Origin of the sequence: Corynebacterium sp., from assembly GCF_030532195.1 — a bacterium.
In the GTDB taxonomy this organism is placed as follows: Bacteria; Actinomycetota; Actinomycetes; order Mycobacteriales; family Mycobacteriaceae; genus Corynebacterium.
Genome location: NZ_JAUNLP010000001.1, coordinates 230686 through 288356, shown reverse-complemented (window position 1 = coordinate 288356; position 57671 = coordinate 230686). Strand labels below are relative to the sequence as shown.

Below are 57671 nucleotides of genomic sequence, written 5' to 3'. Positions count from 1 at the left end.
TAGGGTCTACAAGGTGAAATTACCTCGTATTGACTAGCAGTCTAGGCAGCGCTGTAGTAAACGGACACTGTTTTTTCGTCCGGGTTGCCTAAGCGGCGGGACTAACGATGTGCGGAGTGTGCACGTTCACCAAGACCCTTGGTGAACTCCCACGCATCAGCCACGATTGTCTCCAACTCCGTGTGGCTTGGCTTCCAGCCCAATTCATCCATCGCACGCTGAGAGGAAGCAATCAGGGTTGCCGGGTCGCCAGCACGGCGCGGGGCATCTTCCGCAGGAATTGGATGGCCAGTGACCTTGCGGCAGGTATCAATCACCTGGCGGACAGAGAAGCCGTCGCCCGAGCCCAAGTTAAAGATGCGGTGCACACCTGGCTTGTTTGATTCAAGAGCCAGGACGTGTGCATCAGCGAGGTCCTTGATGTGGATGTAATCGCGGACTGCAGTTCCGTCCGGAGTTGGCCAGTCATCGCCGAAGATGAAGATCTTGTCACGGTGCCCTAGAGCAACCTGGAGAACAAGTGGGATGAGGTGGGTTTCAATTTCGCGGTTTTCACCGAAGCCGCCCCACGCCCCGGCCACGTTGAAGTAGCGCAGGCTCGTTGCAGCCAAGTTGTAGGCCTTGGCGTACGAGGAGATGGCGTAGTCCACCGCCAACTTGGTTGCGCCATATGGGTTCGTCGGCGCTGTCGGAAGGTCTTCAGTAATCGGCACCTGCTCTGGCTCGCCATAGGTGGCGGCGGTAGAGGAGAAGACCAGATTGTTCGTACCGGTGTCCCGCATGGCGTCAAGCAGCTTGAGAGTCTGGCCCACGTTGTTGTGCCAGTAGTCGGCCGGGGACTCAACCGATTCGCCGACGAGGGACTTAGCGGCGAAGTGTACGACGCCATCGTAGGAATCCGCAGAGAGGACCTCGAAGGCCTTGTCGCCAACGTTTCCCTCAATAAGCGTTGCCGCCTCCGGCACCGCATCGCGGTTACCGGTGGAGAAGTTGTCCAGAATTGTGACCTCGTGGCCGAGTGAGAGCAGTACTGCTGAGCAAACGCTACCGACGTAGCCGGCGCCACCTGTGACTAGGAGTTTCATTTAACTACCACCATGATTGCGTGCGAAAGAGTATCCGGGATATCGAGCGAATGATCACCGCGGGCAAGGGTTACGCGACCAGTTGCAACCTCAGCAATAGCATCCGCGCCGGGCATGATACCCGCCTTGTGCAGACGCTTCATGTAGCTCTGCTCAACCTGCAGAATCTCGTTGATCTGCACGACAGTAATGGTGTACTCGCCAGCGCTGAGGTCCGACAGGCGCTGCACATTGTCCATCGGTTCTGGTTCCTCGGTGCCACCGATTTCTGCAAGCCCCGGAATCGGGTTGCCGAACGGAGAGCACGAGTAGGAATCGAGGACGCCCAGGAGCTTTGCTTCGACCTCGTCGCTCATAACGTGTTCCCAGCGGCAAGCCTCGTCATGGACCTTGTCCCACTCGAGTCCGATGACATCAGTAAGCAGAAGCTCTGCCAGGCGATGCTTGCGCATCACGGCAGTGGCCAGCTTGCGGCCTTCATCGGAAAGCTGAAGGCTGCGGTCGGGGGCGACAACGAGAAGTCCGTCGCGCTCCATGCGAGCTACGGTCTGACTAACGGTCGGCCCGGACTGCTCGAGGCGCTCGGCGATGCGAGCGCGCAAAGGAATAATTCCCTCTTCTTCAAGCTCGAAAATGGTACGTAAGTACATTTCCGTGGTGTCGACCAAATCCCTCACGATGTCCTCCGATAACACAGTCTTAGATTAATTCGCTCAACTATTAGGATAGCCACACTTGCGCCCGAACAGGTTAAGGCTCGCAATATCGATATCTTGATGCGACAGAAGTAAAAACCCATAGCGTGACGCCAGAAAAGCAAAAACCGACCGCAGCGGGGAGGCTTTTTTCCCCACCGATACGGTCGGTGGAAATAATCAGCGCCTTCTACAGTGCCGGTAGAGGTGTTTTACTGTGCGTATTCGCGCAGCTTGTCAGCGCGGTCACCCTCGCGGAGCTTAGCCATAACCTCACGCTCAATCTGGCGGACGCGCTCACGGGAAAGGCCAAAGTGGCGGCCAATCTGATCAAGAGTGCGTGGCAGGCCATCATCCAGACCGTAGCGCAGCTTAATAACTTCTTGCTCACGAATCTCAAGCGTGGACAATACCTTGCGCACGTCGTGGTGGCGCAGGGAAGCGACTACAGCCTCTTCTGCGTCGGTGGCCTCAGAGTCCTCAATAAAGTCACCCAATGGTGCCTCTTCATCAGTGCCCACCGGCATATCCAAGCTCACCGGATCGCGGGACTGGCGAAGCAGCATTTCAATCTTGGCCTCCGGAATACCGGATTCTTCCGCCAGCTCCTCATTCGTGGCCTCACGGCCGAGCTGCTGATACAGCTCACGCTTAATGCGAGAAATCTTATTGACCTGCTCAACCAGGTGGACTGGAAGACGAATTGTGCGGGACTGATCTGCCATGCCACGAGTGATTGCCTGGCGAATCCACCAGGTTGCGTACGTGGAAAACTTGAAGCCCTTGGTGTAGTCGAACTTTTCCATCGCACGAATCAGCCCCAGGTTGCCCTCTTGGATTAGATCCAGCAGTGGCATGCCACGGTTGGTGTAGCGCTTAGCCAGCGAAACCACCAGGCGAAGGTTTGCTTCCAGTAGGTGGGCGCGGGCTGCCTTGCCCTCCTTTGCCAGGATTTTTACGTCACGCTTCTTTGCGCGAGTCATCTTCGCGCCGGATTGCAGCAGGTGTTCTGCATATACGCCAGCTTCAATACGCTTGGAGAGTTCAACCTCTTCCTCCGCGCTGAGAAGTGCAGTCTTGCCGATGCCATTCAAATAAACACGAACCAAATCGGCAGAAGGATTGGCGTTATTTCCGCTACGGCGCCGCTTGTCCTGTGTCTTGCCTTCCAGTTCGTTATTTTGAATTTCGGCACTCTTCATGAATCTGCCTCCTGGATTTTAGTCGGACTCACTTAGTGCAACGCACGAAGTATTAAAAATGTTCCCGTGAATAAAAACGAAAGTCAATAGGTAAGTTTTGAGATAAAAAGATAATTCCGTGTGAAATTGCGCTATCTAGCATTCTACGAGAACTGTAAAGGGTCCATCATTGACGGATGCTACCTCCATCATTGCTCCAAATTGGCCAGTCTCAACATGAAGCCCCCGATTTCGCAGATTTTCCACAATCTTTTCAATAATCGGCTCGGCCTGTTGGCTCGGTGCCGCATCAACCCACGACGGCCTGCGCCCCTTCTTCGTCGCACCCATCAACGTAAATTGGCTTACGACGAGCACCTCGGCACCGGCATCCACTGCACTGAGTTCACCATCGAGAATTCTCAGCTCGGCAATCTTGCGTGCCATGGTTTCCCACGCATCCGGGGCATCGTCACGTCCGACACCAACAAGCGCCAGAATTGCGCCGGTATCGCCGCCATCAACGTGGCCAACAATGTCGCCGTTAACCGTGACAGAAGCGGATTTAACGCGAGTGAGAACTGCCTTCATGTAAGTAGGACTCCTTAAATCAAAAGGGGCAAAAGACGAACCGAGGCAATATGATGCGGTTTACAGAAGCTCGGTGGGGACAATCAGACCGTGGCGGACCAAGTCCACGACAATCGGGACGAGGGCTTCCTTAATCGCGGGTACCTGCTCCTCGTCGAAAGCCCCAAACATGGCCATGATGTCAACGATAGAGCTCAGTGCCGCCTCAGGATGGAGCGCACCGAGAATTTTGACTACCGATTCATCGACGGAATGAGACCAGGCTGGGCCATCAGTACGGGAGATTCGAATATCGAACTCCGCAAAGCCCTGGCCGCGGTCGACGTCGGCAAGCGAAACCCGCTCGATTGCGACGCCGGGGCGGACTGTAAACGGTGCGTCGAGAATCGCCTCGGGCGTCTGCGCGCGCAGCCACTCGGCGCGACCGAGATACTCCTCGGCTTCCGGGGCGAAAGGGCTGGCAAGCGGTTGCGGCATCTCTTCGCAGACTGCGGAAGTGGGGCCATCGATGCGCTGAACCGTGATGTAGCCAAAGCCGATGCCAACCACGCCACTATGTCGGAAGTGCTCCAACCACTCGCGCGAGCGCTGGCAGCCTTCGGCGCTGCGGGGATCGATGGACTCGTCGCGCAGCCAGGTGCCGATGTACTCGGCAGGCGTTGCAATGTCGCGCTGTGTAACCCAGACCTCAAGGCCTTCGGCGGGCAGCCACGATGCGATGCGCTGCTGCCAGCTCTCGCCGTCAATATGGGCCCAGGCGCCGAGTAGGTGAGCGGTGCCGCCGTCAGCCAGATGGTCAACGAGACCGCGCAGCATCAGCTCTGTGGCACCGTCGAGGTCAAGTCCGGAATCGCGGTAGACGTGTTCGACACTCGGAAGACCGACGACGAAGGGTGGATTGGCCACAATGCGGTCAAACTTTTCACCCGCGACCGGTTCGAACCACGAGCCCTCACGGACTTCGGCCTGGGAATAGCCATTGGCTGCGAAGTTAGCGCGGGCAAAAAGCAGCGCACGAGGATGAATATCGGTCGCCACAATTGTCGACGCATCAGGTTGGCCCAGACTCTGAATGCCGCCGCCAGCGCCGAGATCGAGGACAGAACCAACTGCAGAGCTCGGCGAAATATCTAAGAGCGAACGAGAAGCCCGTCCCACACCGAGGACATGGTTAGCGCCCGGCACGTGGTCACTCATTGAGGCATCGCGGTCAGAGAAAATAATGCGATCAACTCCGGCGACCTCAACCGGACGTACATCGATGCACACCCGAGCGCGCTCTGGTGAGCCCGCCAAAATGCCGCAATCCAGCAGGCAAGTGGTGAGTTCAGCACCGAAAAGTGCCTCGGCATTTTCGTAGTCGCCCAGAATCAGAAGGCGGAAAAGCGCAATGAGCTCAGCGTTCGCACCCACATTGGCAGACAACAGCACATCGACAATGCCAGGTTCGCCGCGGTTGAGCGCCGCAAGACCTTCATCGCCAAGGACATTGCGCAGGGAGTCACTGGAAAAACCCAGCCGGCGAAGCACTGAGGAAAATTCCTCGGCGAGTCGAACAAACGACTGTAGCTGCTGGTCAGTCGGCGGCGTAAAGGTGGACGGGGCAAAGGTCATCTGTGGCACTACCTTCGTCGTAAAGCGTGGTGATGGGCGAAAGGGCTAGGGTTTTGCGCTTGGCTATGCGCTTGACGACGTATCGTCGTCAGGCATATCGATGACATTCGCGTCATCGGCTGAGGGTATGTCAGATTTCTGTGTGGACTCGGTCGGGGCAGGAGCGTCCGCTTCGTCATTGGCGGCGGATCCCAGAGCGCGCATTTCGGCTTCCTTGAGCGCGCGCTCGCGCGGTTGTTCTTCCCACCTGCGATTTTGTTCGCGGACAATGGCGGGCTTGTAGACGCGCGGTTGGCGCTTGTCCTCTGGCTCGCCGACGCCGTTGGCAATAACGACGGCAATCCAGGGCATGGGAACCGAAATGATCATGAAAATGGCGGCCAGCCAGGGCATATCCCACCAGAGATAGAACGCTCCAGAAAGAAGCAGGAGGGGAACACGCGACCACTGCAGGGCTGCGTAGACATGGCGGCGATGGTCGTAATTGCGAATCCTCGACCCACGAGCGTCCGTAATTAACGCCGTGTCCTTCTTACGTCGCCTGGCGCCTGCGCGTTTTGAAGTATTAGCGGAAGCGCTTCGGCGTTTATTGGTTCCCGCCATGGTTGTCAAGCATACGCCTGTGTAAAGTGCGTGGCTCAACTGGTGGTGGGCTGGGGCAGAGCACGTTGCCGCGGCGCCTATAACAGTGCAGCGGCATTGGTGAAGCATCGGCTAGGCATCGGTTAAGCACCAGGGGCGCTAGGCATAATTTGACCGATGGGGCACAATTGGACTTTGTGAGCACTCCATTGAAGACGACAAAGACGATTGAACGCACCGATACCCGCGTCGATGAGTCGACGAGGGACGACACCCCGAAGTTCTTCCATTACGTCAAGAAGGACCAGATCGTAGGCTCCGCGGTCAACGGTTCCTACGTGGTTGCTCTGTGTGGTGAGACCTTCCCGGTGAAGAAGTCGGCTAAGCCCGGTTCTCCGGTTTGCCCTGATTGCGAGCGGATTTACAAGTCTCTGCGTCGCAAGTGAGTGGGCTTCGTAAATGGCAGCAGGAGGCTTTAGACAAATATTTAGCAACTAACCCCAAGGACTTCCTTGCGGTGGCAACGCCGGGCGCGGGTAAGACGACCTTCGCCCTGCGTATTGCCAGTGAGTTGCTGACGCGCCGCATTGTCGAGCGCGTCATTGTCGTTGTGCCCACCGAGCACCTCAAGGTGCAGTGGGCTGCATCCGCTGCTCGTTCGGGGATTGCGTTGGATCCCAAATTCACCAACGCCAAAGGAGTTGTGAACCCCTCCTACCAGGGCATTGTAGTGACCTATGCGCAGGTCGCCGTGCATCCCTTCAAACACCATGCCGTGGCCACCGCTCGGCCGACGCTGGTGATTTTGGACGAGGTTCACCACGGCGGTGACGCGAAGAGTTGGGGCGACGGCATTTCCGAGGCCTACGGCGATGTTGAACGCCGTCTCTGTCTGACCGGTACGCCGTTTCGCTCGGACGACGCTGCGATTCCGTTCGTGCGCTACTCGCCAGATGGCGACGGCTACTCGCGCTCCGTCGCCGATTACACCTACGGCTATTCCAACGCGCTTGCCGACGGTGTCGTGCGTCCGGTGGTCTTTTTGGCCTATTCCGGCGAAGCTCGTTGGCGGGACAGCGCCGGTGAGGAGTTCGCCGCGCGGCTGGGTACGGTGATGAGTCCAGAGGAGACCACCAGAGCGTGGCGGACGGCACTCGACCCAAAGGGAGAGTGGATGCCATCTGTACTGCGGGCAGCTCATACCCGCTTGACACAGATGCGTCAGCACATTCCTGATGCGGGCGGTTTGGTTATCGCCTCCGATGCGGCATCGGCGCGCGCATATAAGAAGATTCTCGAGCAGATCGCCTCCACCCCAGTGGCGCTGGTGCTCTCGGATGAGCCTGGCTCATCGGAACGCATTAAGACATTCTCGGAGTCCACTGACGAGTGGATGGTGGCCGTGCGCATGGTTTCCGAAGGCGTGGACGTGCCGAGGCTCGCCGTGGGCGTCTACGCCACCAGTTCCTCGACACCGCTCTTCTTCGCACAAGCCATTGGGCGATTCGTGCGAAGTCGCATGCCAGGGGAGACCGCCTCGGTATTCCTGCCGTCGATTCCGGTGCTTCTCGACCTCGCCTCTCAGATGGAGGTCCAGCGCAATCACGTGCTGGGCCAGCCCGACCGGCCTTCGGAAGGCTGGGAGGATGACCTAGTTGCCGAAGCCAATCGGCGCAAAGACGAGCCCGATGAGCTGCTGCCGGCCTACGAATCCATCGGCGCTGACGCCGAGCTGGACTATCTGATTTATGACGGTTCCTCCTACGGCACCGCGACCATCGCCGGTTCTGCCGAAGAGGCCGACTATCTAGGGCTGCCAGGGCTTCTCGACGCCGACCAGATGCGGCTTTTGCTGCGGCAGCGGCAGGAAGAACAGCTCAAGGCTGCCAGTGCCCGAGAAAAGCAGGCGCGTGAGGAGGCCAAGGAGGCATCGTCAAGCGAGAGTAACGGCGCGGTGCACCGAATTGAGGGCTCGGCCTACCCGCGTCCGCAGCGCGTGGCCAGCGAGATTCTGCCGAAGCTGCGCAAGGAGCTCAATACGCTGGTGTCGATGCGAGCCGGCCGGACGGGTAAGCCGCATGGACAGGTGCACAATGAGGTCCGTCGTGCGTGCGGCGGGCCACCGACGGCGTTGTGTACGGAGGAGCAGTTGCGCGCTCGGATTGACTACCTGCGCAATTGGTAGAGTCTGACATATTGCGCGCGTGAGCCACGACGCAGGAGAGTGGGGAGTAAAAAGATGTCCGCAAAATCCGGTAAAGGGCCAGAAGTTAGCCTTGCGACGGAGGGCTACGGGCCTGATGGAATAGATGGGGCAGCAGTTGGCCGTGGTGTGGGAGTGGCTGCACTGCTGACTGGTGTTATTGGCATCCTGTTTTCGTGGGTGCTGGTTGGCGGCATTGTAGGCGTCGTTGCCGTGGTGCTGGGCATTGTTGCGATGGTGAAGTCGCAGGGTGCAAAGAAGCGCATTGCGGATGCGGGCCGAATGCCGCGGACCAGTGGCGTATTCGGGTTGGGAATCGTCGGCATTATTACTGGCCTAGTGGCGGTTGCGGTGTCACTCCTGCTGTACACCGCCTCTGAGGACGCAATTTCCAAGTGCGACAATTTAGAGCGCACGTCGGCCGAGTATGCCGATTGCATCTCCAAGAATATGGGCACGGACAAGCCGAAGTAGTTGAAGCTTTAGGCAACGGGCTATTCGCGGTATCCACGCACGACAAAACGATTAAGCTTTTGTAGATTGCGTGAAATCTATTAGCCCCACGAAATCACCCCCGAAAGCCAACTGCCAGCAGGTTCGCTCGGGGTTTCTCAGTGAAATCTCATCTTATCCATGGTCGCGGCTATGGTGGTGGCGTCGGAATGTACCCACTTTTGGCGTCACTTTGATGCGACTCGCGCTCGAACAGTAGCGGGATGCGGTTGACGCCGACTGATTGAAACTTAAGGAGCGTGAACCGTGTCAGCGACTTCCACTCGTGACAATTCGCAGGAATTGTCCGAGGGGCAGAAGGACCGTGGTGAGCTTGGTCGCGAGCTCTTCCGCAAGCGCACAGGATTGGCGTTGGGCGTAATCCTGTCACTGCTGGTCTACTTCATAATGCCGTCAGATCTGGACTACAACTTGCGTGCGACCGCTGGCGTTGCGGTGCTGATGGCAGTGTGGTGGATGTCTGAGGCTATCCCCATCGCAGTAACCGCCCTATTGCCCCTGGCGCTATTCCCAATTCTGGGGCTTTCCGAAATTAAGGAATTCTCCGGTAAGTACACCGATCCCACAATCTTCCTGTTCATGGGTGGATTCTTACTAGCTTTGGCCATGCAACGCTGGAATTTGCACCGACGTGTGGCGTTGTGGGTGCTAGTACTGATGGGCTCGTCACCAAAGATGCTCATCCTCGGCTTCATGGTGGCTACCGGTTTTCTGTCCATGTGGGTCTCCAACACGGCAACAGCCGTGATGATGCTGCCAATCGGTGTTTCAGTTCTGAGCCTGATTGTGCGTATGCTCCACGAGGAAAAGACCTCTGCAAAGGCCGCAGCTACCGGTGATGCCACCGGTACCCCAGGTGGGGAAGAGCTGGAGAAGGCCGAGGAGTCGTCGTCAAGCTATGACCCGATGCCAAAGTCGAACTTCGGTATTGCGTTAATGCTCGGTATTGCGTACTCGGCGTCGATTGGTTCGCTGGGCACAATTATCGGTACGCCGCCGAATGCGATGCTGGCCGCTTACATGTCCGAGCAGGGTATTGAGATTGGGTTTGGGCAATGGATGCTGCTTGGCGTACCAGTTGCGATTGTGCTGATGCTGTGTGCATGGTTCCTGCTAACTGGTGTGCTATTCAAACCGGAGATTTCACATATTCCGGGTGGCCGCGAGTTGATGCGCGATGAGCTCAAGCGGCTGGGCAAGATGTCTGCCGGTGAGCGTCGAGTGCTGATTGTGTTCATCGTTGCAGCACTGGCATGGGTGTTCGTGCCGGTTGTGCTGGAAGGCTCCATGATTGCTGACGCCGTCATTGCTATGGCGGTTGGTATTGCGCTGTTCCTGATTCCAGGCGGTCCCAATGGTGTCAAGCTCATGCGGTGGGAAAATGCTCTTGAGCTGCCGTGGGGCGTTCTGCTGCTGTTTGGCGGTGGACTTGCGCTGTCCTCGCAGTTCAATGCTTCTGGGCTGTCGGACTGGATTGGTCAGCAGCTCTCGAGCCTTGGCTGGTTGCCAGTTGCACTGCTGGTTGTTGTCGTCGGTGTTGTGGTGCTGCTGCTCACGGAGTTCACTTCGAACACGGCAACGGCTGCGACCTTCCTGCCGCTTGTGGGGGCCATGGCCGTTGGCCTGGGACATGATCAGATGCTCTTTGCCGTGCCAGTGGCACTGGCTGCTACCTCGGCGTTTATGATGCCGGTGGCCACTCCGCCAAATGCTATCGCGTATGGCTCTGGCTACGTCAGCATGAACAATATGGTCAAGGCCGGTGCTTGGCTCAATATTGTGGCACTGATTGTTATCTCGGTAGCATCGCTTACTCTGTTGCAGTGGGTCTTCGGAGTTGTGTACTAGGTAGATGGCTGTGTGAACCCCTTTAAGGGGAGGAGAGCGAAGCCGGTGTACCAGCATTGTTGGGGCACCGGCTTTGTTAATTGCCTCCGGAATCGACGACCAGCGTTGAACAAGCTCGAATGCCAAATGAGCTATATGCGGTGGGAATGACTTCATACGGATTCCCGTATGACGCGACAAGTGCTGGTGCAGCTGCGCTGGCTCCAGTAATGAATGAGTTCGGTCTCACGGTCGTCGATTAACAGCCAGAAGGTCTCGCCTGTCGGCCTTAGACTTTGAAGCCACAAGCAGCCAGAAAAAGGCTCCGAGGAATCACATGCGATTCCTCGGAGCCTTTCCCTATGGATTGAGCTAACTTGCAAGCCTTACCAGACCCGAATTACTCCAGGTAGTCGCGCAGAACCTGGGAGCGTGATGGGTGGCGGAGCTTCGACATGGTCTTAGACTCAATCTGCCGGATGCGTTCACGGGTCACGCCGTAGACCTGACCAATCTCATCGAGGGTACGCGGCATACCGTCGGTAAGGCCGAAGCGCAGTCGGACGACACCGGCTTCACGTTCGGAGAGAGTCTCCAGAACGTCGCCAAGCTGATCTTGCAGCAGCGTGAAGCTGACGGCGTCAACGGCGATGACTGCCTCGGAGTCCTCAATGAAGTCACCCAGCTGGCTGTCGCCTTCATCGCCGATGGTCTGGTCCAGCGAGATAGGCTCGCGAGCGTACTGCTGGATTTCGAGAACCTTCTCCTCGGTGATGTCCATCTCCTTAGCGAGCTCCTCCGGAGTGGGCTCACGGCCCAGATCCTGCAGCAGCTCACGCTGGATACGACCCAGCTTGTTGATGACCTCGACCATGTGAACCGGAATACGGATGGTTCGAGCCTGGTCAGCCATAGCGCGAGTGATGGCCTGACGAATCCACCAAGTGGCGTATGTGGAGAACTTGTAGCCCTTGGTGTAGTCGAACTTCTCAACAGCGCGAATTAGGCCGAGGTTACCTTCCTGAATCAAGTCCAGGAATGCCATGCCTCGGCCGGTGTAGCGCTTAGCCAAGCTGACCACGAGTCGAAGGTTTGCCTCCAACAGGTGGTTCTTAGCGCGCTGGCCATCACGAGAAATCTCGCGCAAGTCACGTTTCTGCGCGTAAGCAATGCGCTGTCCGGCTTCCTTGGCCTCTTCGAGCTTGTGCTGAGCGTACAGACCGGCCTCAATGCGCTTTGCCAAGCTGACCTCTTCCTCAGCCGTCAGCAGCGCGACCTTACCGATCTGCTTGAGGTAGGCGCGGACAGAGTCAGCCGATGCGGTTAGCGCGGCATCCTTGCGGGCCTGACGCAGACGAGCGGACTCATCTTCATTCCAGACTTCGTCGCCGTCGTCTTCGTCGTCATCGTCCTCGTCGTCATCATCCTCATCGTCGTCCTCGTCATCGTCGTCGAGGTCGTCATCATCGAGGTCATCGTCGAGATCGTCATGAAGATCGTCTTCATCCAGATCGTCGTCCATATCATCGTCGAGATCTGGATCGTAGTCCTGCTCTTGGTCCAAGCCGTGGTCGAGGTCCTCGTCTTCGAGCTCCTCGTTCTCAGTTGCATCAAGCGCCTGAGCGTCCTTGGCCTTTGCAGCAGTAGCCTTTGCGGCAGTTGCCCGCTTGGTTGCCTTCTTTGCAGCGGCCTTACGGGTAGTCTTCTTCGCCGTGGTCTTCTTAGCGACCGACTTCTTGGCTGCCTTCTTTACGGTCTTCTTAGCGGCAGTTTTCTTTGCCGCAGTCTTGGTAGCCGTCTTCTTGGCTGCAGTCTTTTTCGCAGCAGTCTTTTTGGCCACGGTCTTCTTTGCCGCGGACTTCTTGACTGCCTTCTTGATGGCCTTCTTCACGGCCTTCTTTGCAGGAGTAGCTGAACCGGTGCCACTCCCGGTGGATTGGTCCTGAGCTTGCCCCAGTTCGTTGCCTGCCACGAACGCCCTTTCACGATGTACGTTGCGTTGCGCCACCAAAACCGCTGCCAACTTCTCCATGCCTTCTTGAAGGCCCGGAGAAGTTCACCGCGCCACTGGTGCGCCTTTACTTCGTCTATAGCCAGCTAGCCGAATGAGTCACCATTCAGTGCCGACATTGTCGTGCCACGGTCATCAGTGTTGCCTAAATGGCCCCTAGTAAAGAAGCGGTCAACCTAGATTTTGTCGACGCCTCTCGAGCCTGTTGATTATTCAACCTTGCCGTGAGTCAACTTCCTATTGTAAACCAATTTGGAAATTTGCCGCCAAGAGGGATTGTGTCAACCACTTGCTCTGCACATGACACAACATGCAGTTAGTTGTACAAAAACATTTCCAGTTACGGGTAAAGTCCCTGTTCAGCCGCAAATGCAGCGCCTGCAATACCGGCGTTATTGTCCAAGCTGGCCGGAATCACTGGAGTCTTACACGTAAGAAGTGAAACCCACTTTTCGTGCTCCCTACTAATCCCGCCGCCAACAATAAACTTCGACGGCCAGAACAGGGACTCATAAACCTTCAGAACCTTGCTTACCCGCTCAGCCCATTCCGCAAAACTCAAGCCCTCGTCTTCCTTGACCTTTGCAGAGGCAAAATGCTCGGCCTCTATGCCGTCGATGACGAGATGACCTAGCTCCGAATTGGGGTACAGAAGGCCGTCGTGAATAAGCGCAGAACCGATACCAGTGCCGAAAGTCAGCAGCATGACAGCACCGTGCTTATTCTCCGGATCCCCAAACTGCACCTCAGCAAGCCCGGCAGCGTCGGCGTCGTTAAGCACGTGCGCCGGATTATTGGGCAGAAACTTGGTAAAGAGCGCTTGGCAGTCGGTGTGGACCCAAGAATCATCGATATTGGCCGCAAGCAGCGCAGTTTGATTCTGGATCACGGACGGAATGGTGATGCCGATATCGCCCTTCCAGTCGGCGATATCCACAATCTCAGCGATGGTCTTGGCGACCGCCTCCGGAGTTGCCGGCTGCGGAGTCAAAATCTTAATGCGGTCGCCGATAAGCGCACCGGTATCCAGATCGACTCGGCCACCCTTGATGCCTGAGCCTCCGACATCAATACCAAATCCAATTCTTTGTCCCATAGCTGAAATTGTACGAAAGGGACACAATAGGTGACATGACGAATAATTCCCGGGTTACCGACATTTCCGACGAAACCGCAGCTAGGGCTGCATCTTCCAGCGCCCAAAATATCCCTGGCGAAACACCGACTCCAGGCGAATTGCAAGCTCGCGCGGTGCTCTTTGCCCGTGCCGCACGGGCTCATATCATTGCGCGCCGCAATGAACTCGGCACCGACGGCGTCCTGGCTGCCACGGAAACGAAATCGTCGACAGTCGATCCCGTCACCGTCGTCGACCGTGAATCCGAGGAACTAATTCGCAGTCTCATCAAGACGTTTGGCAGCACCGACCGTATCGTCGGGGAAGAGGGCGGGCTTGACGACGGCGCGAGCCACCACGACAGCACAACCGACACCGGCGCAGAGGTGACCTGGATTGTCGATCCCATCGACGGCACCGTGAGCTTTCTCTACGGAGTCCCCAATTTCGCGGTGAGCATTGGCTGCGCCATTGGCAATGAGATTGTGGCAGGTGCGGTGGCCAATGTCGCGACCGGTGAGATTTACAGTGCAGCCAAGGGGGAAGGGGCAACTGTTGAGCGTCTGGACGGTTCGGTGCGCAAGCTTCGCTGTTCTGGCACCTCAGAGCTGGAAAAGACCCTGGTAGCAACGGGTTTTAGCTACTCATCGGAAATTCGTCAGGTACAGGGCTCAGTGGTATCGCAGCTGATTGGACAGTGCCGCGATATTCGCCGAATGGGATCTGCCGCGCTTGATTTGTGCATGGTCGCGGCGGGTGTGGTTGATGCGTACTACGAGCATGACATCAAAATCTGGGACTATGCAGCTGGCAGCGTGATTGCATCGGAGGCCGGTGCCAAAGTGCGCGTGCCAGAGTTTGGACAGTGCGCTAACAGCGCTGGCAGGCCGGAGGGCAATCCGCTGGACTTCGGTGTCAGCGCAGCCAACGACGCGATTGCAGAAGATTTCTTTGCAGCGATGGATGCTGCGGTAGCGCAGGCTCGTCAGTAACTACTGCCTGGTTACGAGCACGTGCTGGATCGAAGATTGCTCAAGCCTTCAATATCGGCCTGCTCACCGCGGTTTAGCGCCGCCATGGTCTCTTCCACCTGGCTGCCCGCGTCGAGGTCCTCGAACCCCTTGCCCAGGGCGATATCGACGGTGGAATCTGGGCGGTCATCATGAATGAGCTCAAAACAGGGGAATAGGGCGTGAAGTGCCGCGGCGTGGCCATTGAAGTTGCGGCCGAACCTAAGTTGGCCGAAGCAGCTGAGATCCTGCGATTCCACCAGCGGATCATTGCCAAACGTAATGTGCTCATCCGGTACAAAGCCCAAGTTTCGCAGCTGCTCGGCGACCGTGGTTGCCTGTCCCACTTCACCATTGGCGTTATATACGCGGACGCGTACCTCAGATGGGGGAATGACATGTTCGCCAACAAGGGCTGTCGATGACACCGGAGTGCCCGCTACTGGAAGCGAACAGGACACCGGGTAACTGGTGGGTTGGCTGCGCCACGCAAAGACCCACGACATCGCTGCAACCAGCACGGCCACGACTGAGACCACTACATATGGGATGACTTTCCGGCTGCGCTGTGCTCGGTGTCCGTCTGTGGTTCCTGCACTCATGAGAGTCATGTTAACTGGTTGTTACTCAATCAACCTAGAAACACTGAATGACCTGCAGAGATGACAGATTGAGTGAATTGCCTTAATATCCGCTGAGAAAGGCGCTGAAATAGACGCGAAAAAGAAAGTTAGGGACATGGCTGTAAACTACGATGCCCCGCGTACTCGCGACGGCGAGGAGCTGGAAACCGATTCCCTCGAAGGCCTGCAGGCTGCAACGGCTGAAAAGGAAATCGACGACAACGATGACGGCGAAATTGTGGAGCCGTTTGAGCTTCCAGTTGCGGATATTGCCGGGGAAGATCTCGACATGGATGTCGCGCCGAAGGGCGATGACGAGTTCACCTGTGGCTCCTGCTTCATGGTGATGCACCGCTCGATGATTGCCATCGATAACGGTGACGGATTCCCAATCTGCCAGGACTGTGCTTAAAGCGGCTGGCACAAAGCCACTTCCGCGTTTAGGGCTGTTGCACATAAAACAAAAACCACCGCTGTCACACTGGCGGTTTCCGACGCTGTGGCCGTCGTCAAGCGTGAAGCGGTGGCGGGGAGAAGCTGGCGCGTGCTAATTAGCTCTTGCGGTCAAAGAGCTTGTCCAGCAGTTCTTCCGGGCTGCGGGTGGACACCAGCCAGTAGGGTGTTGGGTCATCCGGATCATCGAGGACAAGCAGCACCATTGTGGGAATCCAGGTGTGAGTGACCAGGAATGCTGCTGGGTCGAGCTGTCGGCCCAGGGCGTTGCGCTGTGCTGACTTCGGCACGACCAGCGACTTGGCAATGACAGAGGCGGGCAAGACGGCAGTGCCTGCGTGAAGCCAGCGCTCACCAGTACTGTCGACCTCGACGGAGACCTTGGTCTTCGACATTGCCATCAGCACCCAAATGCCGACCGCGAAACAAATGATGCCGCCGACAATCAGCCAAATGGGCGAGCGGTTGAAGCCAATCTGTGCGGTACAAATTGCGGCACCGATGGCGCCCACAACCCAGTACCACCACGGGACCCACAGCTTTTCGGAATAGACAATCGACGATTCTGCGTTCGAGTTCACCGCGGTGGCAGGCGCCGATGGGGCGCTTGCGAGACTGTCGTCGCGGCGAGACTGCTGGTTATCTTTTCCACTCACATCAATCCATCTTAGGCCACCGCTATGCTCGTTACTGATTAGGTCAAGTGCGCCTTTGTGAGGCGCTGCTTGGCGCCGGAAAAAAGTCAACGAAGTAAAGGACCTTTGTCAGATGGAATCGTCGTATGCTCCAGTGCGAGTTAAAAAGCTGCACCCAGATGCAGTCGTCCCCTCACGTGCGCACGCCGGCGATGCCGGCGTGGACTTGAGCTCCATCGAGGACGTTGTGCTGGCCCCTGGGCAGCGTGCGCTGGTGGGCACAGGTATTGCCATCGCGCTGCCGGAGGCAACCGTGGGCCTGGTTCATCCGCGTTCTGGTCTGGCGTTTAGAAAGGGGCTGTCCATTGTCAATGCTCCTGGGACGATTGATGCGGGATATCGCGGAGAGGTCAAGGTCTGCCTGATTAACCTTGATCCGGACAACGATATTGAGATCGCTAAGGGCGATCGTATTGCGCAATTGGTTGTTCAGAAGGTGGAGTTGAGCCCCATGGTTGAGGTCGACGAGCTCGATGAGACTGAGCGCGGGGTCAGTGGCCACGGTTCCACCGGAGTCAGCTCCGCACTGTAAACGGCTGCGGTTGGCTTTATCCGAAAAAGCAGCCGGAAGCAGCCGACAAGCACCGGGGGGTGCCAGGCTCACACACAAACGGGGCCTGTCCGCTAAGAAATCTGCCCATTTCCGCTTTTCCACGGCGCATTGATCTGGTGACTTGTGGTTCAATGCGGGGAGAACAGAATTTAGCTTTTAAATTCGCCTACAGAGTATTCATTCAAAGAGGTGTCAATTAACTATCATGTGGCCATTCGGTAAGAAGAAGCAGAATTCCGAGGAAGCAAATGCCCAGGCTGAGGTTGCTTCCACCGCATCGGACGCATCCGGAGTGGCCGGCGCATCGGCTGCTGACGCGTCGGCTGCATCGGAGCCCGCCGGCGCTGACCAGGCTGCGGCATCGACTCAGGGAGCGCCACAGGCATCTAGCCAGGACACGCAGGCAGGTGGTCCGTTCGACATTGGTGCTGCCAAGCCAACTGAGTTCGATTTCTCTGACTTTGCCAAGGCCAGCTTGAACTTGGGCTCGATGCTGCTGCCGATTCCACACGAGGGCGACATTCAGGTCGAAATGGGCCCGGACGGCCCGACTATGCTTCACGTTGCTACACAGTACGGTCGCGTCACGCCAGTCGCTTTCGCCGCACCGACCTCCGGTGGTCTGTGGGAGGAGTCCGCAGAGGAAATCAAGAACGGTCTCGAGTCCGACGGTCTCGATGTCCACGTGGAGCAGGGTCCGTGGGGCTCTGAGGTCGTTGGTACCACCGCTGACATGGAGCTGCGCATCATTGGCTTCGACGGCCCGCGTTGGATGCTGCGCATGACCGCATCCGGTCCGGCCGGTAGCGCCGAAGAGCTGGCAAACCTCGCACGCGGTGTCATGGCTCGTAGCTTTGTCTCCCGCGGCGATAACCCCATGCCGGCTGGCCAGCCGCTCCCGGTTACCTTGCCAGCTGCAATGGCCGAGCAGATTCGTGCTGCCTACCAGCAGCAGACGCAGCAGGCACAGGCCGCGCAGTCTGAGGGCAATCCGGGCCAGGTTCCGGGCGCCACCGGCATCAACCCGGACGGTTCGACCAACTAATTAGAGCCAGTCGGGTGTATGTCTCACTAAGCATTTTCCATTGAGTGCGCCAGAAAGCGCCCGCTAAAAATGATGGCCGCCGAGTCTCCTCGGCGGCTTTTTCAGCTGCAAGGGGTAGTATTTCACTGCGTGAACATCGAAGTGACTATTGACCGTCCCGCCGCCGGCGGCGAAACCATTGCCAGCTATGACGGGCGCATCGTTTTCGTCACTGGCGGCATTCCAGGCGAACGCGTTGTAATCGAGATTGCTGACCCCGATGCCAAACTCTGGCGCGGAGAGGTCGTCGACGTTCTCGAGCCCTCCGCGCATCGCATTCCGCAGTCGTGTGCGGCCGCCAGTCAGGGGGCTGGCTGCTGTGACTGGGGCTTCATCGAACCGCAGTATGCGGCAACGCTGAAGGCGGATATCGTCGCTGACTGTCTGCGCAGGCTCGGCCACTTCAACACCGATGAGCTGCCGTCGATTGACGTTCTGCCGCTCGACCCAACAACACATTGGCGCACCCGTGTTCGTCTCGGCGTCGACAGCCAAGGTCGCGCTGGTCTGCGCCGCGCCCGCTCCCGCGAGCTGGTCGTGGGTGCCACGTGCGCACAGACGGTACCGGGTCTCACCGATGGCTTTGCGACGCCCGGAACCCTGCCAGTCACCACATCCGGCAAGGGCAGCGGTAGGCAGCCACGAAATCGTGGCGAGTTGCACGTGGCTATGGACATGGAAGGCAACCGCAATGCGGTGTATGTCGTCGGCGCTGGTCGGCACCGTCGTGAAGCAGTCATTGAAGGAAAGCCGACCACCCGTCATACGGTGCATGGTGTCACCTTCGATGTGCCGACTACCGGCTTCTGGCAGGCGCACCGCGCAGCTCCTGAATTCTACGGTGACCGCATCATCACGTTGCTCGCCGGCAAGAAGGTTTCCTGCGCATGGGATCTCTACGGTGGTGCCGGTGTTCTGGCAGCGGCACTGCGCAAGATTGTCGAGGCCGACGGCTCGATTGTGTCCGTGGAGAGCTACCGCGCAGCGGCTTCCGCAGAGCGTGAAGCATTCGCTGAGGCTGACCACGGCCAAGGTGCGGATTCCGACGCTGCACCAGTGCGATTTATCACCGGCGATGTCACCAAGGTGGTGCGCCGTGAAGTCGCCAATGAAAAGACCCCGAACCCTGAGGTCGTTGTTCTTGACCCACCGCGAGTCGGTGCGGGCAAGGAAGCCATCGCGGCCATTGCAGCGGCCAAGCCTGCCTCAGTGATTCACATTGGTTGCGACCCGGCTACCTTTGCACGAGATGCCCGTTACTGGGCAGAGCAGGGCTACCAACTGCGCCATATCGAAGTTGTCGATGCATTTGGTCTCACGCATCACGTAGAGACCATTGCGCTGCTGGAGCCAGGCAACTAAAGCGGATACCGCATTGGGGCGAGGACTTGGCCGCCGATGACGTCGGAAAGCACACTGGCCTGCCATGGACGAAATCCTGTCGCTCGTAGATGAGCGGCGATGGCGGAGGTGGTAGGCAGTCCGTCAGCGTAGCGGTTGAACCGACACCACTGCACGGATTCGAGCGCGCGGCTGTGCATCCACCACACCAATTCGCGAATCTGTGAGGTGGTGATGAGTGTGTCGCCTCGAACATGCAGCTGGGTACACGCCGCGTCGATGGCCGCGCGGGTATCTTCAAACAGCGACGCGGCTTGTGGCTCGTGCTCTGCCCAACGCCGGAAGTGAGGCATGTCGCTGCGCGATGGTGCTTCGAGCGTGGGCCAGGCCGATTCTGGCTGGCGACGAGCCTTGGTCACGACATTGAGCCACGCCTCGGTGGCGCCATGACGACGGCGGGGGAAGCCACGGATATTTTTTAGCTCGCGGTGGGTGCTTGGCAGTTCTTCAGCGATGGTCCGCAGCACCTTATGTCCCAGAACGTGGGTGGGGGAGATGTCTTTGCGCGCTGCGATTTCATCGCGCCTCGTCCACAGTGCACGGGCGACGTTGAGCTGCTCAGGAGTGCGAAGTTTGCCGATGCCTTTCAGTCCGCGCCAGGTGCGTCCGACGTGGAGGCCCTTTGCGTATTTGCGGTTGGTCACCAACACCTCAGCGCATTCCTGCTCGAGCCATTCCAGGCGGTCGAGTTCTGACAGCGCTTGGGTGAGAACCTCGGCTAGCTCAATGAGAAGCTCAACGTCGAGCGCCGCATAGTCGAGCCAGTCAGCAGGAAGCGGGCGAGTGGACCAATCCTCGCGGCCATGCCCCTTAGCCAGTCCGACGCCAAGCAGCTGCTCTGTAAGGGCTGCGAGGTTGACTTTTTCCAGGCCAAGCAGGCGGCCTGCCAGCTCAGTGTCGATGACTTTGGCGGGGTAGAGGCCGATGGCGGCGAGGCATGGAAGGTCCGAGTGTGCCGCGTGGATAATCCAGGTGAGGTCATTGATGTGCGTGCCCAGGTCAGCCATAGCTTCGTGACCGAGCTCGGGATCAATGAGAAAAGTGCCCGCGCCACGGCGGCGAAATTGGAGCAGGAAAGCGCGGTCATCGTAGCGATACGCGGAGGCGCGCTCAGTATCGACGGCCAGCCAACCGGTGCCCTGGGCCAGTTTCTCGCCGGCGGCGCGGATATCCGCTGCGGAAGAAAGTACTGCGGGAGTGCCCTCTTTGGGGGCCAATCTCATTTCAACGTCAGTACTCACTACTAAATGCGCTCTTTCAATCCCTCAGGTCTCAGCTGCTGACTAGTGGCCCAGCATAGATACGCCTACAGGCGGCAGACCGGCGACGTTGGCCAGCACTTGGGCAAATGATTCCACATGGGCGCGCAAATCGGTTCCCGCTGCAGTCCACGAGGCACGCATCTCCAGCTGGAAGGCCTGCGGCTTGCCACCAATGTCGCCGTAGCGAACGGAGTTGGTGGTCGTCACAGTGCCGCCCAAGTTGGTCATATCTGCGTTGTTTTCGGACAGCGCCTCAGTGAGCCACTGCCATGCCACCTGTGGCAGTAGTGGGTCTTCGGCCAGCGACGCATCCATGTCGGCCTGGATGTAGGCAACCAGGCGCATATCGCCGTCCCATGTTTCCTCGCTGCGCGGATCATGAAGCAAAATCAAGCGACCGAAGGCATCGTCGTCGGATGTCTCCGGGACTAGATCAGCAACGGGCTTAGTGACCTCGAGCGCAACAGCGTGGCTAAATGGTGCCAGCTTCTGCGGTGGCCGAACAGTGCCCAGAGCAATCTCAGGTCGCAGCTCAGCAGAGTGCATTGACTCGACTGCGTCGAGGAAGTTCTGTGGCGTTGAATCGGTTCCATTCACGCGCCTGAACTTATCCATATGTCAAGGCCGGTAGTGGGAGGCACGCCGAAAAAATGCCGTATATAGAGGTGTTTGAACCACATCAACAACATTAATTCACAACAGTCCCGATGCCGTTACAAAGCAGACACGCGTCAGGTGATTTGCGGGTGGCGACGCGCGGCGACACATGGGTACGCTGCGGGGACGGTTCGGGTTTTGGATTTCTTAGAATCTCGCATACCAATTTTTAAGGAAAGTGGGGCATGATTGTGCGTATGAACAATCGTCGCACTCTTTCAGATGCCCCGATTCTCGATGCCGCCTATGGTCGCACTCCATCTCGGCGCCCCGTGTGGTTTATGCGCCAGGCTGGACGCTCACTCCCGGAATACCGCGAGGTGCGCAAGGATATCGGCATGTTGGAATCCTGTTTCCGACCGGACCTACTGGCGGAAATTACGATGCAGCCCGTGCGCAGGCACGATGTCGATGCCGCGATTCTGTTCTCGGACATTGTGGTGCCGCTCAAGGCCGCAGGCGTGGCACTTGATATCGTTCCAGGCCGCGGACCGGTTATGGACCACCCAGTGCGTTCGGAAGAAGCTATTAAGGCGCTGCCAGAAGTCACCGAGGAACAGCTTGCGCCAGTGGCAGAAGGCATCGGCTTAATTTTGGAGGAGCTCACAGACAGCCAGGCTCTTATTGGTTTTGCTGGTGCTCCATTTACATTGGCGTCCTACCTCATCGAAGGTGGCCCCTCCCGCAATCACGAGCGCACCAAGGCTTTGATGCACTCGGACCCAGAGCTATGGCACCACCTGATGCAGAAGATCACGCCGATGGTCATCACGTTCCTGCGCGCACAGATTGATGCCGGAGTCGACGCGATCCAGCTCTTTGATTCCTGGGCGGGTTACCTGACGGAACGGGATTACCGTAACTTCGTGCTTCCGTACTCCACGGAAATCTTTCAGGCAGTCGCTGATGCTGATATCCCGCGCATTCACTTCGGCGTGGGCACCGGGGAGCTGCTCGGTGCGATGGCTGAGGCCGGCCCGGAAGTAATGGGTGTGGATTGGCGTGTACCAATGGATGTGGCGGCTAGCCGCATTCGTGCCACCTTGGCCGAGGCCAATCCTGGCAAGTCTCCGGAGGAGACCGCGTTGACGTTGCAGGGCAACCTCGACCCGGCCATTCTCTTTGCTGGTGAGGATGCCATGAAGGATGAAATTCACCGCATTTGCACTGAGGCAGATCGTGCAATTGAGCGTGGCGATACCCGCGGTCACATCTTTAACCTGGGCCACGGTGTTCTGCCTAATACAGAGGCGGATGCGATTACCCGTGCTGTGGAAATCATCCACGCCACTTAAGTCCCACACCGAAGTTCTAACTACAATCGTGCCCCACAACGGACACAGGAAAGCGTACGAAATATCGTGGTTGCACAACCTTCTACCATCGCCGTCATCGGTGGCGGTATCTCCGGCCTGACCGCAGCGTATGAGCTGCGCAAGAACCTGGGGCCCGCCGCACGAATTGTTCTCGTAGAGTCGAATTCGCAAGTCGGTGGAAAGCTCAAGACGACGCAGGGAAGTCAGGGGCCGCTCGAAGCGGGCGCGGAGGCCTACCTGGCATTTCGCCAGGATGCCACAGACTTCTTCAACGAGCTCGGGCTGGCCGATCAGTTGGTTCAGCCATCTGGTCTGCCGTCAAAGCTCTACATAGGCGGTGAGCTGAAAAGCCTGCCGCGCAATACCGTCACCGGCATTCCCGGCAGCGCGGACGGTCTGGACTACCTGCTCAGCGAAGAGACCATGGCAAAAATCGATGCCGAGTCGGATCCTGAGCGCACTCCAGCGCTTCATTGGATTCCCGGCGACGATATGAACGTCGGCCAGCTGGTCGCTGCTCGGCTGGGCGAAGAAGTCGTTGATCGCATTGTTTCGCCACTGCTCGGCGGCGTGTACTCGACCACCGCGTACGACCTGGGCTTGCGTGCCACTATTCCGCAGCTGGCCGCCAAGCTCGATGAGATGGCAAGTGTCGGCGACCATGTCAGTCTCACCGGTGCAGTTCAACAAGTTCTCGACGCCCGTCGTGACGCGCATCAGGCACGTCTGGCCAGTGAGGACGCGAACGAGGAGGCGAAGTCAAAGCGCCCCGTCGTCTTCCAGACATTCCGGGACGGCTTCGAGGTCCTGTACAACACGCTTGTCGACGAATCGGGCGCCGACCTCCTCCTGTCCACCAAGGCCACTGGGCTGACGAGGACTGAGCGTGGCTTTGAGGTCACGGTGGAATCGGCGTCGGAAAGCAGCGTCATTGCGGCGGACGGCGTTGTCCTTGCGGCGCCTTCGGCAACCACCTCGCAGCTGCTCGGCCAGATTGCGCCGGAGGCAGCGGAGCTGATTGGTGGAGTTGATACGTCAAACTCGGCAGTGGTGGGCATGTGCTTTGACACAGCCGAGGGCCTTCCGGAAATCAACGGTGTGCTCTGTGAAATTGGTGCGGATTTGTCTGCGAAGGCGTTTACCGTGTCGTCGCGGAAGTGGCCACACATTGGGGATCGCTATGCAGCCGTTGTCCGTGCCAGCTTTGGGCGTTTTGACGATGATTCGCATGTGCACCGCAGTGATGAAGACCTGATTGCACGAGCTAAGGCAGACTTGGCGAAGGCAACTGGCTTTGATGCCGAGCCAACCGATGTCTTTGTGCAGCGTTGGTGGGCGGGTATTCCGCGCTTCAACATGGGGCACGGCAGCCTGATGGACTTTGCCCGCCAGGATGTTGATTCCGTGCGAGGACTCGCCGCCACCAGCGCGTGGCTGAGTGGGCCGGGCATCCCGGAGTGCATCTCTAACGCCAAGGCAGCAGCTGCCAAGGTTGTGTCCGAGGTCGCGTAAGGGACCTTCAGCAGTAGAATTTTGTCCGAAATAATAAGGAGAATTTTTAAATGGCAAAACTCGATTACAAGAAGCTCAATGAGACCATTCGCTACACCATGTGGTCGGCATTCAAGGTCACCCCGGGTGCTCTCGGTGAGGACCGCGCGGCAGCTGTGGCCAAGACTCAGGAATTCCTGAACCGCTACGAGGACGAGGACCTGATTATCCGCGGTTTCTACGACCTGTCCGGCATGCGCGCTGAGGCGGACTTCATGTTCTGGATTCACGCGGAGAAAATGGAGGATCTACAGGCCTTCTACAACGCTTTCCAGCGTGAGACCCCGCTGGGCCAGGCCTCCACGCCACACTGGTCGAACACTGCGCTGCACCGCCCGGCAGAGTTCAATAAGTCCCACCTGCCGTCGTTCATCATGGGCGAAGAGCCGGGCCGCTGGATTGCCGTCTACCCATTCGTCCGCTCCTACGACTGGTACCTGCTGGAGCCGACTGAGCGCCGCCGTATCCTCGCCGAGCACGGCATGGCCGGCCGCGACTACCCGGATGTGCGCGCCAACACCGTCCCGGCTTTCGCCCTGGGTGATTACGAGTGGATTCTCGCCTTCGAGGGCCCAGAGCTGGATCGCATTGTCGACCTGATGTGGAAGATGCGCTACACCGAGGCTCGCCTCCACGTCCGCAAGGAGATTCCGTTCCATACCGGTCGCCGCGTCGACGATATCGCGGAAATTATCAACGCACTGCCGTAAGAACACTTAGATCCGGCCTTTGGCAGCGCGGTGGTTATAGGAACGACGCCGCGCTTGCTATTTCTAGAAACTAAAAACGCCACCTGCCGATTCCCACGAGTAAGGGAATCTGCAGGTGGCGCTTTCTATTTCCAAATGGTCACTGAAGGGGGAGGGGCGAACTGGGGGTGGCTTAATTAGTCCTTATCCTCAGCCACGCTGCCTGGCTCCAGCGTCAGCGAAATCGAGTTGATGCAGTAACGCAGGTCAGTTGGGGTGTCGTAGCCCTCACCTTCAAAGACATGGCCGAGGTGCGACTTGCAGCGTGCGCACAAAACCTCGGTGCGAACCATGCCGTGGCTGGTGTCGCGGCGCTCGATGACATGGTCGCCGGCCAGTGGGGAGAAGAAGGATGGCCAACCGCAGTGAGAGTGGAACTTCTCCGTTGAACGGAACAGCTCGTAGCCACAGGCGCGGCAGCGGTAGACGCCTTCAGTCTCCGTGTCGGTGTATTCACCGGTAAAAGCGCGTTCGGTGCCCGCCTGACGGAGGACCTGGTATTCAGCGGCGCTAAGTCGTTCACGCCATTCTTCGTCGCTTAAGTTCCAGTCTTCAATATTCGAGTCAGACATTGTGCGAAGCCTCCTTAAGGTCCTTAGTCGAATTCTTCTTACCGCCAATCTTCCACTTGCTCAACCAAGTGAAACCAGAGACGAAATCACGGCCGTTGACGGAATCGACGATAGTCATGCGAATCATCAGCGCTGCAATGGCAAGGATGTAAACGCCCCAGCCGATGCCACCAATCGCGATGGTCAGCCAGTTGGTGAATACATCACGTGGGGAAATGATCCAGCTTGCGTAGAAAAAGCAGAGTACGGTCGCTAAACCGGTTGACCAATTCAGCATGACGGTTGCAGCCGCATTGCCTTCGTCGTCACGCTCGCCCGTCAGCGGGCGAAGTAGCGTCAGCACCATTGGCAGAAGCATTAGCGAGTAGTACTGCTGGCCAAGGCTGGACAGGAAGAATGCGCCGATGAACAGAATGCCGGAGGTCGTGGCAAGCCAGAATTTCTCGTCGCGTTCAAGCCAGCGCAGAAGTAGCACGACGGCGATGACAACGAAGATGCCGAAGAAAATGCGCCACAGCAAAATCAACGTGGGGTCTGCACCGAGCCACACCAATTGTCCGGTCAGCGATGAGTTTGCGAAGTCACGAACCACGCCGAGGTACGGGATGGTGATGTCGATGTAATCGCGTGGGCGCTCCATAAGCGGCCATGCGACGGCGTTTGCAGCGATTACCACGCCAATCGAATAGAAGATCGTGGAGAACTGCCTGCGCATAAACGGCAGGAAGAGCAGCGGCAGGAACACAGGTTTGATGGTGATGCACAGGCCGAGCACGATGCCGGCGAAGGCGTTGCGGCGCTGATGAAGAGTCATCAGGAATACAACGAGGCCAAGGAACAATCCGCCGTTGACATTGGTGAAGTCAATCGTGTTGGTCACCGGCTCCGACAGGAAGCACAGCGCGATAACACCCGGAATGAGCGGGCTGCGGCGCGGCACACCGTACCAGAGCAGCAACAGCACAATTGCAACGAGAATTGATGCCGACTGTGCAATGGCAAACCACGTACGCCCTGCTTCCATCGAGCCGAGAAGTGAAATCGGTGTGAGCAGCAGTGTGCCGCCAGGCGAGTAGAGATAATGCGGATCCGTGGTCAGATAGTTTTCGGTATAGACCGGAACGCCACTGGTAAAACGCTTTACCGCTTCCCACACTGTGGTGAAGTCATCTGTGGAATCGAGATTCTGGGGCAAAATCCATGTTCGGTGGAAGATGACCACAACGGCGATTGGCCACAGGAACGCGTTGAATGCGCGAGCTAGGTGGGGCTGTAGGAAAATAGCGCCATGGGCGGTTTCCTGCGCAGCGTCCGATGAGGATTGCTGCGATGAGGATTGGGAAATCGTCTGTTTGGCTGGGGAATTCACAGTATCTAACCCTAGTGGGTCAGACTGCGGGAATAGCGTAGGAAAATGTGTGAGTCGGACCGCAACATGTCGCGAAGATTAAACCGCTGCGGATCGGAAGCGTCATCGGGCTCGGTCTCGCCAAAAGTCAGGGGACCGTGGCCGACCCACGTTGGTGACAGCGTAATGAACAACTCATCCACACCCCCGCTTTCAATCGCTGCACGGTACATCGTCGGTCCGCCTTCAACGACAATGTCGCGATATCCGTTCTGCTTCAGCCACGTCAACGCCGACGCCGGTGTGGGCTCCGCCAGCTTGACGACGTTCGCCCCAGCCATCTCCATCCTTTTAGCTTTGTCCTCGTGAGCGGATGCATTGTGGGCATCGCCAAAACTGTCTTCGCTCGGAGTGAAAATAATGGGTGGATTGTTTTTCGCATCGGCGAAGAAATCGGAGTCCACGTCGAGGTCAAGGGAGCGGGAGAGCGTTGTCATTACAACGTTGTCTTTGCGGCCAAGGTCGCGGCGAATCTTTTGTAGATGCTGCGGGATTTCGACCGGGCCGTAGTTTTCGGCCACAATTGTTCCGGTGCCGACGAAAACTACGTCGGAAAGCGCGCGGAGCGTATTGAAAATGGTTGCGTCGGTGTCGTTTCCGAGTCCACCTGAGGCACCGTCAATTGCGCCACGCCCATCGATGCTGGTGACGGCGATGGCTGAGACCGTGGTGCTCTTGGGGCGTTCGAGGAATGTGAGGATATCGGAAGTGGTCGGGGTGGAGGATGAGAGTGTACCCATACCTCCGAGGGTAAGTCGGTGTTTAAAGAGTAGGCAAGGGCTGGCTTATAAGGTAAGTGGCATAATCATTGCCACAATCGAGGGATTTACTTATGATTGAGATTATGCGACTTACAGACACTCTTGAGAAGGCATTTAACGACCAGATTACTCTGGAATTCTCGGCATCGAACGTCTACCGCCAGCTGGCAATTGAGCTGGATTTGCTGGATCTTTCCGGTATGGCTGAGTGGATGCGCGCGCAGGCTGATGAGGAAATCTCTCACGCCAACCAGTTCATTGACCACCTGGATGCTCGTGACAATCGCCCGCAGATTGGCGAAATTCCGGCACCGAAGGTCAAGGTCACTTCTGCACTCGACGCATTCCGCATTGCTCTTGAGCATGAGGAGAAGGTCTCGGCGGCCATCCGCGACCTGCGCAAGCTGATTGATGAGGAGGGTGACCTGGACTCCCGTCCGCTGCTGGACGGCTTCATCGTCGAGCAGATTGAGGAAGAGGACACCGTCCGTGGCATTATCGGCCGCCTGGAGATCGTTGGCGACGACGGTTCTGGTCTGCTGCGCCTGGACAATGAGCTCGGTGCACGCGACGCTGAGGTCTAGCGAAGCTGAAGTCTAGTTTTAGATAGAACCGCCCCACAGTTTTTCAGCTGTGGGGCGGTTTGTTCTATTGAGGTGCCATTAAACGGGAGTAGGGCTCGAACGTAGAGAGGCTGAAACGTAAAAGGAGCCTAAAGCAAAACCCTCTCTCGGGAAACCGAGAGAGGGTTAATCTGAGCGGATGACGGGACTCGAACCCGCGACCCTAACCTTGGCAAGGTTATGCGCTACCAGCTGCGCTACATCCGCAAATACGTTTACCCGCAAGGGCTAACGTGGTGCGCGATACTAGGATTGAACTAGTGACCTCTTCCGTGTCAGGGAAGCGCTCTCCCACTGAGCTAATCGCGCTGGGGCAGAAGCTTCTTTAAGCTTCCATGCACAACCCCCTCCGAAAAAGAAGGGGGTTAAGCACTGAGCGGATGACGGGACTCGAACCCGCGACCCTAACCTTGGCAAGGTTATGCGCTACCAGCTGCGCTACATCCGCAAATACGTTTACCCGCAAGGGCTAACGTGGTGCGCGATACTAGGATTGAACTAGTGACCTCTTCCGTGTCAGGGAAGCGCTCTCCCACTGAGCTAATCGCGCTGAACATCAAAACCCGAAGGCTTTTCTGCTGAGGTGGAAACGGGAATCGAACCCGTGTACACGGCTTTGCAGGCCGTTGCCTCGCCACTCGGCCATTCCACCGTGAGGCTTGCCGCCTCAGTGGTTGTCTCGAAGTTATACCATAAGGCCAACTCGATGGAAAACCAGAGCGGATGACGGGACTCGAACCCGCGACCCTAACCTTGGCAAGGTTATGCGCTACCAGCTGCGCTACATCCGCATTGCGTTACAAGAGAAACTCTATTGCTCTCTTGCGGTGCGAGAGATACTTTAGCGTGATTCGCTCTTTGATTACAAATGCGCAGGTCGGAATCTCTATTGATCGCCTTTCAAGATTCTAAAAACCACATTTATGTCCAGCGTGAATCTCATGACTGTGATTTGGTGGCCTGTGTCTCTTGGCGCGGAAGTTGGCACGCTCCGCGGTTCGGGCATCATATTTGCAACCTCGGTCGGAGGAATTGAACACGAAGAACGGAGCGGGGGCTTAATGCTGGTTGCTGTCGGAAAGAAATAGCGGCCTTTGGAGTGGCTAAAAACGATCCCATTAATTTCCGAACTGGTCAATTAGGGGAATTTCAAGTCAGCGTGCTACCTTATTCCGCAGAGCAACGAAGTCCTTTTAGATTTTGTGCGCAACAGTCCCATAGCTCAGTGGAAGAGCGTTCCGTTCACACCGGAAAGGTCGCTGGTTCGAACCCAGTTGGGACTACCAGGCAGTAGCCCTGGTCGGAGTGGAACCTCTGACCAGGGCTTTTTCGCCTCTGTAGAAGATTGTGACCTAGAACATATTTGCACTTTTGGGAACTTTTCTCGGCTAACATCCGACAAATAGGGATAAGAGCAGTTGTTAGCTAATGGCTGTTCTTCCCGAACTGTCCCGCTTAAAGGAGTTGAACTGTTCTAGTGAGTCCCCGGGTCGCTTCAGCAGGAAGGCGTCGGCACGCGCTGTTGAATCGTCGTGTAGCGGCATCGCTTGCAGCACTTTCAGTAGCCGCTGGGGCTGCAGTGCTCGACGCGCCAATCGCCGCTGCACATGATGCAGTGATGTCCTCAACGCCTGCAGATAAGCAGGTAGTTAATGAGTTCCCGCGCAAGGTATCGCTCAAGTTCTCCGGCAACCCCAAGGACAACTTCAACACCGTTGCAATCAGCGATGCAGATGCCAAGAAAGTCCTTTACACCCACGAACCTGAGGTTGTGGGCAACGAGGTCAGTCTTGAAATCCCGGAGGATATCAACCCGGGTCCTGGCAACTACATCATTGGTTTCCAAATCACGTCTTCGGACGGTCACTCCACGCGTGGAAAGACGTCCTTCTCCGTCGCTGGTGCGGATGCTGCAGGTGCAGCCGAAGATGGGGCAGTATCTCGTAATACCGATGCGAGCGCCGATGAAACGAAGTCCGTTCCCATGTGGGCCTGGGGCCTCGGGGTCGGACTGATTGTCATCATCGCCGTAGCCGTCATCGTCATTAACCGAAAGGCAAAATAATCCCATGAAGCTCAACCGCACTGCGTCTGCCCTAATCGCTGGCTCCGCCGCCCTGACCCTGGCTCTGACGGGTTGCTCCTCTGATGACAACCAGGCAGCCGATTCGACTGAGTCCACTGCCTCTACCGCTACTGAGTCCACCTCTGCACAGGAGCAGAGCGGCGATGCCGTAGAGCTTAATGACGCATACATTAAGGAAAAGTCGGCTGAGAAGAAGATGACTGGCATCTTCGGTGTCCTGAAGAACAACACGGACGAGGACATCAAGATCTCCTCCTTCAAGATTGAGGGGCTCAAGGAGGGCACCAAGTTCGAGCAGCACGACACCAAGGACGGCAAGATGTTCGAGGTGCCGGAAGGTCTGACCATTCCTGCAAACGGTGAGCTTGTTCTACAGCCGGGCAGCACCCACCTGATGATTATGGGCAATGATGAAGCCATGGAGCAGGGCGCAGAGTACAAGCTGGTCGTTGAGCTCTCGGATGGTTCGAGCATCACTCAGGATATTGAGGTTCGCGTTCAGCCTTCGGGTGAAGAGGACTACGGCAGCGACGGAAGCCTAAACAATCCAGAGCACATGGGTGGCGACATGGACCACGGTGAAATGGACCACGAGGGCCACTAATTCCACCGAGATCTGCATTTGCAGCGAGGTCAATGGGCCGTCGTAAAGCGGGCATGAGCCCGTAGGCGGCGGATGACTGACTGTAAATATTGGCTGAGAAGCGCCGGGGTTGGGGCAGATTCGTGTAAAAGTCCTGTGAACTCCGGCGCTTCTGTTTTTCTAAAATCAGTCATTAGATACTGTCGAGTTGGATAGGTGACAAGCCGCTTTGCGTTTGACGCTGTTACCGGCGAATCACTGAGTGTGCTCCAGCATGACGTGATCAGAAAGGTAAGTGTGCACATTATGTCCGATGGCTTTAGCAGGAGGCATTTCCTCGGCGGCCTGGGGGTCGCGGCGGGTGCGTCAGCTGTGGCGCTCGGAGCTCCAGAAGCTCACGCAATTGGGCTCGAGCGCAAACAGGAGGAACCGGAAAAGCCGCCGCTGCAAACGGCGACGGTGCCTTTCGACGGCGCGAACCAGGCGGGAATTGAAACACCGGCACAGGCGAACCTGTGGTTGGTGTCCTTCGATGTCAAGAAGGACGTGGGCCGTGAGCGGATGCGCAACCTGATGCGTGTGTGGACTGATGATGCGCGTCGAATGACCTCTGGCCAGGCCAGCCGCACTGACCTCGAACCGGAATTGATGGTGGCGCCGGCCAACCTGACCATCACGGTCGGTTTTGGTGAGAACTTCTTCACGATTATTGACAAGGAGAGCGAGAAGCCCGATTGGTTGGCCGACCTCCCGGAGTACGGCAATGATGAGCTGAAGCCGGAGTGGAGTGGTGGCGACCTCTGCCTGCAGATTTGCGCCGATGACCCAGTGATGGTGTCGCACGCTGCTCGAATGATGACTCGCAACTCCGCGCCGTACCTGGACGTGCGTTGGGTGCAGACTGGCTTCCAGCACGCGCAGGGATCCTTGCAGGAAGGGGAGACCCCGCGCAATCTATTCGGCCAGAAAGACGGCACCATCAACCCGCATACTCGTGATGAGTTTGCCAAGCAGGTCTGGATTGATAGCGGCCCTGACTGGCTGCGCGGCGGATCGGCAATGGTCGTGCGTCGAATTGAGATGGATCTGCCCGGCTGGGACGTTCTTGACCGCGAGAGCCGTACGGTTATTACCGGCCGTGAGATTGGCTCGGGCGCGCCGGTCGGCGGCAAGGACGAGTTTGAAACCGTTGACCTGTCGAAGACGGATGAATACGGGCTACCGCTTACAGATCCGCACAGCCACGTCGCGCTGGCGATGCCTCCAAAGGAATACCCGAACCAGAAGCTGCTGCGTCGCGTGTACAACTACGACCTGCCGCCGGAGTCGGACGGAAAGTTCGATACCAATACCGGGTTGGTGTTCATCTGCTACCAGAAGAATCCACTGGAGCAGTTCCACCCAATCCAGGAACGTCTGGCTGAAAATGACCGCATGAATCAGTGGATTTTCCACATTGGATCGGCGGTCTTCGTCATGCCACGCGGAACCTCGGAAGACGAGTACTGGGCGCAGGACCTTCTCGAAGACTAGGTAGAGCCTTTGCGGTAAAGTGTGTGTGCGACTGACGAAAGTCACCAGGTATGTGATTTTCGAAGACACTTTGAAAAGGAGTACACGCGCGCCGTGTCAGAAGAATTTGCAACCCCAGCACCATTTACCGTGCCCGCGGGAGTCTCCGCGGGCGAGGCGATGAGAGACCTGGGTTTCCCCAATAAGGGAGTTGACGCCATCGTTTGCGTCCGCGACCCGGAAGGCAACCTCAAGGACCTGTCCTTCAAGCCAGAGGTGGAAACCGTCTTCGAACCCGTTCCGGCCAACACTCCGGACGGGCGCGATGTCATTCGCCACTCGGCAACCCACGTCATGGCTCAGGCCGTGCAGCTGGAATTCCCAGGTACCAAGCTGGGTATCGGCCCGGCCATTGATAATGGCTTCTACTACGACTTCCGAGTCGCTGAGCCTTTTACACCGGAAGATCTCAAGCGCATTGAAAAGCGTATGAAGAAGATCATTAAGTCCGGTCAGCGGTTTGAGCGCTTTGCGTTCGAGTCCGCTGAAGAGGCTAAGAAAGCGCTTGCCGACGAACCGTACAAGCTTGAGCTCATTACGGAAAAGTCCGCCGGTAACGTCTCCGAAGATGATGAGGCCAATGTCGATGTCGGTGGTTCTGGTACCACTCTGACCGGCTACCGCAACGTCAATCCACGTACCGGCGAGACCGAATGGTTCGACCTGTGCCGTGGCCCGCACGTTCCGACGACGCGTTACATCCCGGCGTTCAAGATCACTCGTTCGTCCGCAGCCTACTGGCGCGGCGACCAGTCCCGCGATGACCTGCAGCGCGTCTACGGCACCGCATGGGAGTCCAAGGAAGCTCTGGATGAGCACCTTGACCGCATGCTGGAGGCAGAAAAGCGCGATCACCGTCGCCTGGGCGCTGAGCTGGATCTGTTCAGCTTCCCGGACGAGATTGGCTCCGGTTTCCCGGTGTTCCATGTCAAGGGCGGCATCATCCGAAACGAGATGGAGCAGCACTCGCGTCGTCGCCACATTGAGGCCGGCTACGACTTTGTCAACACCCCGCATGTGACCAAGGGCGACCTGTTTAAGAAGTCCGGACACCTGGACTTCTACGCAGACGGCATGTTCCCGCCGATGCAGCTCGACGGTGAGTACGACGAGCACGGCAACTGCACCAAGGAACCGCAGGACTACTACGTCAAGCCGATGAACTGCCCGATGCACAATCTGATCTTTGCATCGCGTGGCCGCAGCTACCGTGAACTGCCGATTCGCATGTTCGAGTTCGGTACCGTCTACCGCTACGAGAAGTCCGGTGTTATTCACGGTCTGACCCGTGCGCGCGGCTTCACGCAGGACGACGCCCACATCTACTGCACCGAAGACCAGCTGGAAGAAGAGCTCACCAGCGTTCTTGACTTCATCATTTCGCTGCTGCGCGACTACGGTTTGGATGACTTCTACCTGGAGCTGTCCACGAAGGACGAGCAGAAGTTCGTGGGCTCCGATGAGATTTGGGAGAAGTCCACCGCAATCCTGCAGCGTGTCGCCGATGCTTCCGGCCTGGACCTCGTTCCAGATCCGGGCGGAGCCGCCTTCTACGGTCCGAAGATTTCGGTCCAGGCCCGCGACGCCATCGGTCGTACCTGGCAGATGTCGACTGTTCAGCTGGACTTCAACCTGCCAGAGCGCTTTGAGCTGGAGTACACGGCACCGGACGGCACCAAGAAGCGTCCGATTATGATTCACCGTGCGCTGTTCGGTTCTATCGAGCGTTTCTTCGGTGTCCTGCTGGAGCACTACGCAGGTGCATTCCCAGCATGGCTGGCACCGGAGCAGGTCGTTGGTATTCCGGTTGCGGATGATTTCGCACCGCACCTGGAAGAGTTCACTGCCAAGCTGAAGTCTCGTGGTATCCGCGCTCACGTGGACACCTCGGATGACCGCATGCAGAAGAAGATTCGCAATCACACGCAGAACAAGGTTCCGTTCATGATCCTTGCTGGTGCTCGCGATGTTGAGGCCGGAGCAGTCAGTTTCCGCTTCCTCGACGGCACTCAGATCAACGGTGTTGAGGTCGACAAGGCTGCAGACATCATCTGTGAGTGGGTCTCCTCGCGCAACAATGAGCAGCCGAATAAGGAAAATGTCTCTGCCGTCTAATCTGGCATGCCGGTAACGGCAATCCAGCACAGGTCTCGGTAGAGACCGTAAAATACAGCAGGACAATATAAGCAGTCGCGGGAAGTGATGGTCCCGCGACTGTGCGATGAAGGGGCAGGTAGTGAATCACTCGGGAAGCGAAGAGCCAACGCTGCCACACGAGCAGGGAAACGCAGAACAGCAGGCGTCTGACAACGTCTATGTTGATAGCGGCTACGGAGAGCCCGACCGCCTTACGCGGCTGTGGGCACCATACCGACTGAACTACATCACCAAACGTGGTGTGCATGAGAAAAAGCCGCCGCGAAACCCCTTCGTCGATTTGCCCAAGCAAAGCGATGAAGACGCGCTCATCGTCGCTCGAGGTGAGCTGGTCTATGCCATCTTGAACCTGTTCCCGTATAACCCTGGCCATCTGATGGTGATTCCGTACCGTGAGGTCGCCAACCTTGAAGACTTGACGGCGGAAGAATCCGCCGAGATGATGCGGTTTGCACAGCATGCAATTCGCACGCTGAAGAAGGTCTCGAAGCCGGACGCAGTCAATGTCGGCTTCAACCTGGGCAAGGCCTCCGGCGGTTCCGTCGCCGATCACCTGCACATGCATGTCGTTCCGCGCTGGGCAGGCGATGCCAACTTCATGACCGTCATCGACGGCACCAAGGTGCTGCCGCAGGCACTGCGTGATACGCGCAAGCTGCTTGCCGACGGCTGGCGTGCCCTCGAACAGGAGGATGCCACATGCTAAGCGTGCGTGGTCGGGAACCGATTAAGCCAGTCGTAGAACCAATGGCACTAGCGCTGCTGCGTGCTGGCATCAGCCCCAACACTGTCACGCTGGTGGGCACCGCAATCTCTGTCGTGATTGCCGTTGTCCTGATTCCAACCGGGCACCTCTTCGCCGCGGCAGCCCTGATGGGTATTTTTACTGCCTTCGATTTGCTCGACGGCACCATGGCGCGATTGCAGGGGCACGGTACAAAATACGGTGCCACGCTGGATGCGTCCTGCGATCGCATCACCGATGCAGCTCTGTTTGGTGCCATCGCTTACTGGGTTGTCTATCGCTATGACGCCGACTCCACGCTGTTGATTCTCACGCTCATCACCATGGGTTCTTCTCAGGTGATTTCCTACGTCAAGGCACGTGCTGAGGCCAGCGGTCTGAAAGTCAACGGCGGTTTGGTGGAGCGCGCTGAGCGACTGATTATTGGGCTTGTCGGCGTGGGCTTGCAGGGCCTTGGCCTGAGCTACTCCATTTATGTCGCTATGTGGATTCTGGCTGTTGGTTCGGTATTTACTGTCGTCCAGCGTCTATACATGGTGGCAAAACAGCCGGGTGCGCTGGATGCGATTGCCCCGCCGGCAGGCGCAACGGACGCTGACTCCACACAGCAGTCCGGCTCGACTGATGCCAACTAATCCACGGTCATCTTTAAGGGAGGCAGCCCAATGTCACACTTCTTCGTGCCCCGTTCCAAAGAGGATGTCGCGGCCCTGGGGTACCTAGCGGGATGGAAGATTTTCGGATTGCTTCCAGAGCGCATGGCCTATGGTCTTGGTAACTTTGCTGCCGACCGAGTTGCGAAGAATCCGTCGACAACGCGCCAGCTGCGCAAAAACCTCGCGCGGGTAATGGGGTGTCATCCAGATGAAGTGCCGCAGGGCCTGATTCGCGCTTCCATGCGCTCGTACCTGCGCTATTGGGTAGAAGCATTCAGGTTGCCCACCATCGCCTCACCTGAACTCGCCGCCGAAGTTCAGGCCACCAGCATCGGGCTTGCGGAACTCACCGAGCAGATTGAGGCCGGAAAATCCGTGGTCATCCCGCTGCCGCACTGTGGTAATTGGGACATGGCCGGCATGTGGTTGGTCGATCGCAGCGGCCAATTCGCAACCGTCGCCGAGCGTCTCAAGCCCGAGGTGCTTTACGACGCATTCGTCGAGTACCGCGAATCTCTGGGCTTTAAGATTCTTCCGCTGACCGGCGGCCAGCCCGCTATGCCACAGCTGAAGGAAAGGCTGGAGCAAGGCGGTGTGGTGTGCCTGCTGTCTGACCGCGACTTCGGTGGCCGCGGTGTGCCCGTGACCTTCTTCGGAGAAGAGACCACGATGCCGGTCGGGGCAGCAAAACTGGCTCAGGAGACAGGCGCACTGCTTGTGCCTGCGGGGCTTTCGTACATCCGCGACGGATGGCGGTTTGTGGCACACCCACCAGTGCCCACGGAGAATCGTAGTCTGAACGATATTGTTCAGGATGTCGCGAACATTTTTGAATCGGACATTGCGCAGCATCCCGCCGATTGGCACATGATGCAGCCGCTATGGCCGGCAGATCGAAAGAGGAAATAGATAACCGTGCGCATCGGAATGGTCTGTCCTTACTCTTTTGACGTTCCAGGTGGCGTGCAAGCGCACGCCATCGACCTCTGCGAGGAATTCATTCGTCGCGGTCATGAGGTCAGCCTTATCGGACCCGCCAGCCCTAAGGCCGACGTGCCCGACTTTGTCGTGCGCGGTGGCGCGGCTGTTCCCATCCCGTATAACGGCTCAGTGGCCAGGCTGTCCTTTGGCCCACGCACCAACCGCAAGGTGCGTGCTTGGATAGATGAGGGCAATTTCGACATTTTGCACATCCATGAGCCGAATTCGCCCAGTTACTCAATGCTGTCGCTGTTTAATGCAGTCGGACCAATCGTTGCCACCTACCACTCAGCGGCGACGGAATCGCTGATTTTGAAGCTGGCTACGCCAATTTTGCGCAAGTACCTGGAGCGCATTCGAGGAGGCATCGCGGTCTCCGAGGTCGCACGTCGCTGGCAGGTGGAGCAACTTGGTGGTGATCCTGTTCTGATTCCGAACGGCGTGCGCGTCGGTGACTTTGAAAACTGTCTCCCCGCGTCCTCGCTGCCGGAAATCCCACCGCGCAAGCAGGGTGTGTTCCGACTCGTCTTTCTCGGCCGCTTCGACGAGCCCCGCAAGGGCTTCGACGTGCTCCTGGAGGCGCTGCCCGCAATCCGCGCGGAGTTTCCCAACGTTGAGGTCTGCGTGGTCGGTGATGGTGATGCCGCAGGTGCCCGTCGTAAAGCGGGAAAGCACGCCGAAGTGCTGCACTTTGTCGGACGGCTGTCGGAGGATGCCAAAGCGGCCATTCTCGCCGACGCCGACGCCTATATCGCACCACAGCGCGGCGGCGAGAGCTTCGGAATTGTGCTGGTAGAGGCGATGGCGGCGGGTGCGCCCGTGATTTCCAGCGACATCGATGCATTCCGACTCGTGCTTGACGACGGCCGTTTCGGACTTCATTTTGCAAACGGCGACTCTGCGGACCTGGCCGCTGAAGTGGTCAAGCTGTTGCGACAGCCCGAGCTGGGGGAGAAGCTGCGCGTAGCTGGCCATGAGCGGGCGTGGGAGTACGACTGGTCGCGAGTCGCCGACGGCGTTTTGCGTGTGTACGATACGGTGCGCATGGACGGCGAAAAGGTCGTCACTACGACGTAACGTGGCGGCCCCGCTATAGGCGTGGTTGAAGAAGGAAAGTGGGTTTTCGGTGAACGTAACCGTTCCAGTCTGGGGCGTAGTCCTGGCTATTGCGCTGATTATTGTGCTGGTAGTCGGTCTTATCGCCTCTTCGACGGCAACGCGCCTAAACCGCATGCATATTCGCACAGACCTGGCGCGTTCCTCTCTGGAAGCGGCCCTGGGGCGGAGGGCAGCGGTGGCGCGCTCGGCGTACCCGGAGCTGTCGGGTGACACGGCGCGCGCCGAAGCTATCCCCATCCGCGCGACTCACACAGGACAGCGTGCTGATGCGGAAAATGAGCTGACGCGGCGCATTGTGGCGTTGGTGGAACAGCAGCCACCAGAGCGCACGCTTGCCATTGAGCTTGCCGACGCGCACACGCGCCTGGAGCTGGCTCGTCGTTTTTATAACGATGCGGTGACTGATACCAAGGCGTTGCGTTCTAGGCCATGGGTACGCGCTTTGCGTCTGGCAGGTACGGCGCCTGAGCCTGAATACTTCGATGTCGCCGACGTATTACCCCCGGTATAGGCTCGATTCCCAGCAATTGCGGTGGAAAAAGTTGGGTTTTACCCTACTCAATGAACAGCCCGGTCTAGTTGACACGTTATAGTGTTATTGGAATTTTTCCCTAGGGAAAAAGTAACTGATATCACTTTTAGGAAGTAGGGTTCGTTGAGCACCGTTGAAAATACCTCCGGGCAGGGTACCGCGCGCGTCAAGCGTGGTTTCGCTGAGATGATGAAGGGCGGCGTCATCATGGACGTCGTTACCCCGGAGCAGGCCAAGATTGCTGAGGATGCAGGTGCGACCGCGGTGATGGCGCTGGAGCGAGTTCCGGCCGATATCCGCGCGCAGGGTGGCGTTTCTCGTATGTCTGACCCGGACATGATTGAGGGCATCATTAACGCCGTGTCGATCCCGGTTATGGCCAAGGCCCGCATTGGTCACTTCGTTGAGGCGCAGGTGCTGCAGTCCCTCGGCGTGGACTTCATCGATGAGTCCGAGGTTCTGACTCCGGCCGATTACTCCAACCACATCGACAAGTTCGACTTCACTGTGCCGTTCGTCTGTGGTGCAACCAACCTCGGTGAGGCGCTGCGCCGCATCAACGAGGGCGCTGCCATGATTCGCTCCAAGGGTGAGGCCGGCACCGGTGATGTTTCCAATGCTGTCACCCACATGCGCACCATCCGCGCCGAGATCAATCGCCTGCGCTCGATGGCTCCGGACGAGCTCTACGTCGCAGCTAAGGAGTTGCAGGCTCCGTACGAGCTGGTTCGCGAGGTCGCAGAGACCGGCAAGCTGCCGGTCGTGCTGTTTACCGCTGGCGGTATCGCCACCCCAGCCGATGCCGCAATGATGATGCAGCTCGGCGCCGAGGGTGTCTTCGTTGGCTCGGGTATCTTCAAGTCCGGCGACCCGGAGAAGCGCGCCAAGGCAATTGTCCAGGCAACGCAGCACTACGACGACCCGAAGGTCATCGCAGATGTCTCCCGTGGTCTGGGCGAGGCAATGGTCGGAATCAACGTTGATGAGATTCCGCAGCCGCACCGACTCGCAGAGCGTGGCTGGTAAACAGAGTATGGCTGTAAAAGGCGATGCGGTAACCGCGGTGGCACCGACCAAGCGTCGCAAGGACTTGGATGGTGTGCGTGGCCTCGCCATCGCCCTCGTAGTCATCTTCCACGTCTTTGTCGGCCGGGTTTCCGGTGGTGTGGACGTGTTTCTCATGCTGGCCGGATATTTTTTTCTCGGCTCTCAGATTCGTTACGCGGGTCGCCCGGGAGCACTGGCCAATCCGTTGTGGCCCCTGCTGCGAACCATTCGCCGTCTTGTGCCGTCGCTGGTGATGTCGATGGCCGGGGCGGCGCTAATCATGTTCTTGTTTGCCCCCGAATGGATTTCGGAGGAAATAACCAGGCAAGTTCGAGCGGCCTTGACCTACGTGCTCAACTGGGAACTTATCGCCCAGGATGCCGCGTATGCCGCTGCAACGACGACACCAAGCCCGCTGCAGCACCTGTGGTCTATGTCGGTGCAGGGGCAGTTCTATCTCATGGCAATCCTCGTCGGATCGCTGTGCGTCGTATGGCCTTTCTTCCGCACGCGGCTTGTCGGTCCGCTTCTCATCGTAGTGACGATCGTGTCCTTCGCATGGGCATCCCGCGGTGGCCTGTACGGAGGAATGGCCGACTACTACTCGACATGGACACGTCTGTGGCAGATGACGTTCGGTGGCGTTCTCGCCGTGTGCGGACACAAATTTCAGGTGCCCGCGAAGCTCAACGGTGTCGCCTCGTTTGTCGGCGTCGTGATGATGGTGGTGACGGGTTTTGTCATCCGTGACACGACGGCCTTTCCGGGCCCCCTGTCATTATTGCCAATCGGTGGTGCCACGCTCATTGTCCTGTCTAACGGCACGGGACGCACCAGCGATGTCCTACAGTCCGACTTCATGCAGTGGCTGGGCCGCATTGCCTATCCGCTGTACCTGTGGCATTGGCCGTTGCTGATTCTGATCTCCCATGCGACCGGCAACTGGGACGTGCCGGCGTGGCTCGGTGTCTTGGTCATTGCCCTGTCCCTTCTGCTCGCCGATGCGACGAATAGGTACATCGAAAGGCCTTTGCAAGAGCAGGGGCCACGTCGCACCCGTGATATGTTGGCCGTTCAAGCGTCGGATACCGTTCGCAAACCAAAGATTGCGGCGACGGCGGTTATCGGCACTCTTGTCGTGGCAGGCCTGTTCGCCAACACGGCGTGGATTGCCCATCTCGACCGGATCGATGCCCGTGAGCTGGATCCGGCCGTGTATCCAGGGGCTATGGCCGCATCCGGCAAGGTGTATGTACCTCCGACGGAGCTGTACCCGGAGCTGCCTGAGCACATCGGTACTCGGTCATGGCGCGACGGATGTCTGGTAAAGATGGATGCTCCCACCGACGAGTACCCAGACTGCGTCTACGGCGATGTTAGTGCGCAAACAACGGTGGCAATCGTTGGACACTCCCATGCGGACACGTATGTCGAGCCGTTGCATTTGCTCGGCCTGCAGCGGGGATTCCGCGTGGTGACCATGTTGCGCGAAGCCTGTCCGCTGACTGTGCGGACATCGTGGCTTGTCGACCGTGACTGCGTTGTTTGGTCCGGAGGCGCAATCGATCGTCTCATCGAGCTTGATCCCGACCTCGTTGTCTCTATGAGTACTACGTCGTCTCGTGGGCAACGCGACGAAGTCGAGCAGATTGTCACCGGCGCCGACGCTTTCTGGGCTGCGTTGGCTGACCATGGAATCCCGTTCCTCGGTCTGCGCGACAATCCTCGCCTTGTCGACGAGCACGGTGAGCCTTTCTATCCAAACAAGTGCATGCGCCAGGCTGATCACTGGGACAAGTGCGCCGTGGCGCGATCCCTTATATACGAGCCGGTCAACCCCGCTGACCGATATCTTTCGCAGTGGCCGACGGCACGATCCGTGGACACGTCCGACTGGTTCTGCCCGTTTGGCTGGTGCTCCCCGGTTATCGGCAATATCGTCGTCTACCGCGACCGTGACCATATGACCAATGCCTACGCCCGTTCGCTCGCCCCGCTCCTGGGAGAGGAAATCGATGCGGCGTTCGCCCAAGCGAACGCCGCTGGCGTAGGCGACAAGCATCGGAGATAATAAACATCATGTCTGACATCCGCGAAGTACTCGACCTCGAGCGTATCGACCGCGATATCTACCGCGGTCCCGTTATCGAATCGGTTCTCCAACGTACCTTTGGTGGCCAAGTCGCTGGGCAGGCGCTTGCGGCGGCGACGCGGACGGTAGGCAATACCTTTGCGGTGAACTCACTCCACGCCTACTTTGTAGGTCCGGGCCGCCCCCATATCCCGACGGTGTACTTGGTCAATCGCATTCGTGATGGCCGCTCTTTCTGCCACCGCTCCGTCGAAGCAGTTCAAGATGGCCGGACAATCTTTGTCATGCAGGTCAGCTTCCACCGCAAGGGGGACACCGGTATTGAGCATTCGGACATCATGCGCCGAGCGCCACAGCCGGAAGATGTGGTCACGGATACATCGCAGATGACCAACACCCGCAAACTGCTCATGCGTGAGTGGGCTGATTGGGACATCCGCGTTGTTCCGGAAGACCAATACGATCACAACAAGTACACGAAATCGCAGCAGCTGGTTTGGTTCCGATGCAAGGACCGCCTGCCAGATAATGAGACATTCCACGTGTGCACCCTTGCTTACATGTCGGATATGACGCTGCTATCGTCGGCTTTGGTTCCACACCCCGGTGTGGAGGTTCAAGAGGCCAGCCTTGACCACGCAATGTGGTTCATGCGTCCATTCCGCGCGGATGAATGGTTGCTCTACGACCAGATCTCACCGTCTGCACATGCAGGTCGCGCACTGACACACGGTCGCATCTTCAACCAGAGGGGCGAACTCGTTGCCGTCGTCACGCAGGAGGGGCTTACCCGCACGCTGGAACCGGGCGTTGAGCCAGTGCCAGTTGCGGCGAATTTCGATCCTCAAAGCGAGAACATCGATTAATGACCTCAGACCTCATCGGCATTCTTGCCCTGCAGGGCAATTTCGCCGAACACGGATACATTCTTGACAAGCTCGGTGTCGCGCATCGAAAAGTGCGATTGCCGCGCGACCTCGAAGGCCTCAGCGGCCTGATTATGCCCGGTGGGGAATCCACCACGATGAGCAAGCTCATGGTCTTCAATGAGCTAGAAAAGCCGCTGCGTGACGCACTGGCGAGTGGTCTGCCGGTATTCGGTACCTGCGCGGGCATGATTTTGCTTGCCGACGAAGTGTTGGACACCCGCGCGGACGCCATTAGCCTTTCCGCGATTGACATGACTGTTCGTCGTAACGCGTTTGGCCGGCAGGTGGATTCTTTCGAAACTGACCTGGATATGCCGACACTAAAGATTGCCGATGGTGAGCCGCCTGTGCATGCGGCCTTCATTCGAGCTCCGTGGGTGGAACGAATGGGCGAGGCCGTCGAAGTTTTGGCACGAGTTCCTGAAACCGCTGGTGAAGCGGCTGGAACGGTTGTTGGTGTGCGTCAGAATTCGGCAATGGCGACGAGTTTTCACCCGGAGTCAACCGGCGAGACGCGGGTGCACGAGTACTTTTTGCGTGAGCTTGTCGGAATTTAGCCCACCAATTTGTATAATGAACAGTCGAAGAATTCCCATCTACGTGGGTCTTAACGAGAGGATGGTTGGAACTAGCAGATGGCAGGTCATTCAAAGTGGGCGACCACTAAGCACAAGAAGGCTGCTAATGACGCCAAGCGCGCCAAAGAGTGGGCAAAGATGATCAAGAACATCGAGGTCGCGGCTCGTACCGGTGGCGGTGACCCGGCTGGTAACCCGACCCTCGATGACATGATTAAGAAGGCCAAGAAGGCCTCGGTTCCCAATGACAACATCGAGCGTGCGCGCAAGCGCGGTTCCGGTGAGGAATCCGGCGGCGCTGACTGGGAGACCATTGTCTACGAAGGCTACGCACCTGGCGGCGTTGCCCTGATTGTGGAATGCCTGACGGATAACCGTAACCGTGCTGCATCCGACGTTCGTTCGGCCTTCAACAAGAACAACGGCAATATGGCAGATAACGGTGCCGTGGCCTACCTCTTCGAAAAGAAGGGTGTTGTCGAGCTGCCGAAGGGCGACCTTACCGAGGACGACCTGCTGATGGCTGTGCTGGATGCAGGTGCCGAAGAGGTCAATGACCTGGGCGAGAAGTTCGAGGTTGTCTCCGCATTCACCGACCTGATGAACGTTCGCACCGCTCTGGTTGATGCGGAGATTGAGTACGATTCCGCAGATCAGGACTACCGCGCTGAGACCACCATCGCCCTCGATGCCGATGGAGCTCGCAAGCTGTTCCGCCTGATTGATGCTTTGGAAGAGTCCGATGACGTCCAGAACGTCTACTCCAACGCAGACATCAGCGACGAAGTTATGGCTGAGCTGGACGCTTAATCTTCAATCCGCTGCGTGCTGTGCTTTGCAGTTTGAAGCCGCGGTTTGGCTGCGCGGTTTTGCATTCGGCTGTGAAGGTTGCTGTAAATGTCCAGTGTGCAGGCTTTTGCAATAAATAATCCCCATCGGAGAGTGGTCCGATGGGGATTTTGCATAATAGCACCGTGTCGGCGCGCGTTCGGGCGTGCTAGCTGTTCTTCTTAGCTCATGTCGATGAGCTATCCACTTGCCGATGCGCTATAGCGTGGCCATGGGTGAAAATCTCATCGATATGTGGCGGCCAACGCAGGTTACAACGTCCTGCCAAGAGGTTTTAAGAGAACCACTGTGTGGGTGGTCCGGCCATAAGCAGCAGGGTAAAGACAATGAGAAGGATGCCCAGGATAACGAAAGCGGAAACAAATGGGCGACGGATAACCATCGAGAGCACCCATTCGAAGATATCAGCAGGCTCTTCTTCGGGGTCGGTAAAGCGCCACGGCTTATCCAACAGTCCTGCCTTGAGCGTGTTCTGCTCAAACGGATAGGTGGCAAACGGGATGATGGACGAAGCCAATCCGACTACGCCTCGGCCAAAGCTCCAGCGCTGATTAATCCACACCAAAATGGTGGTGACCAAGTAGCAAAGGAAGGTGAAACCGTGGAGACCACCGAAAATTGAGGTCGCCGCATCGGTAACCTTGAATACGTACTTCAGCGCCATTCCCAGGATCAGCAGCGCCCACGTAATCATTTCGGCTGCAGCCAAGACACCATAGAGTTTCTTTGGTGAATTCATGGTGACTAAATTAGCAGAATCGCTGAAAACTGCCCCTCAATGACATCCATGCAAACAGCTGTTCGAAATGTGGTATTAGTTGTTACGTGAGTTATCGAGCTAAACCGTTGCGAGTAATGGGCATTGACCCAGGGCTTACGCGCTGTGGTCTCTCAATTGCGGAGGGGGCACAGGGCAGAAAAGTAATCCCCATCGCTGTCGGTGTTGCTCGTACGCCAACCACGGCCTCGTTGGAGGATCGTCTGCTGCGGCTATCAAACGCGGTTGAGCAGTGGATGGATGAATATGAGCCGGATGTTGTCGCCATGGAAAGGGTATTCGAACGTGGCAATGTCTCCACGGTGATGCAGACAGCGCACGCGGTTGGGGTGTTAGTTCTGGCAGCAGCTCGCCGCGGGTTGGAAGTGCATATGTATACCCCGTCAGAGGTCAAGAAAGCACTGACCGGCAACGGCAGAGCAGACAAAAAGCAGATGACTACGATGGTGACGAGGATTCTGGGGCTGGAGACTCCGCCTAAACCTGCGGACGCGGCAGATGCTTTAGCTATTGCCATCTGCCACTGTTGGCGTGGTCCGGTGCTCCAGCGTCAGAAGGAGACGTTGGAAGCTATTGCGGCACAACAACGGGCTCGAGAAGCGAGCTTTGCTCAGCGGCACAGTGCATCGAAATAATCGGCTCGAATGGCCAAAGCGAAAGGACTTGTGAGAAGTGATTGCATCCCTGCGCGGTGAGGTTATCGACCTCGGTGCTGATTTCTGTGTGATTGAGTGCGGCGGTGTTGGACACTTGGTCACCATTACCGGGAAAGTGGCCTCGCAGCTGGTTCGTCATGAAGAGACCTTTATGTTGACCACGATGACGGTCCGCGAGGATGCCATCACGCTCTTCGGTTTTGCCAATTCGCAGGAACGCGAAATGTTTGCACTTCTGCGCTCGGTATCGACTGTCGGGCCGAAGGTCGCCATGGCCATTTTGTCGGTTCTAACTCCGGCGGAGATTGCCAATGCTGTGGCCTCTAAAAATGGTAAGGCTCTGCAGGCGGCAAACGGCGTCGGAAAGCGCCTTGCGGAGCGCTTGTTGGTGGAGCTGAAGGACAAGGTCGAGGTATTTGCTGACCGGGCGGTGTCCAGTACTGAGGGGACAGCGGGAGTTGCGGCCCCGGGCATCGAGCTCAAGGCTGACTTGGATCAGGTTGTTGGTGCTCTGGTGGGGCTTGGGTTCCCTGAATCGGAAGCAAATGCTGCTGCGGAATCGGTTGTTCGGATTGATCCGTCGCTGGATACGTCGATGGCATTGCGTGCTGCACTGAAGACGTTGGGGGAGAAGTAGCTGCTGTTCGCAAGGTCAGAGTCGGTCGAGGATTGTGGGGCAGTGGTGAACTAGGATGAGGGGACTATGAGCGATATCGAGCGCACGGAATTTAATGTGTCTGGCAACTCCTTCGGCGGTGGCGTATCCGGTGCCGGTTTCGGTGCTGACACTGCGGCCGGCGCTGGAGCAGGAGGCGATGGCCACCGCGATGTGGATGCTCGAGCGCAATTTGAAGAGCTCGACGCGGAGTCGAATCTGCGCCCGAAGTCGCTGGGTGAGTTTATTGGTCAGCCAAAGGTTCGTGAACAACTGGATTTGGTTTTGGCCGGTGCGAAAGGGCGCAAGGTAGCGCCGGATCATATTTTGCTCTCCGGTCCGCCCGGCCTGGGCAAAACCACGATGGCCATGATTATTGCGCAGGAGATGGGCACGTCGTTACGTATGACATCCGGTCCAGCGCTCATTCGCGCCGGTGACCTCGCAGCCATGCTGTCGAACCTGATGGAGGGCGATATCCTCTTCATCGACGAGATTCACCGTATTGCCCGCCCAGTGGAAGAAATGCTCTATATGGCTATGGAGGATTTCCGAATTGATGTCATTGTCGGCAAGGGGCCGGGTGCTACGTCAATTCCTCTGGAGATTCCGCCGTTTACTCTGGTAGGTGCGACAACTCGGTCGGGTATGCTCACCGGTCCACTGCGTGACCGCTTCGGTTTCACCGCGCAGATGGAGTTCTATGAGGTAGAGGACCTGACTAAGGTGGTGACTCGTGCCGCTGGAATTCTGGGAGTCGACATAAGCCCAGATGCAGCAGTAGAGATTGCCTCTCGCTCCCGCGGTACCCCACGAATTGCCAACAGGCTGCTGCGTCGAGTTCGTGATTTTGCCGATGTGCATTCCGGCGGTGTCATTGACCTTGGAGCCGCCAGGGCCGCGCTGATCGTTTTTGATGTTGATGAACTGGGGCTGGACCGTCTGGACCGCGCTGTCCTGACTGCGCTGGTCAAAGGACACGGTGGCGGCCCGGTTGGCGTGAATTCGCTCGCGCTTGCAGTAGGTGAGGAGCCATCGACTGTTGAAGAAGTGTGTGAGCCGTACCTGGTGCGTGCCGGCATGATTGCGCGTACGTCCCGCGGACGTGTGGCCACCGCACGTGCCTGGGAACATTTGGGTATGGAACCGCCAGCGGGAACAATCGGCACCTAAAACCAGATCTAATACGGCGCCAAAAACATCTGAATAGGTAGAAGGTTGGCGGGGTCATGTGGAATTGCGACCTGGCAATTCGTTAGACTCGGCAATCATGGATCAATTTATTCTCCTCCTACTAATTGTCTTGTTCTTGGCCGTGCCAATCTGGCAGATCATGAAGCAAAACAAGCAGGTCCGCAACATCCGGGATATGCAGTCGAAGCTGGTTCCGGGCGCTGAGGTTATCACCGGTTCCGGTATGCACGGTGTCGTCGTCGATACCTCGGACACCACTGTCGACCTGATTATCGCCGACGGCATTGTCACGCGCTGGGAGAAGGCTGCAATTGCCCGCAACCTGTCCGAGGGCACTGGAGCTGATTACGCCCACCGCGATCAGCGCGCTAGCCACGCCGACAACGCTGACGCAACTGGTGAGGATTCCTCTACCAACGCATCTGAGGATTCCGCCAACCCAGGCGAGCAGCCGGGCGAGACCACCGATAAGTAGGAAAATCCAGTATGGCCGCTTGCATCATTAAAAGCAGCGGCCATTTGCCATGTTGAGGGCAATCGACCGTAGACATCACGGCGCACTCTGCCCCCGAGCGTGGAAAATTTGCCAATCAGGTACCAGCAAAACCGGCGCGCAGCGCTAAATCGGATATTCTCTAGCGGTTGGTGTTTATAACTTTGCTTGGCGACGTCCGCAATGTCTCCTCAATGGAAATTGCGTGGGTTCGCGGTGCGGTTATGGACACGCGTTTCTATCCGAAGCGTCTTTAAGTACCTAAACGTCACTATTCAGGAGACTTTGCTTTGAACAGCAAATCCAGATCAGGTGCGAATACGTTCAAGAGGAATTGGCCACAGTGGCTGCTGGCCCTGTTCGTATGCTTCCTCGTTCTCACGTACGCACTCGTCCTATTCACCGGCGACAGATCGCTCAAGCCGAAACTTGGTATCGACCTGCAGGGTGGTACTCGAGTGACTCTGGTGCCGCAGGGTGAGAACCCAACTCGTGACCAGCTCGACCAGGCTCGAAAGATTCTGGAAAATCGTGTCAACGGTATGGGCGTCAGTGGTGCACAGGTCGTTACTGACGGTGACACGTTGGTCATCACGGTGCCGGGCGAAGACTCACAGGAGGCTCGTACACTGGGCCAGACATCGCAGCTGTTCTTCCGCCCGGTCGTCCAGCCCACAGAGGGGCCGGATGAAGCTCGTTTTAGCGAGGTCGTCAAGAAGACCGCCGAGGACTGGGTTTCCGTTGGCGTGCTGTCGAAGGAAGATGCCACCAAGCGCGTCGATGCCCTGTACAAGGACATGCAGGCCACCCAGAAGCAGGCAATCGATGCCTTCAAGCAACAGAACCCAGGTCAGCCGGTTCCGGAGGAAATGTCCAAGTCGCTGGGCGAGGCCCCGAAGCTGGAAGCCACGACGCCGGAGAAGCCGGGTAACTCCATCGAGGCCGCTGAGCTGCGTACGAAGGTCCGCGATGTCATGCTGGCTACCCGTCAGTCTGATGACGTGACTACGCAGTTCGCCGCAGCGTCGCTGATGAAGTGTGACGACCCCAATGCCACCGACCCGCTGCAGGGCGCAGATGATCCGGCCAAGCCGCTGGTGACCTGTGCGCCGGAGGGTGGCAAGGCCATCTTCTTGGATAAGGCACCGCTGCTGATTGGTGAGAAGGACGAGGTCAAGGGCAAGCGACTGTCTGGCGATGACATTGACACCAATGCACCAATCAACGGCGGCTACGACCAGCAGTCCGGCCAGATCCAGGTTTCCTTCAGCTTCAAGGCCGGCAAGAATGACACCGGCGCTCGTTCCTGGACAAAGCTGACTGAGGACTACCAGCAGCAGCAGGTAGCAATCGTGCTGGACTCGAAGGTCATCTCGGCACCGGTCATTCAGGAGCCGACCCCAGTCGGTTCGGCTACGCGCATTACCGGTGACTTCACCATCGATGAAGCACAGGCCCTTGCCAATAACTTGCGCTACGGTGCCTTGCCGCTGTCGTTTGCCGGTGAAGATGGCGAGCCGGGTGGTACCACAACTACCATTCCACCGATGCTCGGTAGCGCCTCGCTGCAGGCAGGTTTGCTCGCCGGCATTATCGGTATCGCACTCATCGTGGTCTACGCTGCAGTTCTCTACCGCGGACTTGGTCTAATCTCGATGATCTCGCTGGCATCTGCTGGTGCGATGGTCTACGGTGTCCTGGTTCTGCTGGGCCGCTGGATCGGCTATTCGCTTGATCTTGCTGGTATCGCCGGCATCATTATTTCCATTGGTGTGACCGCCGACTCCTTCATCGTGTTCTTCGAGCGCATCAAGGATGAGATTCGCGCAGGCAGGACGTTCCGCTCCGCAGTACCGCACGCTTGGCGACGGGCACGGCGCACAATCCTGTCGGGTAACTTCGTGTCCATCATTGCGGCCGTGGTTCTGTACATCCTGGCAATCGGTGATGTTCGCGGATTCGCATTCACACTCGGCCTATCCACGTTCTTCGATATTGTGACCGCATTCCTGGTCACAGCACCGCTGGTGATCCTCGCTACTCGGAAGTGGCCGGCACTGTCGAAGCCGTCCATGAATGGCTTTGGCTCGGTGATGGATGTCGCTCGCAAGAACCGTGCATCTGCCACTGCTGAGGCAAGCACCTCCGGCTCGAATGAGGGGAAGTAAGAACCCATGAAAACTACTCAGACGACACCGGTTATTACTGAAGAATCCACCTCGGCTTCCGAGGACTCCTTCTTCCGCCGCCTCTACACCGGTGAGGGCGGCATCGAGATCGTCGGAAAGCGTAAGCGCTGGTACCAGATCGCCGCTGGTGTCATTATTGTTGCCGTGCTGTCGATGCTTATCCGCGGTTTCAGCCTCGGCATTGACTTTGAAGGCGGCACCAAGATGACGATGCCGCCGGCATCGGTGACTACGGAGCAGGCCGAGAAGGTCTTTACAGACGCCACCGGCGTAACCCCGGAGATGGTTCAGATTATCGGCTCTGGCGAGGGCCGCATTCTGGAGATTACTTCGGAGAAGCTGACGCAGGATGAAATCAACCAGGCTCGTATCGCCTTGGATGATGCGTTCAAGCCAGTCAACGAGCAGGGCGAACAGACTCCGGATGCCATCGGTGACTCGACGGTCTCCGAGTCCTGGGGCTCGTCAATTACCAACCGCATGCTAGTTGCGGCAGTGGTGTTCCTGGCTCTGGTGTTTGCGTACATCACCATTCGATTTGAGCGAGATATGGCAATTGCGGCGATCCTCTCGCTGCTTGTCGATGCCGTGGTCATCATGGGCATCTACGCTCTGATTGGTTTCGATGTCACTCCGGCAACGGTGATCGGTCTTTTGACCGTGCTGTCGTTTTCGCTGTACGACACCGTGGTGGTCTTCGACAAGGTCGATGAAAACACCGCAGGGTACCGTTCGTCGACACGAAGGACTTACTCGGAACTGGTCAACCTCGCGGTGAACCAGACAATCATGCGTTCGATCAACACCACTGTGTCGACGATGCTGCCGATTCTGGCGCTGATGATTATCGCCGTTGGAATGCTGGGCGTCGGTACGCTGAAGGACCTCGCCCTGGTTCAGCTGATCGGCATTGTGCAGGGTACGTTCTCCTCGATCTTCCTGGCGGCGCCACTGCTGGTGTCCTTGAAGTCGCGCCAGCGGGATTACCGCAAGCACGATGAGGCAGTGCTGGAAGCGCGTGCACAGGGCTCGGCCAAGGTCTCTGTAGCTGCCGAAAGTACAGATGAGGATGGCGTCGCGGTGGATCCGTCGGCAAGCGATATTGAACAGAGCGCTACGCCGAAGCGGACAGTGTCCACCCCGAAGCCGCCGTCTGAAGGCGGCGATGACGGCATGCCGTTGTCCTGGCGTCCGGGGCAGTAAATACAAGGTGTGCGCCCCGTGAGATAGGGGTGAAACTACTTTCAAAACGCACAGTGCGGGTATCGTTGACAGGTACCCGCACTTTTGCTTTTCCTTAAAAGGAGCTTAAACCTGTGTCGTATGCACACGCGCGAGAGGCGTTGAAGGACAAGATTCGCCTCGTACCTGATTTTCCCGTCGAAGGTGTCCTCTTCGAGGACTTGATGCCTGCGCTTGCCGACGCAGATGCATTCGCGCTCATCGTGGATGAAATCGCCGAGAAGGTGGAAGAATTCGGTGCCGACTGTATCGGCAGTCTGGATGCGCGTGGCTTCCTGCTGGGCTCGGCCGTGGCATACAAGCTGGGACTGGGGGTACTGGCTGTTCGAAAGAAGGGCAAGCTGCCGCCGCCGGTGCTGACCGAGGAATATGACTTGGAGTACGGCACGGCAGCACTGGAGATTCCGGCCGATGGCATGGAGCTGAAGGGCAAGAGGGTAGTCCTCGTTGATGATGTGCTCGCAACTGGTGGCACCATGGCAGCGGCTCGAAAGCTGCTAGAGCACTCCGGGGCTGAAGTCACAGGCCTGTGCACTGTTCTGGAAGTCCAGGGCTTGGGCGCTCGGGAGAAGTTCGCTGATCTTCCCGTGTTTGTCGTTAACGAGGAGTGAATGAGCGATGGCTGATGGGCCTGCACGTCGGTATGGTGCGCGCTTAGCGCGAAGCCTCACTGGTAACCGGACACGTATTCGTCCGGTGCTCGATCCGCTGGTGGCGGTGCACCGACAGGTGCATCCACGCGCGGATTTGGCCGTGCTGCAGCGCGCCTACGACACCGCTGAGCGCCTGCACGAGGGCGTGTACCGCAAGTCCGGTGAGCCGTACATTACTCACCCGCTGGCTGTTGCGACTATTGCCGCCGAAATTGGCATGGATACCACCACGCTGGTGGCAGCACTGTTGCACGACACCGTCGAGGACACCGACTACACGCTGGCAGACTTGGAAAAGGACTTTGGCCCGGAGGTAGCTCGACTGGTTGATGGCGTGACCAAGTTGGACAAGGTCGCGCTCGGTTCTGCTGCGGAAGCAGAAACAGTCCGCAAGATGATTATCGCCATGAGCCAGGATCCACGTGTGCTGGTTATCAAGGTCGCGGACCGCCTGCACAATATGCGCACGATGCGCTTTTTGCCACCCGAGAAGCAGGCTAAGAAGGCCCGCGAAACACTCGAAGTTATCGCTCCGTTGGCGCACCGCCTGGGTATGGCCAGTGTGAAGTGGGAGTTGGAAGACCTCTCCTTCGCCATTTTGTACCCGAAGAAGTATGACGAGATTGTGCGCCTTGTCGCCGATCGCGCACCCCAGCGCGATCGCTATATCCAAGAGGTCTCCGACATTATTCGCAAGGAGCTCAAGGAGTCGCACATTTCGGCTGAGGTCCAGGGACGGCCGAAGCACTACTGGTCGATTTACCAGAAGATGATGGTGCGCGGCCACGAGTTCGACGAGATCTTTGACTTGGTGGGCTTGCGTGTCTTGGTGGATACCACCAAGGACTGCTACGCCGCGATGGGTGCTGTGCACTCGCTGTTCAAGCCGATGCCTGGCAGGTTCAAGGACTATATCTCCGCGCCGCGTTTCGGCGTCTACCAGTCGCTGCACACAACGGTGATTGGCCCGGGTGGCGCGCCATTGGAAGTGCAGATTCGTACCCACGAAATGCATTACAACGCTGAGTACGGCATTGCCGCGCATTGGCGTTATAAGGAAACCAAGGGCTCTCACAAGGGAGACTCCGCTGAAGTCGATCAGATGGCGTGGATGCGTCAGCTGCTGGATTGGCAGCGTGAGGCAGCCGACCCCAACGAGTTTTTGGATTCGCTGCGCTATGACCTCTCGGTAACCGAGATTTTTGCCTTCACCCCGAAGGGCGATGTCATTACTCTGCCTACGGACTCCACTCCGGTGGACTTTGCCTACGCGGTGCACACCGAGGTCGGTCACCGCTGTATTGGTGCCAAGGTCAACGGCAAGTTGGTGGCGCTGGAATCGCCGCTGAAGACCGGCGATCGCGTGGAAATTTTCACGTCCAAGGACGCTCATTCCGGGCCGTCAAAGGACTGGGAGAAGTTTGTTAAGACTCCGCGCGCGAAGGCGAAGATTCGTCAGTGGTTTGCCAAGGAGCGTAGGGAAGAGGCGCTCGATGCCGGCCGCGATGCGCTGGCCGCTGAAGTGCAGCGCGGTGGACTGCCTATGCACCGCCTGTTTACGCCCGCCTCAATCAAGCAGATTGCCTCGGAGCTGCATTACGCCGACGTCGATGCGCTCTACACCGCTATTGGTAAAGGGCAGGTCTCTGCACAGCATGTGACCAATCGGCTGGTCGCGCAGTTCTCCAGTGCCGATGATGCTGAAGATCAGTTGGCCGAGCGCACACCGCTGTCGAAGATGCAGGTTGCGAACACTGCCCGTCGTGCGGACAGCACCGGTGTGCTCGTTGCCGGCAGTGCGGACATGGCTGCCAAGCTCGCGAAATGCTGTACGCCGGTGCCGGGCGACTCCATCTTCGGCTTCGTCACCCGCGGTGGCGGTGTCAGCGTGCACCGAACAGACTGCACGAACGCGGACAAGCTACACGAAGAGCCCGAACGCATCATTGATGTGTCGTGGGCCACGGATTCGTCCGGCGCCGTCTTCATGGTTACCGTGCAAATTGAGGCACTCGACCGTCACGGTCTGCTGTCGGAAATCACCCGCGTCATCTCCGATCAGAAGGTCTCAATTCTGTCGACCACCTCTCACACAGCAGAAGATCGCGTCGCAGTCATGCGGTTCAGCTTCGAAGTCTCCGACACCAAGCAGATGGGCTACATCATCAATGTTCTGCGCGGCGTCGAGGGAGTCTTCGATGTCTACCGCGTCACCTCTGGTCAGTAATCGCTTGACGACGTCCGCCTGGTTGCCGGCCTAACCGCGCGGAGGGCTTCGGTGTCCTCCTGTGTCGTGTGGGACCTACATTAGGCACGAAAGAGCCCTGGAGGAGTCAATTCACAAGACTCCATCCAGGGCTTTCGCGGAGACCGAATTTACTCAGAGACCTTGGCCTTCTCGATCTTCACTTCCTTGGCCGGCTTGCCGTCAGAGGTGCCGCCGCCTTCGATACCGTTCTTGGCAATCTTCTCAACGGTCTTGGTGCCGTCATCAGTCATCGAACCCAGCAGGGTGTACTGCGGTGGCAGCTGGGAATCAGCCCAGTTGAGGAAGAACTGGCTGCCGTTGGCATCCGGATCGCTCGGGTTAGCCATTGCGATGGAACCCTTCGGGTAGACCAGCGGGGTGTTGGGATCCAGGTCGGCGTCCTTGACCGGCCATTCGCCAGCGAACTTGAATCCCGGACCACCGGTACCGGTGCCCGTCGGGTCACCACACTGCAGGACATTCAGGCCACCACCGGTAATGCGGTGGCAGACGCTGTCATCAAAGTAGCCAGACTTAGCCATGTGCTCGATAGCGTTGACACCACATGGTGAGACGGAGCGGTCGAGCTCCATCGGAATTTCGCCCTGGTTGGTGTTCAGAGTGACCGTGACAGTGCCAGTGGCCGGAACATTGTCGGTGGCTGGCTTGTCAATGTCCTTGGAAGCCTGGCCGTCATCCGGGTACTCACAGGTGACGGTCTCCGGCAGAGCGGTAGTGCGGCTCATCGGAACCTTCTCACCGCTGACCGGGGTAGCCTCCAGCGCAACTGGCTCAACGGAGGTCTCAGAGGACTGATCGGCTGCCTGGTTGTCGTCAGCGCTACCTGCTGTCGTCAGCAGGTAGATGCCACCGCCGATAACCACCAGGATTGCCAGCGTGGTCACGACAACGCCCAGAGGCTTCAGCTTCTCGGCACGGTCGCGGCGCTTTAGTTCGCGCTCCAGCGTCCGCATCGCATCTTTGCGCCTTTGTTCATTGTTGGCCACTAGTTACTCTCCGTATCTATTAAGTCGTCTGTTGCCGGTGACATCATCACCAAGGCGACAAGCCTGCCCATCGAAATGACCGAGGAAGAGCAATTAGCTCACTCCGTCACTTCTCGCATACACAAACGACCATTATGCCCGCAACGCCTCATCATTTGCGAGATGACAGGCCAATGAACGTAGGGAAGGTGTGAGTGGATTGTTCTCGTAGAGCTTCGACGGCCTCCATGATGCCGACACCGGGGTGCTGACGACGGTGCTTTTTGACCTTTTCCGGAGTGATGCAGCTCCTACTTCGACCAGCGGCTTCAACTGCCTGATCAGTGGTGCGACTATCGCGATAGCCCAGCCAGGCGACAAACGCGGCGATAGCAGAAATGATGGCGGAGATCTGGAGGTGGCCGGTCATGCCGAATCCCACGGCCGCCATCAGCAGGGCAGCGCCGGTGAGGTAGTACGCAATCTTCATAGAAATTCCATTCGTGTTGGTTCCAATTGCCAATGAACAGTTCTACGAGCATCACCAAGCGGCAGCCGATGTTTTAGCAAGACCTTAACAGCGTAGAAAAATTTACGTTCGGATGTTCTTCGAATGGTCTTCGGATGTACTTCGTATGGCCTCAGTGCAGGTTGAGAATCTATAGAATGGGTCGGCATGGAGATATTTGGATTTGCAGCCGGCCCGTTCCAGACCAACTGCTATGTCGCCACTGGCGCTCCGAAAATGGACGAGCTTGCGACACCATGCGTAATCATTGACCCCGGCATGGGAGCATTTGACGTTGTTCGTGCTGAGGTGGAAAAGCGCAACTGGAAGCCCGAGGCCATTCTGCTGACCCACGGTCATATCGACCACATTCGTGACGTGGCGCAGGCTGCGGCTCACTGGGATATCCCAGTTCTCATTCACCCTGAAGACAATTTCATGCTGGCCAATCCAAAGATTGGTGCGTCGCAGTTCGCGCAGCTGTTTGATGTCGATAATATGCAGGCCTACTCGGAGGCTGAAACGTACGTCGATGGTGATGAAGTAAAGTGGGGTGGCTTGAACTTCGAGGTCATTCACGCCCCTGGTCACTCGCCGGGATGCGTTATGCTCCGCGCATCCGATGGCAGCGATGAACTCGTCTTCAGTGGTGATGTGTTGTTCCAGGGTTCTGTGGGGCGCACGGACCTTCCAGGCAGCAATCCTGAGCAGATGCAGCAGTCTCTGAAGAATAAGGTCTTGCCACTGCCGGATGAGCTCATGATTCTTCCGGGGCACGGACCCGCCTCGTCGATAGGCGATGAGCGCGCGACCAACCCGTTTCTGCAGGAACTGACCTAGCCTGGCTGACACGTCGCCATGTGCGGCAGGTAGAGTAAGCGGAGTGAACTCTAGCCAGAAACCAAAGAAGATGAAGCCATTCTCCGCGCCCAAGGGTGTGCCGGATTACGTCCCGCCGGTATCCCGCGAATTCGAGGCGGTGCGTAACTCTTTCCAGCACCGTGCTCGGCTGGCGGGTTATGAGCACATTGAGCTGCCAATCTTTGAGGAAACAGGGCTGTTTGCCCGTGGCGTGGGTGAGTCCACCGATGTGGTCACCAAGGAGATGTACACTTTCGCCGACCGCGGCGATCGCTCCGTTACGCTGCGCCCCGAAGGCACCGCGGGCGTGATGCGCGCAGTGATCGAGCACAATCTCGATCGCGGTCAGCTGCCGGTCAAACTGTCGTACGCCGGCCCCTTCTTCCGCTACGAGCGCCCGCAGGCCGGTCGTTACCGTCAGCTGCAGCAGGTCGGCGTCGAGGCAATCGGCGTGGACGACCCGGCGCTGGACGCTGAGGTTATCGCGCTTGCCGACGCATGCTTCCGCGGCATCGGTCTCGATGGATTCCGTCTTGAGCTAACCAGCCTCGGCGATAACACCTGCCGCCCGGAATACCGCAAGAAGCTGCAGGAATTTCTGTTTGATTTGCCGCTCGATGAGGAGACTCGCCACCGCGCTGATATCAATCCGCTGCGCGTACTGGATGATAAGCGTCCGGAAATGCAAGAGATGCTTGCCGACGCGCCTTTGATGCTGGACTACCTGTCAGATAGTGCCCGCAGCCACTTTGAGATAGTTACCGGTCTGCTGGATGACATGGAGATTCCGTACACCATCAACCCACGTATGGTGCGTGGCCTGGATTACTACACCAAGACGTGCTTCGAGTTCGTTCACGACGGTCTCGGCGCACAGTCCGGCATTGGCGGTGGTGGACGCTATGACGGTCTCATGGCACAGCTGGGTGGGCAGGAGCTCTCCGGCATTGGCTTTGGCCTGGGTGTCGACCGCGCTCTGCTAGCGCTTGAGGCAGAGGGCAAGCAGGCCAGCGATGGTCGCCGCGTTGATGTCTACGGTGTCGCTCTCGGTGAGGAAGCTGCACGCGAAATGGCAGTTCAGATCAACAAGCTGCGTCGCGCTGGTATCCGCACTGATATGTCCTACGGTGGTCGCGGTCTCAAGG

At 57.8% G+C, this 57671-nt stretch carries 56 protein-coding genes and 7 tRNA genes (2 of these 63 only partly in view); 39 read left to right on the top strand and 24 right to left on the bottom strand.

What is annotated here, in order from left to right; all coding sequences use genetic code 11:
- On the top strand, positions 1-37 hold the end of the coding sequence (locus Q4E11_RS01280) for a DUF4192 family protein (protein WP_303162889.1). Its footprint begins 1076 nt before the window's first position; the window shows 37 of its 1113 coding nt (coding positions 1077-1113); its start codon lies off the left edge, out of view; its stop codon occupies positions 35-37.
- 64 nt (positions 38-101) lie between these two features.
- Here Q4E11_RS01280 and galE read toward each other — a convergent pair whose 3' ends face one another.
- From galE to Q4E11_RS01250, 6 genes are all read right to left on the bottom strand, one after another.
- Complete coding sequence (galE, locus tag Q4E11_RS01275) at positions 102-1085, bottom strand: UDP-glucose 4-epimerase GalE (RefSeq protein ID WP_303162886.1); 984 nt, start codon at positions 1083-1085, stop codon at positions 102-104.
- Positions 1082-1762 carry a metal-dependent transcriptional regulator gene (locus Q4E11_RS01270; protein WP_303162884.1) on the bottom strand — a complete coding sequence of 227 codons (681 nt, stop codon included), beginning with the start codon at positions 1760-1762 and terminating at the stop codon, positions 1082-1084. Before Q4E11_RS01270 ends, galE begins: the two co-directional genes overlap by 4 nt.
- A 230-nt stretch (positions 1763-1992) precedes the next feature.
- On the bottom strand, positions 1993-2982 hold the full coding sequence (locus tag Q4E11_RS01265) for a sigma-70 family RNA polymerase sigma factor (RefSeq protein WP_303162883.1): 990 nt from the start codon (positions 2980-2982) through the stop codon (positions 1993-1995).
- Between the two features lie 135 nt (positions 2983-3117).
- On the bottom strand, positions 3118-3552 hold the full coding sequence (gene dtd / locus Q4E11_RS01260) for a D-aminoacyl-tRNA deacylase (RefSeq protein WP_303162882.1): 435 nt from the start codon (positions 3550-3552) through the stop codon (positions 3118-3120).
- Positions 3553-3612: 60 nt separating this feature from the next.
- Entirely contained in the window at positions 3613-5166 is a 1554-nt protein-coding gene (locus Q4E11_RS01255; protein WP_303162881.1) for a methyltransferase, read from the bottom strand.
- 63 nt (positions 5167-5229) lie between these two features.
- Complete coding sequence (locus Q4E11_RS01250; protein WP_303162880.1) at positions 5230-5769, bottom strand: DUF3099 domain-containing protein; 540 nt, start codon at positions 5767-5769, stop codon at positions 5230-5232.
- A gap of 176 nt (positions 5770-5945) precedes the next feature.
- On the opposite strand from Q4E11_RS01250, the gene Q4E11_RS01245 reads away from it, so the two are divergent.
- The 4 genes from Q4E11_RS01245 to Q4E11_RS01230 all read left to right on the top strand — a co-directional run bounded on the left by Q4E11_RS01245 (position 5946) and on the right by Q4E11_RS01230 (position 10312).
- Positions 5946-6194: a DUF3039 domain-containing protein gene (locus tag Q4E11_RS01245; RefSeq protein WP_303162879.1), complete on the top strand. Its 249-nt coding sequence runs from the start codon at positions 5946-5948 to the stop codon at positions 6192-6194.
- On the top strand, positions 6191-7933 hold the full coding sequence (locus Q4E11_RS01240) for a DEAD/DEAH box helicase (protein ID WP_303162878.1): 1743 nt from the start codon (positions 6191-6193) through the stop codon (positions 7931-7933). Before Q4E11_RS01245 ends, Q4E11_RS01240 begins: the two co-directional genes overlap by 4 nt.
- Before the next feature lie 54 nt (positions 7934-7987).
- A complete protein-coding gene (locus Q4E11_RS01235; RefSeq protein ID WP_303162877.1) occupies positions 7988-8425 on the top strand; it encodes a hypothetical protein in 438 nt (145 codons plus the stop codon).
- Between the two features lie 285 nt (positions 8426-8710).
- Positions 8711-10312 carry an SLC13 family permease gene (locus Q4E11_RS01230; protein WP_303162876.1) on the top strand — a complete coding sequence of 534 codons (1602 nt, stop codon included), beginning with the start codon at positions 8711-8713 and terminating at the stop codon, positions 10310-10312.
- 379 nt (positions 10313-10691) lie between these two features.
- On the opposite strand, the gene Q4E11_RS01225 is transcribed toward Q4E11_RS01230, so the two are convergent.
- Complete coding sequence (locus Q4E11_RS01225; protein ID WP_303162875.1) at positions 10692-12263, bottom strand: RNA polymerase sigma factor; 1572 nt, start codon at positions 12261-12263, stop codon at positions 10692-10694.
- Positions 12264-12642: 379 nt separating this feature from the next.
- On the bottom strand, positions 12643-13398 hold the full coding sequence (gene ppgK, locus Q4E11_RS01220) for a polyphosphate--glucose phosphotransferase (RefSeq protein ID WP_303162874.1): 756 nt from the start codon (positions 13396-13398) through the stop codon (positions 12643-12645).
- A gap of 35 nt (positions 13399-13433) precedes the next feature.
- Between ppgK and Q4E11_RS01215 the strand changes: the two genes are divergently transcribed.
- Positions 13434-14411: an inositol monophosphatase family protein gene (locus Q4E11_RS01215; RefSeq protein WP_303162872.1), complete on the top strand. Its 978-nt coding sequence runs from the start codon at positions 13434-13436 to the stop codon at positions 14409-14411.
- Positions 14412-14422: 11 nt separating this feature from the next.
- Here Q4E11_RS01215 and cei read toward each other — a convergent pair whose 3' ends face one another.
- A complete protein-coding gene (cei, locus tag Q4E11_RS01210) occupies positions 14423-15031 on the bottom strand; it encodes an envelope integrity protein Cei (RefSeq protein ID WP_303162869.1) in 609 nt (202 codons plus the stop codon).
- Positions 15032-15167: 136 nt separating this feature from the next.
- Between cei and Q4E11_RS01205 the strand changes: the two genes are divergently transcribed.
- Positions 15168-15464, top strand: coding sequence for a DUF4193 domain-containing protein (locus Q4E11_RS01205; protein WP_303162867.1), 297 nt, complete (start codon positions 15168-15170; stop codon positions 15462-15464).
- Positions 15465-15603: 139 nt separating this feature from the next.
- Here the strand turns inward: Q4E11_RS01205 and Q4E11_RS01200 are convergent, their stop codons facing one another.
- Positions 15604-16086, bottom strand: coding sequence for a DUF3093 domain-containing protein (locus Q4E11_RS01200; protein WP_303163464.1), 483 nt, complete (start codon positions 16084-16086; stop codon positions 15604-15606).
- 187 nt (positions 16087-16273) lie between these two features.
- Between Q4E11_RS01200 and dut the strand changes: the two genes are divergently transcribed.
- The 3 genes from dut (at position 16274) to Q4E11_RS01185 (ending at position 19199) form a co-directional block, all read left to right on the top strand.
- Positions 16274-16732 carry a dUTP diphosphatase gene (gene dut, locus Q4E11_RS01195; protein WP_303162866.1) on the top strand — a complete coding sequence of 153 codons (459 nt, stop codon included), beginning with the start codon at positions 16274-16276 and terminating at the stop codon, positions 16730-16732.
- A 226-nt stretch (positions 16733-16958) separates the two neighbouring features.
- On the top strand, positions 16959-17798 hold the full coding sequence (locus tag Q4E11_RS01190) for a DUF3710 domain-containing protein (RefSeq protein ID WP_303162865.1): 840 nt from the start codon (positions 16959-16961) through the stop codon (positions 17796-17798).
- A gap of 129 nt (positions 17799-17927) precedes the next feature.
- On the top strand, positions 17928-19199 hold the full coding sequence (locus Q4E11_RS01185; protein ID WP_303162864.1) for a class I SAM-dependent RNA methyltransferase: 1272 nt from the start codon (positions 17928-17930) through the stop codon (positions 19197-19199).
- Here the strand turns inward: Q4E11_RS01185 and Q4E11_RS01180 are convergent.
- Both Q4E11_RS01180 and Q4E11_RS01175 read right to left on the bottom strand, forming a co-directional pair.
- Positions 19196-20479 (bottom strand): HRDC domain-containing protein, encoded by a 1284-nt coding sequence (locus Q4E11_RS01180; RefSeq protein WP_303162861.1) that lies wholly within the window; start codon positions 20477-20479, stop codon positions 19196-19198. The genes Q4E11_RS01185 and Q4E11_RS01180 overlap by 4 nt on opposite strands.
- Positions 20480-20521: 42 nt before the next feature.
- A complete protein-coding gene (locus Q4E11_RS01175; RefSeq protein WP_303162860.1) occupies positions 20522-21097 on the bottom strand; it encodes a DUF3000 domain-containing protein in 576 nt (191 codons plus the stop codon).
- A gap of 245 nt (positions 21098-21342) precedes the next feature.
- On the opposite strand from Q4E11_RS01175, the gene hemE reads away from it, so the two are divergent.
- From hemE to hemQ, 3 genes are all read left to right on the top strand, one after another.
- Positions 21343-22452, top strand: a complete 1110-nt coding sequence (hemE, locus tag Q4E11_RS01170; protein ID WP_303162859.1) for a uroporphyrinogen decarboxylase — start codon at positions 21343-21345, stop codon at positions 22450-22452.
- Positions 22453-22518: 66 nt separating this feature from the next.
- Positions 22519-23985, top strand: coding sequence for a protoporphyrinogen oxidase (gene hemG / locus Q4E11_RS01165; protein WP_303162857.1), 1467 nt, complete (start codon positions 22519-22521; stop codon positions 23983-23985).
- Between the two features lie 50 nt (positions 23986-24035).
- A complete protein-coding gene (gene hemQ / locus Q4E11_RS01160; protein WP_303162856.1) occupies positions 24036-24734 on the top strand; it encodes a hydrogen peroxide-dependent heme synthase in 699 nt (232 codons plus the stop codon).
- Positions 24735-24910: 176 nt separating this feature from the next.
- Here the strand turns inward: hemQ and msrB are convergent, their stop codons facing one another.
- Genes msrB through Q4E11_RS01145 form a run of 3 tightly spaced genes read right to left on the bottom strand, consistent with a single transcriptional unit; the run spans position 24911 to position 27493 of the window.
- On the bottom strand, positions 24911-25345 hold the full coding sequence (gene msrB / locus Q4E11_RS01155; RefSeq protein WP_303162855.1) for a peptide-methionine (R)-S-oxide reductase MsrB: 435 nt from the start codon (positions 25343-25345) through the stop codon (positions 24911-24913).
- Positions 25338-26714: a glycosyltransferase family 87 protein gene (locus tag Q4E11_RS01150; protein ID WP_303162854.1), complete on the bottom strand. Its 1377-nt coding sequence runs from the start codon at positions 26712-26714 to the stop codon at positions 25338-25340. Before Q4E11_RS01150 ends, msrB begins: the two co-directional genes overlap by 8 nt.
- Before the next feature lie 11 nt (positions 26715-26725).
- On the bottom strand, positions 26726-27493 hold the full coding sequence (locus tag Q4E11_RS01145; RefSeq protein WP_303162853.1) for a pyrimidine reductase family protein: 768 nt from the start codon (positions 27491-27493) through the stop codon (positions 26726-26728).
- Between the two features lie 104 nt (positions 27494-27597).
- On the opposite strand from Q4E11_RS01145, the gene Q4E11_RS01140 reads away from it, so the two are divergent.
- Positions 27598-28098: a ferritin gene (locus Q4E11_RS01140; RefSeq protein WP_303162851.1), complete on the top strand. Its 501-nt coding sequence runs from the start codon at positions 27598-27600 to the stop codon at positions 28096-28098.
- A 173-nt stretch (positions 28099-28271) separates the two neighbouring features.
- Here Q4E11_RS01140 and Q4E11_RS01135 read toward each other — a convergent pair.
- The 6 genes from Q4E11_RS01135 to Q4E11_RS01110 all read right to left on the bottom strand — a co-directional run bounded on the left by Q4E11_RS01135 (position 28272) and on the right by Q4E11_RS01110 (position 28928).
- Positions 28272-28344 (bottom strand) — tRNA-Gly (locus Q4E11_RS01135).
- A 27-nt stretch (positions 28345-28371) separates the two neighbouring features.
- Positions 28372-28446, bottom strand: a tRNA-Val gene (locus Q4E11_RS01130).
- 66 nt (positions 28447-28512) lie between these two features.
- Positions 28513-28585, bottom strand: a tRNA-Gly gene (locus Q4E11_RS01125).
- A 27-nt stretch (positions 28586-28612) separates the two neighbouring features.
- Positions 28613-28687 (bottom strand) — tRNA-Val (locus Q4E11_RS01120).
- 31 nt (positions 28688-28718) lie between these two features.
- Positions 28719-28789: transfer RNA gene (locus Q4E11_RS01115), tRNA-Cys, on the bottom strand.
- A 66-nt stretch (positions 28790-28855) separates the two neighbouring features.
- Positions 28856-28928, bottom strand: a tRNA-Gly gene (locus Q4E11_RS01110).
- Positions 28929-29348: 420 nt separating this feature from the next.
- On the opposite strand from Q4E11_RS01110, the gene Q4E11_RS01105 reads away from it, so the two are divergent.
- The 15 genes from Q4E11_RS01105 to Q4E11_RS01035 all read left to right on the top strand — a co-directional run bounded on the left by Q4E11_RS01105 (position 29349) and on the right by Q4E11_RS01035 (position 44024).
- A tRNA-Val gene (locus tag Q4E11_RS01105) sits at positions 29349-29423 on the top strand.
- A 236-nt stretch (positions 29424-29659) separates the two neighbouring features.
- On the top strand, positions 29660-30202 hold the full coding sequence (locus tag Q4E11_RS01100) for a copper resistance CopC family protein (protein ID WP_303162849.1): 543 nt from the start codon (positions 29660-29662) through the stop codon (positions 30200-30202).
- A gap of 4 nt (positions 30203-30206) precedes the next feature.
- A complete protein-coding gene (locus Q4E11_RS01095) occupies positions 30207-30827 on the top strand; it encodes a copper chaperone PCu(A)C (protein ID WP_303162848.1) in 621 nt (206 codons plus the stop codon).
- 285 nt (positions 30828-31112) lie between these two features.
- Entirely contained in the window at positions 31113-32339 is a 1227-nt protein-coding gene (locus Q4E11_RS01090) for a Dyp-type peroxidase (protein ID WP_303162847.1), read from the top strand.
- Between the two features lie 159 nt (positions 32340-32498).
- The gene (gene thrS / locus Q4E11_RS01085) at positions 32499-34493 is read left to right on the top strand and encodes a threonine--tRNA ligase (protein ID WP_303163461.1); all 1995 of its coding nucleotides are present in this window, start codon (positions 32499-32501) and stop codon (positions 34491-34493) included.
- Between the two features lie 121 nt (positions 34494-34614).
- Complete coding sequence (locus tag Q4E11_RS01080) at positions 34615-35241, top strand: HIT domain-containing protein (RefSeq protein ID WP_303162846.1); 627 nt, start codon at positions 34615-34617, stop codon at positions 35239-35241.
- A complete protein-coding gene (pgsA, locus tag Q4E11_RS01075; protein ID WP_303162844.1) occupies positions 35235-35915 on the top strand; it encodes a phosphatidylinositol phosphate synthase in 681 nt (226 codons plus the stop codon). The genes Q4E11_RS01080 and pgsA overlap by 7 nt, the downstream gene beginning before the upstream one ends.
- 30 nt (positions 35916-35945) lie before the next feature.
- Complete coding sequence (locus tag Q4E11_RS01070) at positions 35946-36845, top strand: phosphatidylinositol mannoside acyltransferase (protein WP_303162843.1); 900 nt, start codon at positions 35946-35948, stop codon at positions 36843-36845.
- Positions 36846-36851: 6 nt separating this feature from the next.
- The gene (locus tag Q4E11_RS01065; protein WP_303162842.1) at positions 36852-37994 is read left to right on the top strand and encodes a glycosyltransferase family 4 protein; all 1143 of its coding nucleotides are present in this window, start codon (positions 36852-36854) and stop codon (positions 37992-37994) included.
- Positions 37995-38043: 49 nt separating this feature from the next.
- Positions 38044-38547 carry an NUDIX hydrolase gene (locus Q4E11_RS01060; protein ID WP_303162841.1) on the top strand — a complete coding sequence of 168 codons (504 nt, stop codon included), beginning with the start codon at positions 38044-38046 and terminating at the stop codon, positions 38545-38547.
- 144 nt (positions 38548-38691) lie between these two features.
- Complete coding sequence (gene pdxS / locus Q4E11_RS01055; RefSeq protein ID WP_303162840.1) at positions 38692-39594, top strand: pyridoxal 5'-phosphate synthase lyase subunit PdxS; 903 nt, start codon at positions 38692-38694, stop codon at positions 39592-39594.
- 7 nt (positions 39595-39601) lie between these two features.
- A complete protein-coding gene (locus tag Q4E11_RS01050; protein WP_303162839.1) occupies positions 39602-41686 on the top strand; it encodes an acyltransferase family protein in 2085 nt (694 codons plus the stop codon).
- An 8-nt stretch (positions 41687-41694) separates the two neighbouring features.
- Positions 41695-42573, top strand: coding sequence for an acyl-CoA thioesterase II (locus tag Q4E11_RS01045; protein WP_303162837.1), 879 nt, complete (start codon positions 41695-41697; stop codon positions 42571-42573).
- Complete coding sequence (pdxT, locus tag Q4E11_RS01040; protein WP_303162835.1) at positions 42573-43193, top strand: pyridoxal 5'-phosphate synthase glutaminase subunit PdxT; 621 nt, start codon at positions 42573-42575, stop codon at positions 43191-43193. The genes Q4E11_RS01045 and pdxT overlap by 1 nt, the downstream gene beginning before the upstream one ends.
- 78 nt (positions 43194-43271) lie before the next feature.
- Complete coding sequence (locus Q4E11_RS01035; RefSeq protein ID WP_303162834.1) at positions 43272-44024, top strand: YebC/PmpR family DNA-binding transcriptional regulator; 753 nt, start codon at positions 43272-43274, stop codon at positions 44022-44024.
- Positions 44025-44337: 313 nt separating this feature from the next.
- Here the strand turns inward: Q4E11_RS01035 and Q4E11_RS01030 are convergent, their stop codons facing one another.
- On the bottom strand, positions 44338-44802 hold the full coding sequence (locus Q4E11_RS01030; protein WP_303162832.1) for a DUF3817 domain-containing protein: 465 nt from the start codon (positions 44800-44802) through the stop codon (positions 44338-44340).
- Positions 44803-44918: 116 nt separating this feature from the next.
- On the opposite strand from Q4E11_RS01030, the gene ruvC reads away from it, so the two are divergent.
- From ruvC to Q4E11_RS00990, 8 genes are all read left to right on the top strand, one after another.
- Entirely contained in the window at positions 44919-45476 is a 558-nt protein-coding gene (ruvC, locus tag Q4E11_RS01025) for a crossover junction endodeoxyribonuclease RuvC (protein ID WP_303162831.1), read from the top strand.
- 37 nt (positions 45477-45513) lie between these two features.
- Complete coding sequence (gene ruvA / locus Q4E11_RS01020) at positions 45514-46134, top strand: Holliday junction branch migration protein RuvA (RefSeq protein ID WP_303162830.1); 621 nt, start codon at positions 45514-45516, stop codon at positions 46132-46134.
- Positions 46135-46200: 66 nt separating this feature from the next.
- Positions 46201-47325 carry a Holliday junction branch migration DNA helicase RuvB gene (gene ruvB / locus Q4E11_RS01015; protein WP_303162829.1) on the top strand — a complete coding sequence of 375 codons (1125 nt, stop codon included), beginning with the start codon at positions 46201-46203 and terminating at the stop codon, positions 47323-47325.
- Between the two features lie 97 nt (positions 47326-47422).
- Positions 47423-47821, top strand: a complete 399-nt coding sequence (gene yajC / locus Q4E11_RS01010) for a preprotein translocase subunit YajC (RefSeq protein ID WP_303162828.1) — start codon at positions 47423-47425, stop codon at positions 47819-47821.
- Between the two features lie 308 nt (positions 47822-48129).
- Positions 48130-50007 (top strand): protein translocase subunit SecD, encoded by a 1878-nt coding sequence (gene secD / locus Q4E11_RS01005; RefSeq protein WP_303162826.1) that lies wholly within the window; start codon positions 48130-48132, stop codon positions 50005-50007.
- Between the two features lie 6 nt (positions 50008-50013).
- A complete protein-coding gene (gene secF / locus Q4E11_RS01000) occupies positions 50014-51231 on the top strand; it encodes a protein translocase subunit SecF (RefSeq protein ID WP_303162825.1) in 1218 nt (405 codons plus the stop codon).
- Between the two features lie 113 nt (positions 51232-51344).
- Positions 51345-51881: an adenine phosphoribosyltransferase gene (locus tag Q4E11_RS00995; RefSeq protein ID WP_303162824.1), complete on the top strand. Its 537-nt coding sequence runs from the start codon at positions 51345-51347 to the stop codon at positions 51879-51881.
- Between the two features lie 7 nt (positions 51882-51888).
- Positions 51889-54150, top strand: coding sequence for a bifunctional (p)ppGpp synthetase/guanosine-3',5'-bis(diphosphate) 3'-pyrophosphohydrolase (locus Q4E11_RS00990; protein ID WP_303162822.1), 2262 nt, complete (start codon positions 51889-51891; stop codon positions 54148-54150).
- 149 nt (positions 54151-54299) lie between these two features.
- Here Q4E11_RS00990 and Q4E11_RS00985 read toward each other — a convergent pair whose 3' ends face one another.
- Both Q4E11_RS00985 and Q4E11_RS00980 read right to left on the bottom strand, forming a co-directional pair.
- Positions 54300-55178, bottom strand: a complete 879-nt coding sequence (locus tag Q4E11_RS00985) for a peptidylprolyl isomerase (protein WP_303162821.1) — start codon at positions 55176-55178, stop codon at positions 54300-54302.
- Between the two features lie 151 nt (positions 55179-55329).
- Complete coding sequence (locus tag Q4E11_RS00980) at positions 55330-55647, bottom strand: hypothetical protein (protein ID WP_303162819.1); 318 nt, start codon at positions 55645-55647, stop codon at positions 55330-55332.
- Positions 55648-55833: 186 nt separating this feature from the next.
- On the opposite strand from Q4E11_RS00980, the gene Q4E11_RS00975 reads away from it, so the two are divergent.
- Together Q4E11_RS00975 and hisS are read left to right on the top strand one after the other, a co-directional pair.
- A complete protein-coding gene (locus Q4E11_RS00975) occupies positions 55834-56505 on the top strand; it encodes an MBL fold metallo-hydrolase (protein WP_303162818.1) in 672 nt (223 codons plus the stop codon).
- 70 nt (positions 56506-56575) lie between these two features.
- A protein-coding gene (gene hisS / locus Q4E11_RS00970) for a histidine--tRNA ligase (protein ID WP_303163459.1) crosses the window boundary here: on the top strand, positions 56576-57671 show its 5' portion. It continues 161 nt past the right edge of the window; only the first 1096 of its 1257 coding nucleotides appear in the window; it begins with the start codon at positions 56576-56578; the stop codon falls past the right edge of the window.

Coding starts and splice junctions, on each gene's coding strand:
- galE (WP_303162886.1), bottom strand. CDS start 1,085: ATGAAACTCCTAGTCACAGGTGGCGCCGGCTACGTCGGTAGCGTTTGC.
- Q4E11_RS01265 (WP_303162883.1), bottom strand. CDS start 2,982: ATGAAGAGTGCCGAAATTCAAAATAACGAACTGGAAGGCAAGACACAG.
- dtd (WP_303162882.1), bottom strand. CDS start 3,552: ATGAAGGCAGTTCTCACTCGCGTTAAATCCGCTTCTGTCACGGTTAAC.
- Q4E11_RS01255 (WP_303162881.1), bottom strand. CDS start 5,166: ATGACCTTTGCCCCGTCCACCTTTACGCCGCCGACTGACCAGCAGCTA.
- Q4E11_RS01250 (WP_303162880.1), bottom strand. CDS start 5,769: ATGGCGGGAACCAATAAACGCCGAAGCGCTTCCGCTAATACTTCAAAA.
- Q4E11_RS01235 (WP_303162877.1), top strand. CDS start 7,988: ATGTCCGCAAAATCCGGTAAAGGGCCAGAAGTTAGCCTTGCGACGGAG.
- ppgK (WP_303162874.1), bottom strand. CDS start 13,398: ATGGGACAAAGAATTGGATTTGGTATTGATGTCGGAGGCTCAGGCATC.
- Q4E11_RS01215 (WP_303162872.1), top strand. CDS start 13,434: ATGACGAATAATTCCCGGGTTACCGACATTTCCGACGAAACCGCAGCT.
- cei (WP_303162869.1), bottom strand. CDS start 15,031: ATGAGTGCAGGAACCACAGACGGACACCGAGCACAGCGCAGCCGGAAA.
- Q4E11_RS01205 (WP_303162867.1), top strand. CDS start 15,168: ATGGCTGTAAACTACGATGCCCCGCGTACTCGCGACGGCGAGGAGCTG.
- dut (WP_303162866.1), top strand. CDS start 16,274: ATGGAATCGTCGTATGCTCCAGTGCGAGTTAAAAAGCTGCACCCAGAT.
- Q4E11_RS01190 (WP_303162865.1), top strand. CDS start 16,959: ATGTGGCCATTCGGTAAGAAGAAGCAGAATTCCGAGGAAGCAAATGCC.
- hemE (WP_303162859.1), top strand. CDS start 21,343: ATGATTGTGCGTATGAACAATCGTCGCACTCTTTCAGATGCCCCGATT.
- hemQ (WP_303162856.1), top strand. CDS start 24,036: ATGGCAAAACTCGATTACAAGAAGCTCAATGAGACCATTCGCTACACC.
- msrB (WP_303162855.1), bottom strand. CDS start 25,345: ATGTCTGACTCGAATATTGAAGACTGGAACTTAAGCGACGAAGAATGG.
- Q4E11_RS01145 (WP_303162853.1), bottom strand. CDS start 27,493: ATGGGTACACTCTCATCCTCCACCCCGACCACTTCCGATATCCTCACA.
- Q4E11_RS01140 (WP_303162851.1), top strand. CDS start 27,598: ATGCGACTTACAGACACTCTTGAGAAGGCATTTAACGACCAGATTACT.
- Q4E11_RS01095 (WP_303162848.1), top strand. CDS start 30,207: ATGAAGCTCAACCGCACTGCGTCTGCCCTAATCGCTGGCTCCGCCGCC.
- Q4E11_RS01090 (WP_303162847.1), top strand. CDS start 31,113: ATGTCCGATGGCTTTAGCAGGAGGCATTTCCTCGGCGGCCTGGGGGTC.
- thrS (WP_303163461.1), top strand. CDS start 32,499: ATGAGAGACCTGGGTTTCCCCAATAAGGGAGTTGACGCCATCGTTTGC.
- pgsA (WP_303162844.1), top strand. CDS start 35,235: ATGCTAAGCGTGCGTGGTCGGGAACCGATTAAGCCAGTCGTAGAACCA.
- Q4E11_RS01070 (WP_303162843.1), top strand. CDS start 35,946: ATGTCACACTTCTTCGTGCCCCGTTCCAAAGAGGATGTCGCGGCCCTG.
- Q4E11_RS01050 (WP_303162839.1), top strand. CDS start 39,602: ATGGCTGTAAAAGGCGATGCGGTAACCGCGGTGGCACCGACCAAGCGT.
- Q4E11_RS01045 (WP_303162837.1), top strand. CDS start 41,695: ATGTCTGACATCCGCGAAGTACTCGACCTCGAGCGTATCGACCGCGAT.
- pdxT (WP_303162835.1), top strand. CDS start 42,573: ATGACCTCAGACCTCATCGGCATTCTTGCCCTGCAGGGCAATTTCGCC.
- Q4E11_RS01035 (WP_303162834.1), top strand. CDS start 43,272: ATGGCAGGTCATTCAAAGTGGGCGACCACTAAGCACAAGAAGGCTGCT.
- Q4E11_RS01030 (WP_303162832.1), bottom strand. CDS start 44,802: ATGAATTCACCAAAGAAACTCTATGGTGTCTTGGCTGCAGCCGAAATG.
- ruvC (WP_303162831.1), top strand. CDS start 44,919: ATGGGCATTGACCCAGGGCTTACGCGCTGTGGTCTCTCAATTGCGGAG.
- ruvB (WP_303162829.1), top strand. CDS start 46,201: ATGAGCGATATCGAGCGCACGGAATTTAATGTGTCTGGCAACTCCTTC.
- yajC (WP_303162828.1), top strand. CDS start 47,423: ATGGATCAATTTATTCTCCTCCTACTAATTGTCTTGTTCTTGGCCGTG.
- secF (WP_303162825.1), top strand. CDS start 50,014: ATGAAAACTACTCAGACGACACCGGTTATTACTGAAGAATCCACCTCG.
- Q4E11_RS00990 (WP_303162822.1), top strand. CDS start 51,889: ATGGCTGATGGGCCTGCACGTCGGTATGGTGCGCGCTTAGCGCGAAGC.
- Q4E11_RS00980 (WP_303162819.1), bottom strand. CDS start 55,647: ATGAAGATTGCGTACTACCTCACCGGCGCTGCCCTGCTGATGGCGGCC.
- Q4E11_RS00975 (WP_303162818.1), top strand. CDS start 55,834: ATGGAGATATTTGGATTTGCAGCCGGCCCGTTCCAGACCAACTGCTAT.